Origin of the sequence: Tunturiibacter lichenicola, from assembly GCF_051013355.1 — a bacterium.
Classification (GTDB): Bacteria; Acidobacteriota; Terriglobia; order Terriglobales; family Acidobacteriaceae; genus Edaphobacter; species Edaphobacter lichenicola_F.
This window is the reverse complement of the sequence record NZ_CP132945.1, coordinates 403,701-461,371: the sequence shown is the minus strand read 5'-3', so window position 1 is coordinate 461,371 and position 57,671 is coordinate 403,701. Positions and strand designations below refer to the sequence as shown.

The following is a 57,671-nucleotide window of genomic DNA, read 5'->3' as shown; positions in this document are numbered from 1 at the left end:
AGGTCGAGGTCTCAAACTTCGGTGCCGATATAGCCAACGGGCCGGTGGTGGTCAGCGTTGTGAGCCGGTCCGGCGCGGCTAGTTTCCATGGCTCGCTCTATACGTATGCGCGCACCTCGCAACTGGACTCGACCGACGCGCTGGCCAAGGCAACGATGTCCGCGAAGGATCCGGACCATGAGATCTATCCGGGCTTTGCAATCGGCGGTCCGGTGCTGATCCCCGGCACCAGCTTCAACCACAAACGCCGGCTGACCTTCTTTGCTGGCGCGGAAGATTATGTGCAGCGCAATATCTACGCTTACGGCAGCGCAGCAGGCGCGCTGGTGCACGGTCTTGTGCCGACCGCGAACATGCGCAACGGCATCTTCACCACCACGGAGTTGCAGAACTACCTGGGACCCCAACTCTACGCCGGCGGAACCTATAGCTTGGTGGACATGGTCCCGACACAAGCCATCGACGGCACTGTCCTGGCACAGCCGGGCATCATTCCCCGACAGTATCAGGACGCCGGCTTCCAGTCCATCTTCAACGCGATGCCGCTACCGAACCAGGTAGCGACCAACAACAATCCTTACAACTGGCAGTCGCAGAACTTCGTCAACAACGATCTGTATGAAGTAACCGGGCGCGTGGATCTGACGATCTCAGACCGCAACCACCTCTTTGGCCGGTACACAGTGGAGCGCGGCGCCAGCGGCGAGCCGGACATGATTTTCTACAACGAAGGCGGCCTGAACGTTCCGGGCGGTGGCGAGAATACCATCAACTCCGAGAGCGCCGCGGCTAACCTGACTACGGTCTTCTCGTCCACGCTGACCAATCAGCTCTACGGCGGACTGTCGTACCTGGATTCGGCCTTCAAGAGTGAAAACCTTACGCCGCTGACCAGCTATTCCTACCAGGGCGCCTACAACAACAGCCGGCACACGCTGCCCTCACTTCAGTCCTACGATACTGCCAGCGGACTGCCGCTGCAATTGATCCCGGACTACTCGCTATCGCCACTCTTCTCGCACAAGTTCGACCCCGAGGGCGGCGATACGCTCACCAAGGTCTGGGGCAAGCACACCGCCACCTTTGGCGTGTACATCGAGCGCATCACCAACAACCAGAAGCCGACCGGCGTCACCACCAACGGCTACATCCAGAGCTACTACTTCGGCGGCGCGGGTACGACCTTCACCGATGCCGACAACACGACCAAGACGCTTTCCGGCAATGCAGTCGCTAACTATTATGAAGGCATTGAAGGCGGATATGGCCAGACAAACGCGCTTGCGGATACGAACCTCTACTTCTGGAACAACGACTTCTTTGCCAATGACTCGTGGCGCATCGCGCCGCGGCTTACGATTAATGGCGGTCTGCGCATTGAGCACCTGGGGCTGTGGAACGACTCTTACGGCGGTGGTCTTGCCATCTTCAACCCGGCGCTGATCGCCAGCAGCTCAGCTAACTCCCCCTATCCCGGATTCCTCTGGCATGCCATTGACAAGAGCCTCCCGACCTCCGGCAACAACTCAAAGAAGGCGTTCCTTGAGCCTCGCGTCGGCTTTGCCTATGACGTACATGCCAACGGCTCTACAGTGCTGCGCGGGGGCTGGGGTGAGTATCGGTCGCATGATTCCTGGAACGATGTCGCAAACGCGCTGACCGAGTCGCAGAACGTGCAGAGCGTGACCTACGGCGACTCCACCCTGAAGGCGATCTCTGGCCTGAATCTGCCGGTCGCCTCAGGCACGCTGGCCCATTCCAACACCTACCCCAGCGGCATCAACCTGGCCAACCCTGCAGGCTATGCCGCGCCGGGATCGTTCTACGCGTTGACACCAGGTGATAACGAACAACCACTGACCGATACATACAGCCTGACGCTGAATCAGCAACTGCCCTTCAGGCTCAATCTGCTGGTGGGCTATGTAGGGGATAACAGCCGCTTCCTATACAACGACGGCAGCAGCCAGACCGTCGGGCTCGACAACGTCAACGCCATCCCGATTGGCGGTCTGTACAAGCCGAACCCCTACACCGGCCAGGTGCTGACGCCAAACGGAACCAACGGTGCCGGCGCGGCCGCGACCGTGGTCTCGAGCGCGGGCGCGCAGCAGGTCAACCAGTATCGTCCGCTGAATACCGCGGCCGTGCAGTACGGCGCTATCAACGTCCCGCAGCACAACCTCTTCTCCAACTACAACGCGCTGCAGGTGGGCCTGACGCACCAGACCGGGCACATCCTGTTCAACGTCAACTACACGTGGAGCAAGGCGCTGGGCATTCAGGGCGAGCTTGGCACCGGAACGCCGGCCAACCCGTTCAATGTGTGGGACAACTACAACCTGCAGCCATTTGACCGCGCGAACATTATTAATGGCTCCTACACGTTCCTGCTGGGCTCTCCAGTGCACAACAAGCTACTGGGTAAGTTTGCCAACGGCTGGGAAGTCTCAGGCATCACGAACTTCCAAAGCGGCCCTACGATTGTCAGCTCTCTGAACTCTCCCGGGTTCAACATCACCGGAACCATTGGACCGGCGGGCGCGAACCAGATTGCGATCAACAACACAACCTATCTTGGTACACCGGACGTGAGTCTGCAGCCGGCTGTGCTCTGCGATCCGCGCGCCAACCGGGGGCCGCACCAGTTCATCAACGGCAACTGCTTTGGCACACCGAACCTGCTGCAGAATGGGCCGTACCGGCTGCCGGTACTGCGTGGACCAGCTTACTTTGCCAGCGACCTGAGCGCACAGAAGACATTCAGCATTCATGGCGAGCAGAACCTGGTATTTCGCTTCTCGGCCTTCAACTTCCTCAATCATGCGTTGACCAGCTTCAGTGGCGACTTCCCCAACGAGTACACGCTGACGGAGACCAATCCGATCGGCGCGGGCTTCAACCAGGGCGTCAACAACCCCTCGCTGGGCTTCGGCTCTGCGATCTATGAGACGGGCCGTCGCGTCTCAGAGCTGATGGTCAAGTACAACTTCTAACTCGCGGGACGCATGGCCGCTCTGCCAAGGACGCCATGTGTGACAACGTACTGCACTCATTACCAGGAGTAAGCTCATGGCTTGTCGTCTGTTCGCTTTGTCGTTCCTCTCTGTCTCCGTCGCATCGCTGGCTCTCTCTGCGCCGCATGCCGGCGCGCAGTCGACAACTATGCCGGCGCCCGTCGTGGCCAGCTCCTCTACGACCGTGGCCACGGGCTTGAACCAGCCGCAAGGGCTTGCGCTCGACGCCGCCGGAAACCTCTTCGTCTCAAGCGCGAACTCGGGTACGGTGGTCGAGTTTCCGGCCAATGGCGGCGCGTCCGTCGTAGTCATCAACCAGCCGGGCTCGTACAACAAGGGCGTCACGGTCGATTCGCTGGGTAACATCTACACCACCAGCTACGGTGGCTCTATCTACAAGGCAGCGTCCGGCGCGGGCGCAGGCACCGGCACAGTCTTCGCCACCGGTTCAACCTGCCCCGACTTCGCCGCTATCGGCTACTACATCGGCTGGCAGGACGTCAGCGCCGACGGCCAAGGCAACATCTTCGCAGCCGGCCAGGGCAAGCCGTACCTGTTCGAGTTCGACCAGATGGGTGCCTGCACCGAGCGCCTGACCCCTGCGCAGCTTGGCTCGATGGACATCAACAACGTCACCGCGGATGCGGCCGGCGATGTGTACTTTTCGGTAGCCAACAATATCTACTACCTCCCCGTGGGCTCAAGCACGCCCACGCAGGTGATGGTTGCGGGCATCGCGGCAGTCAACGGTCTGAAGGTGGATGCGAAGGGTGATCTCTTCATCACCGACAGCATGACCATCGATGAGATCCCCGTGGTCAACGGTGCACTGGCGCCGACGCAGCTCACCTACCTGTTTCCGGCAGGCGCGCCGTACACCGTGGGTGTCGCGCCATCGGGTGCGATCTATGCTTCCAACTTCAACGCCAGTACCGTGCAACGGTACGTCGTCGGTAGCCTTATCCTGGGATCGTCGAACGTGGGTACCGCGAGCGCACCTGGCGTGCTCACCTACACTTTCAACGCGGCTACGACACCGACGAGCTTCAGCTACATCTCAGGGCCGAATGCGTCGACGGTCTTTAGCACGGTTGCCCCTGCGGCGCCCGCAACGACGACTTGCATGACTGACACCGCGTATCCGGCCAGCACCGGTGCCACGCCCAGCTCCTGCACGCTCAACATTGGCATGAACGCAAGTACGCCTGGCAAGAACACCGGGGCCGTCCTGCTTAACACCGCGACCACTACCGTGACGACGAGCTATCTCGCTGGCACCGGTGTTGGCGCGGCGTTGACTGTCTTCCCCGGCGCCCAGACGAGCCTCGGCACCTTCACCACACCGAGCGCCATCCGCGTCGATGGCGCAGGCGATGTCTTCGTCGCGGACAGCGCGAAGAATACCGTAACCGAAATACCCACGGGCGGCGGAACGCCCGTGACGGTAGGAAGCGGGCTCAGCATGCCGCAGGGTCTGGTGGTCGATTCTGCCGGGAACCTCTTCATCGCGGATACCGGCAACAACCGTGTCGTTGAGGTGCCGTTCTCTGGAGGCTCACTCAAGACGGCATCACAGACAGTCGTGGCGACAGGTTTCAACGCGCCCATGGGCCTGGCGCTCGACCTCTCCGGCAATCTGCTCGTAGCCAACAGCGGCGCTGGTACGGTCTCTGTGGTGCCTAACCAGGGCGGTGTCGTGGGTTCGCTACCCACGTATACGATTGGCAGCGGGTTGAAAACCCCCGTAGCTATCGCGGTTGACGCTTCAAACAATATCTTTATCGCGGATACGATGTCCGCCGATATCGTGGAGGTCTCGGCCAGCGGCTCGCAGAGCACTGTGCTGAACAACCTCGCCAACCTCGCCGGTCTCGCCGTCGACGCGAACGACGACATCTTCATCAGCCAGACAGGCTCGACAACGATCACCGGGATTCCCATCACGGCCGGCTCTTTTGCGACTAACTCCACGGTCGCTCTGGGGACAGGGTTCTCCGCTCCAAAGGGCATCACGCTCGACGGCGCCGGTAATCTCTACATAGCAGACGCTACCGGCGGGATGGCATATGAGATTCAGCGTACGATGGGCTCACTCGGCTTTGGCAGGATTAATGTAGTCACCAGCAGCGCGGCGCAGTCGCTGACCTTATCGAACACGGGCAATGCGGCACTAAAATTCAGCTCGCCGTTCTACGAGGCGACAGCTGGCAACACAGGTGACTTCGCCGTCTCCGCTTCAAGTAACGACGGCTGCGCGGCGGGGCTTGCGACTGGCACCTCCTGCGGCGTCTCGGTGACCTTCAGCCCGACTGCAATCGGCGCGCGCATGGAGACCCTCTCCTTCCAAAGCAACGCCGTGAATGGCTCGCCGATTGGCGCGAACTTTACAGGCACGGGCACCAATTCTGCACCCACAACGCTGGCGCTTTCGGTCTCCCCGAGCGGCACCATCAGCTTCAACCAGACGCTCACCGTGACCGCGACCGTCGCGCCCGTAATGGCATCCACACTCAAACCGACGGGCACGGTGCAGTTCACGGTGGATGGCTTCTCCTCCGGAGCACCCGCGAACCTAAGCAACAGCGGCACCGCAAACCAAACCATCAATGGTCTTTCCAGTGGCGCGCACACTATCAATGCCACGTACAGCGGCGACGACAGCTTTGCCAGTGCCGCGGCTTCGACACCGCTCGGCTTGACGATCGGTACCGCGCCCACCACCACAGCGCTGACCTCAACCATCAATGGCACCGTCGCCACGCCAAGCGAAACTGCAGTCACGTTCATCGCCACCGTAAACTCCGTCGCGACACCGCCTTATCCGAGCGGGTCGGTCTCGTTTTTCCAGGCTGGCAACGCGACCGCCCTGGGCTCCGCACCGCTGACCAACGGTGTCGCCAGCTTCACGACCACGGCGCTCGCCAACGGACAATACAACGTGACCGCTGTTTATAGCGGCGATCCGGACTTCTCTATGTCGACCTCGCCAGGTGCACCGGTCTTCATCTCTCCACCCACCTACGTACTGTCGAATGCGCCCTCGTCGCTCTCTGTGCACACCGTAGGCAGCGCCGCGACGAGCTTCACGTTGACATCGATCGCGGGTTACATTGGCTCGGTCTATCTCGGTTGCACCGGTCTACCGCAGTACGCCACCTGCGCCTTCTCGCCCGGCGGGGTAGACTTCGCCGTCACTCCTGGTCCGCAGGCCGTGCAGCTCACCGTGAATACCGGTCAGGCGCCGCCGATGCGGGGTGGAATGCCATGGCTGGCGAGTCTGCTCATGCTGGGCACGCTTCTGATCCTGGGCGGAGGCAAACGGCTGCCTCGTCTGCTAACAGTTGCGATGATCCTCATCGGGACTGCCGTTGCGACAGCTTCGCTCAGCAGTTGCGCCTCTACCAACAACTCAACCCCATCGGACAGCGCGATGGTCACGGTACAGCTCACCGGCACACCTGGACCGAGCAACACGAACGTCCTACAGAGCTTTACGTTTAGTCTGCAGGTTCACTAAAGGCGCGGACCTCCTCACCGCAACTGCCGAAACGGCGGCGGTGGGGAGGCAGGACGCGCTTATTTGGGTAAGTGATGAACGACACCGGCAGAAAATGCACCACGGAAGACCTCTAACCACTTCTTCCTTACAGGATCTCTTATGACTTTGGCATACCGATCGTCGCACACCGTAAGGCCCGCTCTGTTTGGGCTTTCCGTACTGGCCGCACTTCTGTTTGCTGGATGCTCCAGCGGTTCACCTGCCGCGGGCACCCCGGCTACACCAACACAGGCCGCTACGGCAACGCCTGCGTTTACACCCGCAGCCGGAACGTATAACTCTGTTCAAAGCATTACGCTCACCGACGCGGCCGCAGGCGCGACCATCTACTACACGACGGACGGTTCAACGCCGACGACCGCGTCCAAGGTCTACTCCGCGCCCATCGCAATTATGAGTTCAGAGACAATCAACGCTATTGCCGTGGCGAGTGGCGCTGCGAGCGCCATCGTCACAGAACCGTATATCCTCACGCTGCCCACGGCAACGCCGACGTTCACACCTGCGGCCGGCACGTATACGTCCGCACAAAATGTGACCCTGGCCGATACAACGCCCGGTGCGACCATCTACTACACCACCGACGGCACCATGCCGAGCACCGCATCGAAGACCTATAGCGCGGCGATTCCAGTCACTGCAACGACGAGCATCCAAGCCATCGCGGTCGCGGCCAACCTGCCCCAGAGCACGCTCGCCGCCGCGGTCTACACCATCAACTCGCCGGCAGCGACACCCACCTTTGCGCCGGCTGGCGGTAGCTTCACCTCATCGCAAAGCGTAACGCTGGCCGACGCCTCGGCGGGCGCGACGATCTACTACACCACCAACGGGTCAATCCCGACCATAGCATCCGCAGTCTACTCCGCCCCCATCGCGATCTCCGCAACCACCACCATTCAAGCCATCGCCGCCGGAACCGGCTATGCGGCCAGCCCGGCGGCCGCCGCGACGTACACGATCAACCTGTCGGCAGGCGCGCCCTCCTTCAGCCCGGCAGCCGGCACCTTTACCTCCGCGCAGAGCGTTACGCTCAGCGTCAACACGCCAGGCGCGACCATCTACTACACCACAAATGGGACAAATCCAACTACGTCGTCCACCGTGTATAGCGGACCCATCGCAGTGAACAGCACCACAACGATCGAGGCCTTCGCAACTACACCTGGCTCTGCCTCAAGCCCGATGAGCTCCGCGCTCTACACGATCAACTCTTCCGCAGTCGCTCCCACCTTCAATCCAGCGCCAGGCACCTTCACCTCCACGCAAAGCGTGACCATGGCAGATGCGACCACCGGCGCGAAGATCTACTACACCCTTGACGGCTCCGCGCCGACCACGTCGTCCACGCCGTACTCGGGTCCGCTTTCCGTCTCGCAAAACACGACGATCAACGCCATCGCCACGGCGCCGAACTACAGCGCAAGCGTGGTTAGCAATGGCTTCTACTCGATCCAGATCCCGGCTGCGGCCACACCGGCGATCTCGCCCGCCGGCGGCACGTTTACGACGCCACCGGTCGTCACGCTGTCTGACTCAGCCGCCAACGCGACGGTCTACTACACGACCAACGGCTCAACCCCTACCACCAGTTCGACCCAGTACACCGCACCATTTACGATCACTTCACCTGGCACGACAATCGTTGAAGCGCTCGCCGTCGTCAGTGGCACGCCCAACAGCAACATCGCCTCAGCCAGCTACACACTGCCCGCAGGCACGCAGCCCAACTACACCTTCAACAGCGTCCAGATCGTAGGCGGCGGTTTCGTCGACGGCCTCTTCTTCCATCCCGCATCGCAAGGCCTGATGTACGCCCGCACCGACGTCGGGGGTGCCTACCGCTGGAACAATGTGGCAGGCGGCGACAAGCAGTGGGTGCCAATCACGGACTTCGTGGGTCGCTTCGACTCCGGGTTTAACATCGGTGTCGACAGCCTGGGGCTCGACCCGAAAGACCCAACCCGCGTCTACCTGGCCGTGGGGGAATACACCGAAAGCTTCGGCACCAACGGCTTCATCCTCTCGTCCAGCGACATGGGCAACACCTTCACGTCTTACGCACTCCCCTTCAAAAATGGCTCGAATGACAACGGCCGCTTCGCCGCCGAGCGTCTCTCGGTTGATCCCGCCAACGGCCGTCACATCTACTTCGGCACGCGTCTCAACGGACTGTACGAATCGAATGATCAGGCTGCTAGCTTTCACGCTGTCACCGCTTTTCCCGTCACCGGTGCCACCGGCACCAGCATCGATCCAGGTGTGGGCGTCATCTTCGAAGACTTCCTGAGCACAAGCGGTATGGCGAACGGCAACACGAAGACGGTCTACGTCGGCGTATCCGATCCCACGACCGGGCTCTATGTCTCGAACGACGGTGGACAGACCTTCTCTGCGGTAGCCGGACAACCCACCGGCTACTATCCCAACGCGAGCAGCTTTGACCCATCTAACCGCTATCTCTACATCAGCTACGGCGTGCAGACCAACTGCACCTCAGGCTGTAACAGCGTAGGGCCAACCGGTGTGAACGCGGGCCAGATCTGGCGTTACTCGCTGCCCACCACGCAAACGGCCGCCGGCACCTGGACCAACATCACGCCACCGACCACCGGTAATGGAGGGTATGGCTACAGCAGCATCGCAGTCGATGCGCAGCATCCCGACACCGTCATGACGACCACGCTGAACAAGTACTATCCGCCGCCTCTTGACGATGTCTTCCGCTCGCTCGATGATGGCGCAACATGGGTCAACTACGGCACCAACATCCAGCGCGATCCTTCGCTCTCGCCTTGGATCACATTTGGCGCAGCAACGGCCGGTCCCGGCAACTGGCTCAACCATCTAGCCATCGATCCGTTCAACTCTAACCACGTCATGTATGGCGATGGCCAGACCGTGTGGCAGACCACCAACGCCACTGCAGTGGATGGTGTCACCATCAGCACGACGGCGGTCAACCCAGGCAACGCTACCAACTGGTCTATCGGCGCGGTCGGCATCGAGGAGACCGTGGTCACCGCACTCGCGAGCCCGCAGTCCGGACCGGCGAACCTGATCAGCGAGGTAGGTGATATCGGCGGCTTCACGCATACGACGCTGACGCAATCACTCAACTCGCAGCAGAACCCGCTCTTCACTTCAGGCCAGGCGGTTGACGTTGCTGGACAGGCGCCGCTGAACATTGCACGCGTTGGCGACATCAGCGATCCTGTGCAGAAGGAGGCCTTCTCGTCTGACGGCGGACAGACCTGGACTCCCTCTTCGTCACTGCCCATCAACCCGGCCACCAGCGCCGCCATCACCACGGGCGATGGTACGATCGCGGTCGCCGCGGATGGCTCCAACCTGGTCTGGACACCGAACGATACAGGCACCCCGGCCAACTACTCTACCGATCACGGCGCTACGTGGCACACGTCTACGGGAGCGCCGGCGCAGACATCGTCCAACCGCACCACGGTTGCAGCTGACCGCGTGAACCCGATGAAGTTTTATCTCTTCAATTCAGTCAACGGTACAGCGACCGTGTATGTCTCGGTCGACGGCGGCATGAGCTTCGCCATGCAGTCACAGCTTGCGAGCCAGAATGATAATGGCTTCTTCGTCTCGCCTGCAGCCGAGGGCGATCTGTGGACCACGTCCTCAAATGGCCTGAGTCACTCGACCGACTCAGGCAAGACGTTCACACCTGTGCTCGGCACTGGCAATGTGACCTACGCGATGGGCTTCGGCGCGGCTGCAATGGGCCAGACCTACCCGGCGATCTACATGATCGGCACGCTGTCGAGCGATAGCAACTGCGTCGCAAGCAGCAACGTCAGCGAAGGCTTCTCGCAGGCAACCGAATGCATCTACCGTTCCACCGACGGCGGCAAAACCTTCCTAAGGATCAATGACTATAAACACCAGTATGGCAACGCGAACATCATCACGGGCGATCCACGTATCTTCGGGCGGTTCTACCTCGGCACGGCAGGAAGGGGGATCATATATGGCGACTCGCCCAACTGACTGCAACGAAGGCCTCGTAAGCGACGCTTCGTTCGGCTCTTCCTCGGTTCGCGCAAGCAGTAAGAGCACCTTAGGATTGTGTGCGGCCGGTATAGCCCTGGCGCTGGCGGCTGTATGCGTCAGCGCGGTCCACGCGCAGTCGGCCCCACTCTATGCAGACCCGCATGCGGACGCTGAACAACGCATCACGGACCTACTGTCGCATATGACGCTTGAGGAGAAGATCCATGCGTTGAGCACGGATCCTTCGGTGCCCCGGCTCGGCGTCGCCGGTACCAACCACGTTGAGGGGCTGCATGGCCTGGCGCTCGGCGGTCCCGGCCATTGGGAAGGCAAGAACCTGTCCGTCATACCGACCACACAATTCCCACAGTCACGGGGCCTGGGTCAGACCTGGGACCCGGCCTTGCTCGAGCAGGCCGCAGCCCAAGAGGCGTACGAAACTCGCTACGCCTTTGGCAAATATCATCGCGGCGGACTCGTGGTGCGAGCGCCCAACGCCGATCTGAGCCGCGATCCGCGCTGGGGACGCAGTGAAGAGAGCTACGGCGAAGACCCATTGCTGACCGGCACACTCGCCACAGCATTCGCCCGTGGACTCCAGGGCAAGGATTCGCACATCTGGGAGACGGCCTCGCTGCTCAAGCATTTTCTCGCCAACAGCAACGAGGACAACCGTGGCGGGTCGTCCTCCAACTTCGACGTGCGGCTCTTCCTTGAGTACTACTCGGTGCCCTTTCGCATGGCCATCGAAGACGGCCACGCCAACGCCATGATGACCTCTTATAACGCTTGGAACGGTGTGCCGATGACGGCGAATCCGGTACTGCGCGCGGTGGTCATGAAGGACTGGGGTTTTAACGGTATCCTCTGCACCGACGCTGGCGCTCTGACCAACATGGTCACGCATCATCACATCTACAAGACGCTGCCTGAGGCAGCAGCGGCGGCGATTCATGCGGGCATCAACCAGTTTCTGGACGACTACCAGAAGCCGGTGCACGAAGCCTTGGCACAAGGATTGATCACCGAGGCTGACATCACGGGCAATCTCCGCGGGGTATACCGCGTGATGTTGCGGCTTGGCATGCTCGACCCACAGGAAGACTCCACCTACGCATCCATCGGCGAGACGAAACAGGCCACGGGCGATCCGTGGGATCAGGCGGCTCCGCGCCAGCTCGCACGCCAGGTGACCGCTGAGTCCATCGTGCTTCTGAAAAACGAGGGCGGCACGTTGCCGCTAGATTCTGCGAAGACAGGGTCGATCGCAGTCATAGGTCCCTGGGCCGATACTGTCGCGCTCGACTGGTATAGCGGTACACCTCCGCTAGCCGTCACGCCGTTCCAGGGCATCCGCCAACGCGCTGCCCACGATATCGTCTCCTTCTCCGATGGGAAAGATATGAGCGCCGCTGCGGCACTGGCTGCGAAGTCCCAGGTGGCCGTCGTCATTGTGGGCAATCATCCCACCTGCAACGCCGGCTGGAACGTCTGTGCTCTACCGAGCGAAGGCAAGGAAGCGATCGATCGAAAGAGCCTTACGCTGGAAGACGAAGAGCTCGTAAAGCAGGTCGTCGCAGCCAATCCCCATACGATCGTCGTGCTGCAAACCAGCTTTCCTTACGCGACCGTATGGACCCAGGAGCATGCGCCCGCGATTCTCGAAATGACGCACAACAGCGAAGAGCAAGGCAGCGCACTGGCCGGTGTCCTCTTCGGCGACTACAACCCGGCGGGTCGCCTGACGCAGACCTGGCCTGCGTCAATCGATCAACTGCCACCCATGATGGACTACGATCTGCGCCACGGCCGCACCTACCTCTATAGCGCAGCGAAGCCCCTCTATCCATTCGGGTTCGGCCTCAGCTACACGGCCTTCACCTACAGTGACCTGTCCGCGAGCCAGTCTGCCGGCAAGCTCAACATCAAGCTCAAAGTCGCGAACAGCGGCAATCGCGACGGCGCTGAGGTGGTCCAGATCTACCTGAAACACCTTGATTCCAAGGTATCGCGACCACTGGAACAGTTGATCGCCTTTGAGCGCGTGCAGATACCCGTAGGACAAAGCCGCGACGTCTCCTTTGCCGTGCCACTGTCACGGTTGGCATATTGGAGTGACGCGACCGGCAGCTTTATCGTGGAGCGCGATCACGTGGAGCTTCGCGCGGGTGCGTCATCAGCCGACATCCGGCTTCAATCTACCCTTCAAGTCCAACCGGCGGCACAACCCAGGGAGTCGCAGCATGCAGGCAAGTGAACGCGTACGCAGAATGACCTGTCTTCGTGGGTTGGCTTTCGGGCTCCTGTTCGGTATGGGCGCGTTCTCCTCCTTGGCGCAGCAGGCGGTGCTGAGCCGAGGAGATGCAACTGTGGTCGTGGAAGGCTATGCGCCCGGCATTGTGCGTGTCACGTTGAGCCTCGATAAGGCATCTGCCCTCAAGGCACCAGGTGTCGGCATCTCAGCAAAAGCGCCATCCTCCGGATGGACGGACACGGCATCACCCGGCGGCGACGTGTATCGGTCGAGCCAGATGAGTGTGCATATCTCAGCCTTTCATCAGGGCAAGCCCTCCGGGACCGGCGGCGATATCGCCAGATACTTCAACGGGTCCACTCCCGGAGTCGGCGTCGAGATTGATCGCGCGGACGGCAAGCCTCTGGTGCATATGCAAGGCTGGGAAATGGCCGTTCCCAATCACAAAGATGGCAGCGCCGGTATCCTCAACGACCGCCGCTCAAGTGATGATCCTTTTTTCGAGGTGGGCGCCACGTTTGCCGCGCTCGATGATGAACACTACTACGGACTGGGGCAGAATCAGCAGGGCCAACTCGATCTGCGCGGACGCTCGCTCGAGTGTGCGCACGATTACGCTGCCGCCGCCGGTCCGAGTGTATGTGTGCCATTCGTGGTCACAAATAAAGGCTACGCTCTACTGTGGGATAATCCGTCCAGGACGCGAGTCGACTTCGCCTTCAACGAGCAGACGCGCTGGACCTCGCAGGTCGGGCAGCGTGTCTCCTTCTTCGTCATCGCGGGCGACACATACGACCAGCTCTACGAGGGCTACCGCCTGCTGACCGGCAGCGTGCCCATGCTGCCCAAATCCGCATATGGCTACATTCAGTGCAAACAGCGTTACACCACCCAGAAGGAGTTGCTTGACGTAGCGCACGGCTATCGGGACCGCAATCTGCCCGCAGACGTGATGGTGGTGGACTGGTTCTACTTCACGAAGATGGGCGAGCTGGATATGGACCCACGCTTCTGGCCTGATCCTACGGCCATGAATGCAGAGCTGCACGAGCTTGGCTTCCATTCCATGATCAGCGTCTGGCCGCGCTTCGTGCCGGATGATCGCTACTATGCTGAGCTGTTGAAGAACGGCTGGTTTGAGCATCTCGCCGATGGCACACCGACAAATGGTCTGCCCTACGATCGCGCTGGCTCCGACATCGACACAACCAATCCGGACGCGGCGAAGTGGTACTGGAAGACGATCCGCGAGAACTTTGTCAAGAAGGGCTTCGACGCCTTCTGGGCCGATGAGACCGAGCCGGACCTGCCTCCCAACGGAAGTTATCTCTCCGTGGGCCCAGGCACGGAGTTCTACAACGTATATCCATACTTCCACACCAAGTCCCTCTACGATGGCTTCCGCGCCGACCTGCCAGACCGCCGCGCACTGATTCTCTCTCGCGATGCGTACACGGGTGCGCAGCATAACGGCGCCATCTTCTGGTCATCCGACATCCATCCCACGTGGGACACACTCAAGCGCCAGGTGCCGACAGGCATCAACTTCGTCGCCTCCGGCATGCCGTACTGGAGCACCGACATTGGGGGCTGGCAATATCTCCCCTACGCACACAAGCCGGAGCGCACCCCATTGATTGATCCGTCGGACACACGTAACAACGTCGGCCACGACGACGATTACCCGGAGCTCTACGTGCGTTGGTTTGAGTACGCGACCTTCCAGCCAACCATGCGCGCACACGGCAGCCGCAACTTCAACGAGGTCTGGAGCTACGGCAAGCAGGCTGAGCCAATCCTTGAAAAATATCTGCGTCTGCGGTATCAGCTCATGCCGTACCTCTACTCGCTTGGCTATTTCTCACACCAGACGGGAGCGCCCTTCATGCGAGGGCTGTTCATGGACTTTGATAACGACCCCAAGGTCGCGAACATTGGCGATGAGTACATGTTCGGGCCCGCGCTGCTGATCGCGCCCGTGACGGAACAAGGCCGCACCAGCCGCGAGGTCTATCTGCCGGCAGGCACTGATTGGTACAACTTCTGGACGAACGAGCGCGTGCACGGCGGTCAGAGCATCACGGTCCCCGCGCCCATCGATACCTTGCCTATCTTCGTGCGTGCCGGAGCGGTATTGCCGCTGGGCACTCCGGTGCTCAGCACCAATGAGAAGCAAGCCATCGCAGAGGTCAGAATATATCCCGGTGCCGACGGCAGCTTCAGGCTGTATAGCGACGACGGCCAGACCTACGCCTACGAACAGGGCAAAAGCAAGATCACCGAACTGCAGTGGTCCGAGGCCACACAAAAGCTCGAACACAGCGGTGCTAGGGCTTGGACCGCCAGTGACGACAGCATCGTAAAGATTATGGGAGGTACGCGTTGAGCGCTTTCAGCGTCTGGTTTCAAAGAGCTCAAGAACCCTAACGATGAAGCGACCGTATTCACCCCAGCCGTTGCAGGTTGCCTCACCGCAGTGCTCGCAGGTGCGACACTCTGCGCACGGCCGCCCGCGCAGCAGAGTATGCAGCATCCGTGGAGTAACAGTCTCACGTCGGACCAGCGCGCCGACATGGTGCTGCACGAGATGAAGTTGGCCGAGAAGATCTAGATGGTCCACGGCATCGGCTAGGGACCGCTCCGCAAAGGCGCGCCTGTGCATCCAGGCAACAACGGAGGTGCTGGCGAGGCGCTCGCCATTCCCTCGGCTGGGTATCCCTGACCTCAACCAAGCCGACTCCGCAGTGGGTATCCGCATGGCTGCACCCGCTGCTGCCTGCGGTGATTGGCTCGGCGGCGTCCTGGGACGCATAGGGCGCATACCTTTACGGTGAGGTCATCGGGCGCGAGCTTCTTCCAGCGTGCAGCGCATCCGGCAATCATTGAGGTGTGCCATAGCGAACGTGACGGGGCACGTGCCAAGTAATCGCTTCAGCTTCGATGATGCATCCAACTAATGAGACTTACCGGCGACCTCGTCGGCCAAATGAGGAGGCGTGACATGGTTCATGAATTCAGGGACGGAACATACCGGGAGACAAACCTAACAAATGAGTCCGCAGAGTATCTCGCGAAGCGCGAGGAGTTGCGCCTGGCAGAGATCGAATTAATGAAACATGGAGAGCGAGTAGCTGCGCTCCGTCGCGAGTTGCCGCAGGGGGCAGCGCTAAAGGACTACGAATTCCTCCAAGGTCCGGCGGATCTAGACGCAGGTGATGAACCCACCAACAGGGTGAAATTGAGTGAGCTTTTTACGGACAGGGGACGTTCGCTAGTGATCTATCACCTAATGTACGGCAAGAAACAGACCAAGCCGTGTCCCATGTGCACAATGTGGATCGACGGATTCAACGGCGTGGCGCAACACATCGCGCAGAACATCGATTTTGCAATCGTCGCTGCGGCGCAGCCGAAGGAGTTGCGCGATCATGCGCGTGCGCGGGGTTGGAACAACCTTCGCTTGTTGAGCGCGGGGTCAAATACGTTTAAATTCGATCTGGGCGGCGAGGACGCTGACGGCGCCCAGGATTCAAGCATTTCGGTTTTCACGAAGGATGCGGACAACACGGTTCGGCACTTCTATACTGCCCATCCGAGAATGGCGCAGGAGATCAAAGAACGCGGCATCGACGCTCTTGCGCCAGTATGGCATTTGATGGATCTAACGCCCCAAGGACGAGGGGAATGGTACGCGTCGCTCGCCTATGGGACGAAAGGTTCGAGCGTACCGCTGTAAGCGGTGCTTACCAACCTAGGCTGACCTGGTCGTGGTCGATCACCACCGCATCCAGGAGCAGGCAGAGACCACAGCAGGTTGGTCCGTTGGATTTTGCGTGGGCGATCGTGATGAAGGCGGCCTGGAACGATTCGAAGGTTGAGCGTCTGTAGTCCGGGTGTAGTCAATATGCAGGGATCGCTTCGATCGCCGATTGCGTAACGCTGCACGGCACTCGAACTTTTTCCAGGCTGGGCCTCGCCGAGCTCTGTCCATCGCGCGCCGCCTGCGTTGCGGGAGACCATTTTTTTTTGCTCAAATCCTTCAACACATCGATCTCCATCGTCTGCTCAGCCACGTTCTACTTCAGCTGCGCGTTCTCCCGCCCCAACTCCTTCAGCCGCGCGACTTCGGGACCCTTCATGCCGCCGTCCTGGTTGCGCCAATGATGCAGTGTTTGCTCGCTCACCTCCAGCTTGCGCCTGATCTCGGCGAACGTACGCCCCTAGCTCAACTCCACATCCACGGCCCGCAACTTCTCCAAGATCTGCTGCGGAGTACGCTTCTTACGCTTCACCGAAAGTCCTTCCCGCCCGTTAGGGCCGGTTAGACTCTCATATCAAATGGTCCAGTTTCAGTGTGTCAGGTCACATTGCGGCAAAAGGATTAGATAGCCACTGACTGTTGGTCAGACTCGGAACGCCATTGGAAGACGGTGACCGGAAGCATTCCGGTTGAGGCGTAATTCTGTTGACCTTCGCACCTAAGCATGGAGGAATTCAACGACTAGGAGGGTTCGCTTGTCCGTTGTGTAAGCGGTCAAGTGTTAGGGGAATCGCCACTCGAATATTTACGAAAGCTTTTCTTTCTTCAACGACTTCGTGCCAGTATCTTCATGGAGTTTCGTACTAGTACGACGGGGGCAGTATTACGGGTCGACTATTAGAGTCATCCATTAGACAAGCCTCAGTGACACCAAATTCCGAAATGATGATACCTCTGATACATATAACAAACCTACCTCACACCTTCGCGCTCTCTAAGTCAGCTCTTAGCGTCCCTCTTGTTCGGCGTTTGCGCATAGCCTCCAAAATGAAGTAGATGTTTTAGGTCAAGTAATATGCTAAGCTGTCTGCATCATCGTAACGGCTGTCATTCAATGAAGAGCAAAATTGGAGTCTTCGATGATCACGGAAGCAGCGGATGTGCATGGCGCACAAGCCAGTGCAATTACTAGAACGGAAGGTTTCTACCGCCCAGAGGTGGATGAACTCTTCTTTGGTGCTTTCATTTCTGTTTTATTAACTCATATCTCTCAGTCTATCGAAGGACCTAATCGGAAGCTTCATATATTGCGTTACGTCGGTAGTCTCGGAGTTCTAGCACTTTTTTGCTTAGCGGGTGTTCGATCACGGAACTCCTCCTTCCGCAGACGGTCCATAGTGCACATTCCACCTCTCCATTCTCCAATGCGCTCTGGCACTCCGTCAGTGAACTGGGACGACTCTACAGCGGGGAACCCTTCCACTACTACGCCTTGCTGTCAGATAAATAGGGCGCGCTTTTCACCATCAATGCGGCCGATGTCAGCTTTCCTATTAGGAAACACCTACGGGGAAAAGCAGCAGTTTCATTCTTTTCGTCCTACATTCGTGCGGCGCGTACACAGATACTCATCATTCGACGTTCTTGCATTGTTGAGCCCGTTCGGCCAAAGAGCCTTGAGGATATGTGCTCGAATGGTGTCAATGTATCGCCTGCCGTGCGGATCAGCTTGTTTACAAACCGTCTTATAATCCGCGGCTGGTTGGGACCGAATTCCTAATAAATTTCGAATGACTATCAACAAATCTGCATTTTTGTCTCTCCTTTTCCTTCCTGGGTCTTGTGCAGCAGTTTTCGAACTGCTTGCCTAGTTCTGAGATATGGAGAGATTAATTATGAGAAGCGAGGGAAGGATAGTAATCTTTATTTTAGTATGTGCGGCTCTTCTGTCTATGCTTGGATATTTGATAATTGTAGCTAATTCAATGGAGACGCGCGCGAAAGTATTATTCGCCGCCTCTCTGCTAGGATTCACCGTGTCAAAGCTCAACAAATGACAAGTTTCGCAAAGCTTGCTCGCAAAAAATAAGCTTCAAATAACCTCAGAATGACTGGTGCGCATCTAGGAGCATCCGGCCTCGTTGTGTGGACAGGCGGACGTGTCTCTATGTCCAAATCAGTGATTTCGGCATAATAGTGATTAAATAACTTGGCCATTGTTTAATTAGAAATGTGCGAGTTAGAAGAGTTCTACGGTTGGGAGTAGGGATGGAGCTTCTGTCTCAGAATAGAGGAGAGGATAGGGGAGGCACTAAAACAAACTCTTGACATTGTCATAAACGAGGAAGACCATGCCACCTGACAGAGAAGACTCTGTTGTCTGGCTATGGATAACACCGCTTATGCACCTTCTAGGCATGGGCTGTCTGCACCCGAATTACATAAGAACCTAGGCAGGGAATTCCTGAATGCGCTCCGAAGACCATTTCGCGAAGCGCAGAAGGAAGCTCACATACGCTCACTACTCAACTCTCCCGCTTTCTCAGTCCTTGGCCCTCGGCACCACGTAACCAATCTGTTCTTTCTGAGCCTGCTCTCAAGAATGACGTTTATCCCTATGCGTTTGCGTGCCATATCGAGATGCGCTTCGATTTATCTACGAAACACATTTTAAAGGAGACTCAGATGGGAACGACTCTGGAAACGACTCTGGAAACGACTCCGCATGCTGGAGACAAACAATTCGCCGGCTCTATAAAGACTAGCGACCCGGCACCTCAAGGTGTGGGTACGTTTAAATATCGACTATCGTTGAATGGAACTCCAATCGGCTGGCTCGGGAAGGGGGGATCGCAGAGCATGTGGGCCTTTGTGGTCCCAGATGTAAACGACGCCGTGATCTTACAATGGTACGCCTACGGTGGGGCCAATTATCTTACCATTCCGGGTGTTGGCTATATGACGTGGAGCGGTGGCCTCAGCGGGAATCCGGTTGCATTTAATACCTGGGCTTATGCTAACGGATGGAAAGAGGAGGGAAGTCTCTTGATCGCTGTTGATTCGGGGGCGCCGCTGTCTGTGTATCGCAGCGATGTGCCGTGGTTGTATGCGAACCCGAGTTATAGTGTCGTCGGAGTCACCAGGAATAACGTTTAGCCCTCCCTGGGCGGTCTAACGAACCGCGCAATCGGCGCCTAGGATCTGTTGCGCTGGAACGTAATCAACACGCTCCAGCCCCCACCAACCTCAAGTGTTCCCCTAAAAATCAGCGAACACCTATCTTCTTCTCCTAGGTGATGAGCTCAAGGCTTCTTCACTAATCTGATGGGCGCGGTGTCCAGCCGACGATGGGGATAATCAATTCCGGCTTGTCGCGGTATTTCCCGATCGACTGGCGGGATCTCCCGGGGGCTCGTAGTGGGAGGCTTGTATGTGCCGGGTGCGTCATCATAAAGCGCTCGCTCCTTACCGGCTCTCAAGCTGAACGATTCTTCCGGATGGAGAATCTTTCAACCGTTGGCTCGGCTCGGCCCCACAACCACCACTCAACTGAACAATTAACCATCCGAACATCATCACGACCAAAACGAGTCGATGTTCGCGCTGCCAGAACAGGACGCTTACGTACATCCATCGGTCATCAATGATTGTCTGTGATGACAGCAAATCAAGAGATTGACCCATTGATTCTCAGCAAATTATCGCCTGAACCAACGTCTGCAATTACGTCTGGCACGATGATGAAAGCTGGCTTGCCTAGTCGTATTAGCTCGCCGCAGTCCGATGCCGGCAAAGCCGGGCTGTAGAGGAAGCCCTGAATCTCGGCACACTTCTTGATTTCCAAATAGTCGAGTTGTTCCGTCGTCTCGACTCCCTCCGCGATACAAGTGAGACCGAGGTTGCGCGCCAGGTCGATGATGCTCGTTACAACCGCCTCGGCTGCGGGCTGTGAAGGAATGTCGCGCATAAAAGATCTATCGATCTTGATACGGTCCAGCGGGAACCGTCTCAGATAAGAGAGTGACGACCAACCTGTACCAAAGTCGTCAAGTGAAAGGCTTACACCAAGCTGCTTTAGCTTAAGCATGATGTTGATGGTAGTGTCGGAGTCGTCGAGGGTGAGAGTCTCAGTCAGTTCTAGCTCTAGCCATTTGGGATCGATTTGGCTCTCACGGAGCACTTCTTCAACCGTACGTGCGAGATCGCCTCGATAGAATTGCTGGGCCGAGACGTTTGCGGCCATGCGCACCTGCGGCAATCCTTCGTTCTTCCAGGCGACGCTTTGCAGGCATGCCGTTTTCAAAACCCACCTTCCGACTTCGATAATCAGTCCCAGCTCTTCCAATAGAGGAATGAACTCGATAGGGGAGATAAATCCGAGATGCGGGTGTTTCCAGCGGAGCAACGCCTCGACCCCGGTGATGACGCTCGTCTTTGTTGAAATCTGCGGCTGGTAATAAAGGAGAAACTCTCCTCGTGCAGACGCGTGGTGTAGATCGTTCACCAGCATCAGTCGTCGCTGTGTGGCCAGGTTAAGTTCGGGCGTAAAGAATTTGTAGCTCCCGCGTACTTTCGCCTTAGCGGCATACATCGCTGTGTCCGCAGCTCGCAGCAACACTCCCGGGTTTTCTCCGTCGAGTGGGTATTGGGCAATACCAATGCTTCCGCTTATCTGTAGCTTATGGCCGTCAATCTCGAAGGGGTCGAGCAACGATGTGAGCACCTTCTGAACGACCTCTTCACTGTCCTGGTTGGTCGCGACCTCCGGAAGTGCGATAACAAATTCATCCCCGCCTAATCGCGCCACGATGTCGCTGTCACGGAGACAGGCTCGCAGTCGCATCGACACCGCTTCCAGAAGGCTGTCACCGATGTGATGGCCGAGAGAATCGTTGATGTGCTTGAAGTGATCCAAGTCGAGCATGAGTACCGCGACTCGTTCCTTGTTACGACAGGCTAACGTAATTGCCTGACTCAAGCGATCTTGCAGTAGGATGCGGTTCGGCAATCCGGTAAGCGTATCGTGGAGCGCCATATAGCGAATGCGTGCCTGATCTTGTATGCGGCTGGTAATGTCGCGGATGTTGCATTGCGCGACCCGTGCGCCATCGACGTTATAAACGTTTCCAATAAACTCGACGTCGACCAACGAGTGGTCGTGAGCAGCCAGTGGCCAATGCTCAAGAGAAACATGCTCCCTCGTCTTCAGCTCATTGAAGGTAATCCGACAGGCTGGAATATCTTTAAATGGCGCAACTTCCCAGAGTGTCTGGTTGAGGAAATGATTGCGGCTATAGCCCAGCATATCCACGACCGACGCATTGACGTCGGTAATTCGTCCAGTCTCGAAATCCAGTAGCAGGATACCGTCTTTGGCGGTCTCAAAGAGCCTGCGGTAGCGAACTTCGGAGGTGTGCAGCTGTGCGTTCTGCGTCACCAGCTGTTTTTGCGCGGCCCGCAGCGTCAGATGAGTCGTGATGCGAGCCAGAAGTTCTTCAACCTGGAACGGCTTGGTGACATAGTCGACCCCGCCTGCTGCGAACGCCGCAACCTTGTCTTTCGTGTCGGCCAGCGCAGTCATGAAGATGACCGGGATGTCGCGGGTGCTCTCGATCTTCTTCAGGCGACGGCAGGTTTCAAAGCCGTCAATCCCCGGCATCATTACGTCGAGCAGGATGAGATCGGGACGTACTAGTTGTGCTCGCTCCACGCCCTCTTCGCCGTCCTGCGCGACCATGACGTTGAAGCCGCTGTCCTCCAGATAATCCACTGCGACCGCGAGATTGGCCGGGATGTCGTCCACAATTAGGATCGTGCGTCCGTGTAAGTGAGATGAGAGTCGATTCATGATTTGTCCGCCATTTCCAGCTGTTTTTGAAGAGCATGCTTCTCCACTAGGCGGAGAAGAGCTTTGGATTGATATCCCAGCGCCAACTGCGTGATCTTGTCGGCAAACGGGCGATATTGTGGATCGAGTGCTGCGAGATGATCTACTTTCTCCCTAATGGCGCGCATGTTTCCTGCCTTCGCCAACCCGCGCAGAGACTCCATCTCCGCGGACTCGGGTATTGCGAATGGCTCCGCCCCATTGTTTGGGGGAGATCGCACCGGTTGCGGGCTATCACGGATCCAGGTCAACTCGAGCAGCCTGCCGATCTCCTGCAACATGAACGCGTTCTCGATAGGTTTGGTCAGAAATGCTTTGGCCCCTGCCGCCATGCAGTCGTCCTGCTCGTCCTGGGTTACACCAGCCGAAACGGCGATAACCGGAACCATGCGCAGATCAGCCATCTGCTGCATCTGGCGCATCGCTTCCAGTCCATCCATCACCGGCATTCTTACGTCCATCAGGATCAGATCGGGCGGCGAGGCCTGGGCGAAGGTCACCGCCTCCAGGCCGTTGACCGCCTCGCTTACGTCAAAGCCCAGACTGCCCAGCGTATCTGTCAGCACAGCCCTGTTCGCATCGGTGTCATCGACCACCATCACCCTTTTGCGAGGACCGCTGTAACCGGAAGCCTGCCCACTTGTTGGCGACACGCTTCGTTCGGACCCAACAATTCTCGCTGACATCTCGAACGAAAAACAGCTCCCCTGGTTCGGAACGCTCTTCACCTGTATTTCGCTTCCCATCAACCGAACCAGCTGTCGGCTGATGCTCAACCCAAGCCCGGTCCCACCAGATCGGCGTTGCTCATCCCCTACCTGCTCGAACGGCCGAAAGATCTTTTCCAATTCCTCCCTAGCGATGCCGATACCGCTATCCTCCACTTCAAAGTGGAGCTGCACCTGCTCCTTTGACCGGGACAGCACTTTGACACGCAGGTCCACCCGCCCCCGATCAGTGAACTTGACCGCGTTCGAGAGCAGGTTCAACAGCACCTGGCGCAAGCGCTTCTGATCAATTTGGACGAATGCCGGAAGATCCGGGGCGATATCGCACCCAAAGTCGAGAGCTTTTTCTTCGGTCTTGATACGGATGATATTGGCAATGCCGCGAAGAAAAGCAGACGTATCCAAAGGGCTGAGCTGCAGTTCGATCTTGCCGGCTTCAATCTTGGACAGATCCAGAATGTCGGTGATCAGCATCAGAAGATGCTCGCCGCTCTGCTGAATGGTTTCCGAGGCGCTGGCCTGACGCGAGGTTAGATTTGGATCTCGCTTCAGCAGTTGCGCATACCCCAGAATCGCGTTCAACGGCGTACGCAGTTCATGGCTCATGTTTGCAAGAAACATCGACTTCGCACGGTTCGCACCCTCCGCAACATCGCGCGCCACAGCCAGTTCCTTAGCTTGACCAGCAAGACTCGCCTCACTCTGACGCAGTTCGCGCTCAGTTTCGGAACGACGCTTTTCGTGTAGTAGGAGAGTGCCAAGGATGACGGCTGAGAAAATGTTAGACGTCATGGCTGGAATGATCGAAGATGTTACTTCCTGTACCCCCTGGAATAGCGCAAGAACAGACAAGCCGCCCGCCGCTGACAGCATTCCAAGGAGCGGCAAGTGAAAATATTGAAGTTGCTTGTTTTCAGTACCCGAACGATATGTCAACGCCCAGTGGAACAACAACCCCGAGGCAGCGGAGACCAGCAGTGAGATAACCGCAACATTATTGGATTGCACCTTCGCCGGCCATGGCAGGAGCTCAATTGCAACCGAGAATACGAGACCTCCCAAAATCGCTACAGATCCATCTAGAGGTCCGACAAGTGCCAGCAAGATGGTACTGCATCCGACGGCCGCGCCCCCTTCCAGATGCACTGGCAAAACGAGTGCCCCGGCCGTGGCAATGCCGAATAGAACACCGGAGGCCGATCTCTCTATGAACTTACGGCCCCGTGAAAGGCGCGCTGCAACAATTCTTATCGGGCCATAGAAGATGATCGCGCCTGCGAAGACTGCCACGTTCAGCAGAAACTCGATCATCGTGATTTGCCAGAATGGATTCATGTTTGCATCACTCAGAAGTTGATCGACATCGTACCGAGCACACGTCGCTCTACTGCGGGGCCGGAGGTTTGAACTTGGCTTGCGTGGGTCAGGTTTTGACCTGAGACAGACCATGTCATCCGACTAGTTAAGTTGTAGGCGACTCGACCATCCAGCGAGACGAAGCCAGCAACCGGTATGAGCCCACCAATCGGACCGTCCTTCTGAATGCCAAAATCTCCCGACTGGTAGTGAAGATAGCCGTCTAGCTCCCATCTTCGATTTGTCCAGCCGAGGTTTGCCTGGACCAGATGGACAGGCGTCGTATCGTCATAATCAGTGAAGTTAGCGCCACCCTGCGCCTCAGGTACGAAATGGTCTTTGATCCACTCCGGACGATAATCAACACTCCAGCGGTAATTTCTCAGAAGGATGCCCTTGAGCCCTAGTTCGAGGCCGTTTGCATCGGAGCTACCAATATTCAGTGGCAGCGAGTACGGACCATTTGATCCCATAATGGTTCCACCAAAAATCGCCCGAAGATCTTCGCTGTGCTGATGAAACGCACCTCCGCGGAACAGAATGTGCGGACCATCCATTACGTGGTCCCAGCCGATCTCGTAGTTGGTCACGATGGCCGGATTGAGAAAAGGTGAACCCGTGGTCTTGAAATACGGAGTGATCAAAATTAACGCGCCGCTGTCGACCAGACTGGGAAGCTGAGCGCCGCGGCTGGCCATCAGGCGGAGGGAGTCTCTCTCGCTCGGCTTCCAGAGGAAGCCACTGTTGAAGCTGGGATATGTGATCGAACGATTCCAGTCGGAGTTCGTGAAGGGGTAGCCAGGGGGGACAAAACCATTGCGGCCAAATGTAAGGTGGTCGACTCGCAGCGCATTGGTCAGCGTAACGGCGGGGGTGATCGTCCAATTCCACATACCGCTGGCAGCCAACACATTAGCGTTGACGTTAGCTCCGGGCGTTGAAGTGGTGTTTTCGGTGGTGAATCGATACTCCGTTGCAGCTCGCAGTATGTGATGCGAACCAAGGTTGAAGATGTCATCGAGTTGGGCCACGGTCACGCGGTTATTGAAATGGAAAGTCTGATCTGCAAATCCCGGAGCAGCTGTCACGTCCGACCAATTGGTGTATACGGTGCCGTGAATGAGGCCAAAGTCACTCTCTGCAGCAAATTGAGCCTTCACCGAATCAGTCAGATGATGTTCGTTATCGATCTGATAGCTCGGCTGCATGGTGTTCAGTTTCGAGAGTGAGTAGGTAGCTTCGATACCTAACTGCATCTTCTCGTTAATACGAAAGACGGTATCGAGGTTGATCGCACCGCGATATTCATGTTCCCGTGGAGTAATCGCCATCGCGACCGGAATCGGCGTAGAGAAGTCGTTGTCTGAATAGCCCCCCATAGAAAGACGCACCCCCGCATTGCTGCCAAACTTATGGGTTGTAACGATAGATCCTGCCGCCAATCCTTGCGTCCCCCCAGTGGACGATATCGTGTCGACCTTGTCATAGAGAGGGTTGTAGGTAATGATGTTAATGACGCCACCGGCAGCGTTGAAGCCAAACAACGCGCTGCTTGGACCCTTAATGATTTCGATCTGGCGAATCATGGCCAACTCAACTGGCACAGAACTCCACGGTGTGTAGCCATAGTCATCTGAATACACTTGGCGGCCATCCACCAATACAAGCAACCGCGGAGAGAGTGCTTGATCGTATCCACGAACACTAACGTCAATATCATCATTGCCCCATTCCAAGGTGTCGACTCCGCCGGCATGGCGTAGTACGCCTGGAATATCCTTAGCGCCCGAACGACGGATATCCTCCGCCGTGATGATTTCCATCGTGGCCGCCACCTCGCTTACTCGCTGTGGCGAACCGTTTACACTAGTCGTTACTGGCTCTCTAAATAGTTGCTCAAGCGCACCATAGTCCACTGACTGGCCATGAGCCGAGAAGGTCAGCAACAGTACGAACATGGCTGCGACACACCGCAGCCAGCCGTTCGATCTATTGTTGCGAAGCGTAGATTGAGAAATTGAATTCATTCGCGTTTTACCACCATCATGAACACGAGTGAGAAGTGCGCTCCCACGGCGTCTGCCAAAGCGGTATTCAGGGATATTTCAACCCGCTGACCGGAATGCACCATCAGAACGCAGCATTTTGCATCTACGCAAGCAGGATCACCAGAAATACTCACAAGATGATTACGGTGCATGGCATTCAGAATTACGTCGGAATGTTTTGAGGCACCCGGCATGAGAAAGATCACATCCAGATGCCCTTGAAACTTCTCCAAGTCAATGGTGGACAAAACTACTGATCGAAGTATTCGAAAGTTCGGCCCCCGCATATCACCGATACTTTTGGCCGTCTCCACAGCTAATACTTGAGCATTAGGGATGTCGGATGGATACACAACTCCTACTGCGATGACTCCTTCTCTTGGGAGCGATTCGAGAAAGCTAAGCGTTCGAATGGCTGCCTGGAGACTATCGGCTGATCCCTTGTCCATAGCATGCGTTGGAGGCACGAACCCAAACAGCATCACGATAACTACAGTTATCAAGACGGGAACCGCCGTAGCGTATCTCTGACATTTCATAACGGAAGTCTGAGTCTCCAAGACGAAAACGTCTATTTACAGATTCGTGCGACATGGGACGCCCTTTCCCCAATAACGGTATAAGCAATAGTGGTACTTGTAAGTACCACTACTGGGTGCCGAATTTATTACAGAGTCGGTCGCTACCGCTGGAGCGAATGTAGGTTGTAAGTTCTGGTCCGTGTTCAGGTCTTACAATCCAACCTTTACGGCGTAAACAACGGGCGCAAACCACGAGTTGTAACTAAACCTGTCGGTCCGGTTATCGAATCCGTTAATTGGGGTTTGAAAGAGTACCGCAAAAAGAAACTGAGTCGACCGCTGGTGTAGTCGTAGGAGTTGTTCACGCTGAAGGCACCTCCGACATGCCAATGCTCCGTGATCAGGTACGATGCCTCTCCTCCCACGTTGTAATTTGCACCTATGCTGATTCGTTCCACGGTAAATGGGTTTTTGGCTGCAGCCTGCAATGCGCTATCAATCGGGAAATAAGGGCTCGCGTCTTCTTGGAATGCTTGAAGTCCCAAGGATCCCGCCACTTTGTAATGAAATCTAGAACCGTAGACCCCATCGAATGTAATTGGCACACTGCTCAACAGATATGCTCCAGGGCTGAAATAACCGCCGTTGCCATAGGTGAATAAGCGTTGATTGTTCGCATAGTGCATTCCGAAAAAGTTCATACCAAGGGTTAGCTTTCCGTACTCGGGGTGATTCCAGATTGACCAGTAAGCGCCCGCAAATCCGTCAATACGATGGTTTGACTCAACGTGCTGGCCCGTCATGTACTGACCACCACCCTGGATATACCATCCCGATGCAGCTTCACTCCGGCTGATTTGCAACGAGGCAGCGTTGCTGATAACGCCGCCCCATATATTGCCAGGGAACGAAGGCGTGGCCGAACCTAAATCCCTTAACCCGGCGTAAGACAGTTGAGTGTCCTCGATGGGTTGACGCTCAAGGGTCAAAGTCACCGGGCCGTTGTCTGGCTGAATCAGTAGTCGACCCGTTACGTTCTCCACGAGGAATCCCCTCGGGGTGTAACCGACCGCGGCGCCGAAGCTCCTGGTTCGAAGTTGCAACTCTCCACCTACCCCTGCGGCGGTCTGGACAGGGGAGAGAGCGCCTAGTGGGAGTGTTCCCATTTGAAACGCAGCATCGGCACCAGCTGTCCCACTCTCTAGAAGGATGGGATGTACTACTACCGTAGCTCGTGCTCCCCTGCTCAGCATCATAGATTCTTCGGAGTTGGCGCTGTAGGCGGTAAGGCTGTCAAATCCGGGCTGGCCACTATGAAAAACTACGGACGAGTCTCCTCCAAAATACGAACTTGAGCTACTTTCGATAGCGTCTAAGTTTTGCTGTGTCTGCTGACGGGCAGATAGGACTTTTATCGAGGGACTGACCATGCCTGTAAGGGGAGGCAATGACTCGACCGGCTCCAAAGGAATGGGTTTGAGAGTCGCCGCTGGGGAAATATCGCTCGTAAGAATCTGCTCAACCCCGCCAGGGGGCCGAATTTTTCCGAGAACGGCATTTTGATAGATGACTCCGGTCGATTCATTCAATGCTGACCCATCTTCGGGCGATGGAAGGAGTGCGCGAGCTTCGTAGCTTGGAATGTCGGGAGTTGCTGAATCCGAAAAGATTCGCGTATTCGGGCGCTGGTGGTAAGAGGTCGAAGGAGCGGACGGAGATGGAGATGCTACATGGTTTCCTGGCGAATCTTCGACAGTTCCGCTCGTAGGGGCCAAGGTTACATCTCTCTCGGATATAAGATGATGCTTCCGTGGAGGCTGAGCCAGTGTATTTGCGGGGTGTGTCTTATAGTTTGGCGAGTATGCCCATTCTTCGTCATGAGGATCGCCCAGCGTTGCGGAGTCTGAGCCTGAGTCATCTTTACTTCGCCGATGAGGACCCTTCGCGCTAAACGAAGGTTGAGCTATGTCGTAGTCGGACCTGTCATTCTCTGAACCCGCAATGACGCGACTGTTGAGGCTCTGGTTTGAGTGAAGGGGTTCGAGAGATCCCTGGGTTCGGTCCTGTTCTGAATCTCCTAACGAGCGAGATTGGAGGCGAGTTTTAGATTGCGGAATCGATTGCGACAACAAGTTGTACAGCTGCTGCCGGGCCGACGGCTCTGCATCATATGTCGCGCCGCCAGTGGGAAGTGATGATGTGAGGTCAGCAATGGAGGGTGGCCCGGCCGCCCGCAACGCTGCGCGATCATAGGCTGCCGCTCGTTGCTGGTCACCTCGTTGCTGCTCGAATCGGGCGGCGAGCTCCAGCACTCTTTCGTTCTGTCCAAAGCGGTCCAGCGAGATCTCCAACCATGCCTTTACCTGTTTACGATCATTTGCAACCAGCGCTGCGTTAATGGCCGCAGTACAAACACTCAAGTCTGCCTCGGTCATATCCTGTCGCGCATAAAGAGCTACTGATCGCTTCGCGTCGCCGTTTGTCAGGTATGCGTTCGCCAGTGCGGCATTCACAGAGATATCGTCCGGAAAGGCTTTGAGCGCAACAGACAACACCGCGACAGCGGCTGCACGGTTGCCTTGTTGAGACAGTTGCGAAGCTCGCTGAATAGACCAGCTCGCCCACAGATGCGCCACCTGCGTCTGCTGATCCTCTGTTAGATCGTCAAAACGATTCAGTTGCTGGATCACACTAGAAAGCCGCGCATTCTCGCCGGCTTGGAGCGATAGCCAACCTTGTTGAAGTTGGACGGCAGGTGGGGGATCGACGCCCTGTTGCGCATAGAACGAATCTACTTGTGCAATTGTCTCGGATGCTTTCCGCTTGTCTCCAAGTGCACTATAAATCGATGCGAGGGTTTGTAGATACTCGGGATTTCCTTCAAGGGTCTGATTCACGGGCTCTGGCATTTCGTCGTTCTGACGAAGAGCATCGCGATCGTGACCTATGGCGTGGAGAGCCTGCACCCATCCGAGCCATGCGTTTGTCGACTCGGGATGTTCGTCAGCGATCTGTGCAAAAAGCTCGGCCGAGTATTGCTTATCGCCGTTGGACATCTCCAGAGAAGCCAGTTGCAGTTGCAGAGCGGTTGAAGATGAGAACTTGAGCGCTCGCTTGAGCGTGGCTCGAGCCGCCTCGATTTGACCCGCCGACTGGTAGATACCTGCAAGCATGGATAAGAATCCGGCGTCCTTCTCCATAGCTGCAGAGATTGCAGACGGTGTCTGACGGTATGCACGCAGCGCCTCCGCGTCCCGGTCTGCCAGATGATTTGCGGTCACCATACCTCGCCAGGCATCCATATTGTCCGGGGCAGCAGTTAGTATCTGCCGATAGCTACGTATGGCAGTGTTGTAGCGTTTTGCCGTCATCAGAAGCGAAGCGTACTGTAACTGCATTACGATTGACGGCTCGCCACCGCCATCACCCTGCGACAAAGCCAGAGCACGCTTCAGAATGCTGTCTGCCCGAGCTTGCTCCCCGATGGCTGCATAGTCGCCGGCCAGGTATCCCATGAACTCCGGATCGACTTCAAAGAGAGTTCGTAGACTAGACGGGATGCGCTCGGCCGTTTTGACAGCATCCGCTTGTTCCAAGGCCTGGGATTGCCCAAAGAAGAGAGCGCGCCACGCTGCCTGCGATTCAGCATTGGCTCGTACCGCTTTTTGTAGATAAGGAATGGCCTCTTTGGGCCGGCCTGCGCTTAGAAGCGTCCCGCCGAGAGCGATCATGGCATCGGTATTCTCTGGCTTGAGTACCAGGGCGTTGCGGTAGTCAGTGATGGCTGATTCCAGGTCTTGTCTCTCTGCAGCGCTTCTCGCTGCACTCATCGAGTTCCAGAATCTTGAGTTCGTCAATGCTTGAGCAAGATTTGCGTCTCGATCGCCATCCTCTTTTGCTTTTTCAAATTCTCGCACCGCACCGGCGAAGTCTTGCTGCTTCATGAATACGTAGCCCAAACCGGCATGCGCTTGGCCATGTGTTGTTTCGTGTATAAGTGCCGCACGAAAGTGCTCGTCGGCCTCCGACAGGTTATTGGCAGTCAAGGCTCGATATCCAGCTCCCAGCTCTGACGTCGATTTAATCGGAACCGTTGAGGAAGAAGTATGAGAAGCGGAAAGTAAAGCCGAAACATCTTGTGGTGTTTGAGTTCGCTCACTCCAACTCATTGCCTTTCTAAGTGCATCATCAGCATCGCGATCGGCTGGAAAGCGCCGCAGGAGCGTAATACCTTCCGCTCGTGTGTCGGAGTCGTAAGTAAGAACCCGCCCCAATGCAATGGAGTATTTTTCGTTCGCAGGGAACTGACGAGCAAGTTTTCGTAGACCTTGAACGGCATGCTTTCGTTCTGCGGGAAGAGCGGCTAACGTATCGTAGAAAACAAGCGCAGAGTCACCTGCTGGTGGATCGTTGCCATAAACCTTTCGATAGATCTCTATCGCTTCGCCGTATTGACCTGATTTAGCCAGAGCCGCGGCCTGCCCCAATAGTGCTGTGTCAGAAGGACGCGAGTGCATTACTTGCAACTCTCCGACTATTGCTGGACTCGCCCCCGCTTTCTGCAGGCGCTGAATATAGGCGTCCGCCTCGGCTTTATTCCCAAGCTGAATTTCAGCTGCAGCGATGCTCCGTAAGGCTTCGATATTGACCGGATCCGATGCAAGAACCTGTTGCCACGTCGAAATTGCAATGTTAAGATGACCGCTTTGAGCCTGAGTTTGGGCGCGGGTCAGCAGAATTTTGAGTGCAGGCGAATCGGCCGCTACAACCCGAACCGGATCTATCGCTATCATGCAGACTGCTATAAAAACGGCCTTATGAAGCTTTGAAGAATTTATCTTTGCCATGAGACTTCCAATTCTCCGGTATCACGAATCCGGTACCGGTGCTCCATAAAACCGAGCGCGAACATCGAAAGATTCTGGTCGTAGTAACGGGGCGGGTCGCCGTACAAACCCGACTGCGAGGACCACGCAAGGTTCAAGCGTCTCTCCTGCTGTGCAGCTGCCTCAGGCGCTTGTGATGCTTGCAGAAATGGAATGAGCGCTGCAGAGTAAGAGATAGGTCCAGTGCCGGTGGGTGTAGGACGGCCTTCGGTGATAACCTCCGGCGGGATGGCGTGTCCCCTCATATAGGTCGCCATACTTGAGATCTCTTTCAGAACAGCAGCACGGCCCGGAGTCCCTGAAGAGGTGATGCCACTCCACAGGTAGACCCGAATCGCGTCGTAGCTCCCAGTGGCACGGGCCGAGCCGCTATCCGGTGCGGGGATTGGGCGGATTATTCCCTCGGGCGTGAGTTCAAGCCAGTCTGACGCAAATCCTGCTATCGATCCTTCTCGAAGAAGCCAAGGCAGGGAAGCGGCTAAAGCAGACCACGGACCTGAAGGCTGCGCCTGCGCAGCGGCCTGAAAAAGAAAGAGCGGCATGTAGCTCGGGTTGAGCGCGACCGTCCCGTCTCGTTCAAATCCTGTCTGCCCGGGCAAGAGTACAGGAGAGCCATGAACTTGGAACACTTCCTTGCTCGCGATAAGCTTGAGCAGAATTTCCCCGGCGCTGGTGTAATCGGGGCGCTTCCACAGACGTCCCGCCTGGATCAGATCATAGGCCATCCAGATATCTGCATCACTGGCCGAATTGCTGTCCTTTACGCCCCATGTACCATCTGGTCTGCGTCCCCAGCTCCAGGCTGGAAGGTTGCGCGCTACGCTGCCGTTTGCCAAATGAGACGCGCTCCACTGGTATACAAGGTCGAAGCTCGCGGGATCATTGGCGACAAGAGCGAAGAACATCGCGTAACTCTGTCCCTCTGACGTCGTCACCTCGTCGCGATCATGGTCGACGACACGGCCATCCCTTTGCACGAAGTGTTCCACATAACGCGTCCACAGAGGCCACGAGGATTGAGTGGCCGGACCTGATCCCAGAACGAACGATATGACGGCGAGCACAGCGATCATGTCAGATCTCCATGCAGGCGCTCGGCAGCTCGTTGCTTCAGGCGCCCGTGCAACCAAGGCGCCAAGAGTAAGCCGATAAGGAATGGAAGAAGAACTCCAACCCAAGGCTCCTGATGCATCCATGCGCGGATTCTTGGGATCGCCGCTATGTGCCCTACGTAATACGGAGAAAGTCCAATTGAAAAGGAATCAAAGTGCGCGCCATGCTGAAGGACAGCGTTGCCGTGTATCTGCCCAGAGGAGGAAATATTCAGAAAAGCGGGGAAAAGACCTTGTGTCTCTTTACCAAGCATCACAACAATGATGGATCGGTGAGGCACGATGGGTGACTCAACCCCTTCTATCACCGAGTCAACCGCCTGACCCAAACTGCGATCGAGACGCCCTTCTTCATCGCCCCCTCGTATGTCGGAAAAGGACGCCGCATCAAGATGAGAGATTTTTGTCCAGAGGCGCTGAGCGAGAGAAAACGTGGTGTTAAGGCGTCGCGCTGTGGCTCCTTCTTCGAAGCTCAAAGGAAGGCTGGCGTTGAGAGCGGCAGTAGTAGGTATATCGGCCTCGCTCCCAATCACCAGAAGATCACGATCTTCTCCGAAGCTTTGGGCATTGCCCACCTGCACGCGGAGTGCGGGATATCCAGTTTGTGCAGAGAAGTAGGCAAGCAAAGTGAGCATCGTTTCGATCTCACGTTCTGAGGGCTGGTCCGGGAGAACGATTGTGGTCTGTGAAAGGTCAGCGAAGCGGGTGAAAGGGAACCCGGCATTTGCAAACAATTCGAGATTCGGCAGTGCTGTCCAGTGGGGGAGTCGGCTCAAGTCCAGATTCGAGGTGCGGAGAAGAGTCCCGGATGAGCTGGACGGCGGTGGAGGAATACAGAAATCTCGACTCGTGGGTTGAAAGAGAAACTCGAAGAGCAGCGTGTTCGCAAAGGGCCGAAGATTGCCGACAGGAATAGGAATGGCAGCGCTCTGAGAAGTATCTTTCCCACCACCTTTAGGTGACAGAGACAAATAACTTATCTGAGATCCATTTGCTGTTACCCGCAGGTTAGCTGCCTGAGACGGGGGTGAACTGTTATAGACATATTGCAGACGAAGCTTGATTGCCTCGCTGTCACTCAAAAAGAGATCGGGCGGTATGCGGACGTAGGAGGCAACGGGTTGGGACCCGTCGGTGCGCAGCTCATTGACGTCGGCGTAGCTCCACAAGGACGATTGCGTTGTGGTCTGTACCCATCTTGGCGCATCGTCCAGGCGGCGCAACGCCGGTAGGGTTTCGGGTTCAACGGTGGCAGACTCACCCCTGAATGTTTTTCCTGCAGCAAGGGCGTAAGCCGCCGCCAGCACCTGATTATCGTCGTCTCCGCTGACAACGAGCAGTTTGCTCACGCCATCTGCTGGATTGACCTTCATTGACAGGCGAGGACCATGAGAAGGCTGCCCAAGACCGGACAAGAGCGACGAATCGTTACGCGCGACGACAACAGAGTTACCCGCAAGCAGACGCCCAATAGAAACGGGGAATAACATCTTATGGGAGTTGGCCCTCAATCCAAACCACGAGGAAACTGCGCCTGCGGCCAGCAGCAACGTGGGAGATGGTGAAGACCCAAACACAATGACGATGCTGGTGGAAGGTACGCTTTGCTCCTTCTCATAAAAAGGGCCGGGCAGCACCGCAAGGTCATCTGCAATCGGCAGCAAAACACCTGTCATTTCAAAGGTCGATGTAGGTTCCACTTGCGCCCAGAGACGAGAATCTCTTGGATTCTCACACCGTGCGGTGTAGTGGGCTTGCAAGTGGAGCGTTAAAGTGTTCCGCGTTGTGAGCAGTTCTCCCGGGATGGGGATGTCAGCACTGAGCGGCGATGAATCCGCTCCTGCAACCACAGCCGGCATCGGTAAGTCTACGAGCGCCGTATCGTTAAACGACACGGTTATCACACTCCGTTCTGAAAGCATATCCGGCGAAAAGCGATATCTAAGATGTAGCGTGCCGTTTTGTGCGACCTGAGATCCACTCAGAACAAGAGGTGCATTCGCGAACGTATCCCCACCACGCAACATAATGCCATCCTCGGACCCCATGTCAGCGAGCGAAATCGTCGTATGGAATGGGTGCCCAAGAGAGACAGGAGACCGGGATTGAGCAAGCAAAGCTGAGTGTAGGACGAGTAGACAAAGCAATAGGCTCGCCACTTTTTCGGTGCTCTCTTTCAGAGCATTAGCGCCTCGACTCGGAAAGAAGCTGGTAATGGAATACCGAATGCCACGCAATGAGAGTCGCATGATGGTGGCAAGGCTCTTGAGCATGCGATCAGGAGGAGGCTCACCCGCGGGGAGCCAGGCATCCGCGCGCGAGTAGAGTACCAAAGTCAGCGACTCCTCTTCTCCAAGAGACAGAGGCCGATACTGAAAGCGCACCGTCGCTCCCTGGTGACCGACAATACGGGCTGGAAGAGCAACTTCGCTGTCATCAAGAACGTAGATAATCTCAATGGCTTCGCCGTCTTCAAGGGCTGTGGGGATTCCCAAAGTTGCTGCACCGCCGCCAAGCGATAGATCGTTAGATATGGCAGCGACCATGGCGCCATTTTTGAGACGAATTGAAAACGTCAGTCCGCGAATGAGACGTACATTGCTGCGTAATTGCTGAGCTTCAACGGCAACGGCATTCGCTGTACCAAGGATCATGCAGTTGAAGAGAATCCAAAAGACGTTCATCACCACGGCGCCCTTATGGTCCGCGTTATGAACATAAAATCTCCATGGGGCCACCGCTAGGCCAATGTAGTTAAGAAGTAGTAGAAATCGATAAGGCCGAGCTATCGATTTGTCAAAGTAGCGTTTCCTTACAATTCCCCCCTTGGCGGTGACATTGAACTTACCGAGCTTCGGGTTAATCAGTGCAAGCAGAGTAGGGCCAAGAATGTAGGGAGCCAGCACCGTCTCGTATACCTCATTCCAGAAGGAGTGTCGGTATTTCCCTTGAAGGCGAGAATTTGTCATGTTGGACACAAACAGGTGAGGCAATGCGTAGGCAGCAATTGAGAGCCACAGTCCCGGGATATTGCGCAGCCCAAGCAACATGTACACCAGGGGAGCAGTGAGAAAGATCAGACGTGGAAGCGCATACAAAAAATGCACCATCGCATTGAAGTAGCAAAGTCGTTGTGGAAGTGTAAGTCCACGCGCAAAGAGAGGATTGTTGGTGCGGAGGATCTGTATCATGCCCCGAGCCCAACGAATTCGCTGTCCGACATGAGCCGAGAGGCTTTCGGTTGCTAGCCCCGCAGCCTGCGCGGTATTGATGTACGCTGTGTTCCAACCATGGGTTTGCATTCGGAGCGAGGTATGCGCGTCCTCCGTCACGGTTTCAACGGCGATGCCGCCGATTTCATCGAGTGCGGTGCGACGCAGAACGGCGCAAGATCCGCAGAAGAAAGTAGCGTTCCACAAATCATTGCCATCCTGCAGCAGACCGTAGAAGAGTTCTCCTTCGTCCGGCACCAGCCCATAGGTCCCAAGGTTCCGCTCAAATGGGTCGGGGGAGTAGAAGTGATGAGGGGTCTGCAGCATAGCGAGCTTTCGGTCTTTCAGAAACCAGCCCACAGTGATTTGCAGAAAACTACGCGTCGGCAAATGATCGCAATCGAAGATCGCCACGAAAGGAGATTTCAGTTTCGAAAGTGCATGATTGATGTTTCCTGCCTTTGCGTGCAAGTTGTTGGGCCGAGTCATGTAGCCAATACCGATCTGCTCGCAGAATCCGCGAAACTCTTCCCGCTTTCCGTCGTCGAGGAGGTAAACATGCATTTTGCCGTTTGGATAGTCGATATTGACCGCAGCCAGCGCAGTGGACCGCACTACCGAGAGGGGCTCATTGTAGGTAGGAATCAGTACATCTATTTCTGGCCAGGTATCGGAATTCGGAGGCAAGGGAACCGGAGGTCTTCGGAGAGGATAGATCGTCTGTATAAAGCCCAACACCAGAATCGAAAAGGCATACACCTCCGCTGCCAGAAGTAGAAACATGAAGAAGAGTTCTATCCAACTCAAATCGCTGCTTGGATCCGTCACCGCCTGATACACCTGAGTCACACGCCACACGGCGTAACGACAGGTGGTGAGCAGGGAAGCAACAATGAGCATCACCGTGGTCACATAAGCTTGAGAAAAACTGTAAAGTGCAAACACAATCGCCAGTGTTAGAAAACCAACGATAGCCTGTTGCTGCCAGTCGAAGCGCAACGTAACGCACAGGTAAATCAGCACGCCAAAGACCACGTACAGCGTGGCGCGGCTAAGGGCGCCCGCGACGCTTCTGCTTGAGCCGACTACCCCCCACAACGACGCCAGACGCTTCACTCTTCACACCAGCGAAGTTCTGTCTTCTCAGTGTTCATCTCTGGCACCTGCAGCCACCGAACGATCTCGTGGCAGACAACTGTCGCCTGAGCCTCGGGCGCATAGTACGGCAGGACAACACCATTTGCGACCGCGTTGTGAACCTCAGGTTGGCGATTGATCGCCGTTGGAAACAAATTTTCTCCCAGAGATTTTTCGAGAAGTACCCGAACTTCTTGAGCGGCGCGGGATCCATCCATCTGGTTAATGACGAATTGAACGCGTGCAGCGGGGATTCCGAGCTTAGTGAGTAGCAGTTTGACAGCTTTCGAATACCATACTGCCGAAGGTTCGGGCAGTAACGTCACTAGGAGAATGTCGCATTCGCGAAGGCAGGCGCTCGACGTGTCACTGAATCCGTTTCCGAGATCGAACAAGACACAGTCCACCGGCGTTGTGGCAAAAAAACTTTCTAAATCAGGGAAGCAGGCGCTCCCACTGCAAGCCAAAATATGGATTTTTGAGTCGCGAGATCCGGGAGTGGAGAATGTGCGTTTACCTGGGCGTGCCTCCATTGCACCGAAATGGAAAGCCAGACCTTGCCAAGGTGAAGTGTCTACGAGTAAAACACGTCGTCCTAATTGACATAGGATACTGCCGAGGCTTGCAGTCAGGGTACTCGTGCCAGATCCGCCCATTGGAGAGAATATGCCAATTTGGACTCGATCTTCATAAACCGGCGGCGTGGCTTGGGGGGCTATCACTTCGACAACTGCGTCGGGTGTCCTAAAGATTCGGCGGCGAGGAAACGGTTGATAGTGTGTGTCGTTCAAATGCAGATTCAAGAACAAGGCGGCGACATCCTTGTTGGGCCGCACCTCTTCAAGCCGTTCGCCATCCGCAGGTATTACAACTTGTTCTCGATCAGACATTTGTTACTCCGCGATGCCCAATGAAAAAACTTTGGTTCCACGAGTAACATGGTACCAGATAGTACCAAACATCGACAGACTTTAGCGACAATCTGAAGTGGTATTACCGTACCCATAGGTGCAGACATTCTGTTGGTACTTAGAAGAGGCGCCTCCCTTCGGGCCCGCCTAGCCTATCTTTTTAGGTGGCCTATAACCGCAATGGTTACAACATCTAACCGGTCCCGTTGGTCCGCGGTACTGCCACTTTATCGTTACTCCGAATCGATGACTATCCGTCCGCACGTCGTCCGGGAAGGTGGCTATTCCGTTTTGCAACCGCGCCAGCATCTCGTGGTTGCTGCCGCGTTACTCAAGTCCACCGCTGCCTCGGGTATTTGAACGCGCCACAGAGCAGATCGCCAAATCACAACAGCTCGATCACGTCCTCCTCCAGTATGTCTCCTCTCGGCTGGGGCACATCAACCTGACCGACGACTACATCTGGCACATCAATAAGCGGGTTAGTAAAGGCGGCGTCAGACCTGTCCGAGGCCCCCGGCGCACCTTATCGCACATAAATTTCCCTAATAAGGTGCTCCTTCTTTTGGATACGCATGCTCACCAGTACAATTGTGCAAACCACGATTGAAAAAATATGGTATCTGATAAAACGTTTGGAGAGTCCACCCTCCGACCACCTTTTTCCTGATCTTATATCTGACAATAGAAATCACATAATTCAGGAACGCTTTGGTATTGATTTGCGTGCCGACGCAGAACAAATAGTGAGAGAAGCTGCAGGAGGATTCGTGGCACTACTGTACAGAAGCGAAGGGACGGTAACCTACGTGACTCCGCAAAATCGACGTAAGTTTACCCTGAAGGAACTGCAGGAATTCGTCGGCGGATATATTGAATATGTTCATGCCAAGGATGCAAGCCAACTGATGATTGTGTGCATCGACCGTGATTCCAAGCCCGTCAATATCCAGGCCACGAATCTCAGTCTGTTCGGAAAAACAGTAGAAATTCGTGGGGACGTCATAGTCGGCAATAGCTCCGAATTGAACTAAGATGTGCCAGCAATCCTGCAAACAACGCGAAGCACCACGATGTTAGGAGATGTTGCGAATGGAGCCAGGCACGCTTCCTGGCAAACGTTCACGGAACGCGTACAGAACATTTCCGAGAGCACACCCGAGGCGCAAGTCAAAACTCTCAGCATAGTAGGATACGAAGCAGAATCCTCTCTCGCTCAAAAAGTTATGGAGATCGAAGAAGCTGGTGTGTGGCATCTCAGCATTAGGGGCGAGCACGCATTCCGCATAGATATAGCGAACCTTCCCAGCGCTAAGTCGCCGACTCGCACCTCGCAATACCGGCAGTTCAAAGCCCTCAACGTCAATTTTTAAGAGATCGACTACGTCGATCCGATTGGAGTCACAAATGTTATCGAGCGTCTGAATTGACACATCGACGCTATTTAAGGTGGCCTTAATCGATCTAATGCTACAGCTTCCGGCACTGGCGGCGATGTTAATCTGAACTGTGCCTACGGCCTCGCCCAACGCGCAATTAAAGGTGCGAACCTTGGGAAGAGATTTCACCTTCTCAACGAGGCGCGAATATGAAGTGGGAACTGGTTCAAACGAACAGATCGCCGCTGAAGGGAACGCCTTTGCAAAGCGACACGCCGTTTGCCCGAAGTTAGCTCCCACATCAAAAATTGTCTGTAACGGGGAGTCGGATGACAGCCGCGCAAGGTCGAGTTCGACGTCGATTCCTAGGCGACAACTGTTGGCGATGTAGAGTCCCGACTCCAGAGCGAGATACTTGAGTGCGTTTTTCATGATCCTGAATCCTAACATTTCCAGACAGCAAGGCCATAAAGCAAACGTGGCGGAAGTATTCGCGTGGAATGGGCGAGCGGCCTTTGGGTTAATATAGCTATGGCGCAGAGAAGGTAAGGTATCTTCGTGTGACCCATCTACTTCAGATCATGCTTCGAGGACTAGAGACCTCAACTACTTCGAGCCAAGCCACATGACTCCTCTCGAATTAGCGTTGATGGTCCAACTAACTACGAGTAATTCTGAACTATTTCCTACTGTGAACAAAATAGTATTTAACAAACTCTCAAAAGAGCAGGATATTCAGCTCTTCCTGTCAATGCTCGTAAGAGAGGGCCAGGGCTCTTTAACCCTGCTAGCGTCTAAAACATAACGATCGCACCTTATGTCTCGAGAAGAGACATTCTATAAATATGAGCTATGGTTAAGAGGCGCATCGCGTAAATGAATCCCTTCCAGGGGTGGTTCGGTATTTTTGATACCACAACCAGCCACGTCAAACAATCATCTTCATCAACTGTCCTATTATTTCTTACGCAATTTTAACCTGGTCAGAACGGTTACCCGAACATTTGCCGCGCGCAATTGTTTCGCTCGTTTGTGTGATTCGACGCTTATAACATTTTGACGGCTATCGATAAGTGACATGTGATAGCGTATAGGCAAGCAGTTGCTAGCATAGGTATTCACACCCATACCCTTTGGCATTTTTTCAAACGGGAGATCGCCGAGAGAATATCTATGTCGCAAAACGGGGCTGTCCGGATATTTGTCGTTGGCGATGAACCTGTCATCGTGCTAACACTCGCCGCCATGTTGAAGCAAAGCAGCTTTTCGGTCGAACCATTTACGAATTGCTCTGATGCCCTGCATCGCGCGATAAAAGCTTCTCCCGATCTACTCATAACGGATGTTGCATTATCCCATTTGTCCGGCGTTGACCTTGCAATCCAAATGAAAAGGCACTGTCCGGATTGCAAAATTCTACTTTTTTCGGGACGTGCTTCGACGGCTGGCTTGCTCGACACTTATCGCGCTTATGGCAATGAATTCAACCTACTTTCAAAACCGATCCACCCTCTGGATCGCCTCCAAGGAATTCGCGGTCTTGCCACGATCTAGGAAGGCCCGCGTCGATAAAGGACCTGGGGTTGAGGTAAAGAGTTAGCTTTTTTGCATAGGTCGTAGTGCTGTTGCATATAATACCAGTGTTCAGGTCTATCTTCCCCCAAAGCGGAACTGATCGCAGCTGATAGTGAAATGTCGATATCTCGATTGCCTGCGAGAATATTTGAGAGAAAAGGCTCGTCTATACCGACTTCTTTGGCAAACACTGCCGAGCTGGAGGATCGCTTCCTGAGCATATCTCGTAAGATGGTTCCCGGATGTGGCGGATTCTGCATTTTTACACCTCGCGTTTTTATTTCTCTGGATCAAGGTGAGTGCAAGCCTAACATGTGGCCTTTACACATTCATCCTCATCACGCATCATGCTGGAAAACATTATCGGATTGCTCGCGTCTACTGATGCCATTGTCCTGAACGTTTTCACACAGCTTCTTTGAGCACTGAACGAAGAAGAACTGATTCCATCTCCCCACTGGAAAGCACGCCGGAAAGCAACGGGCCTTGGAAGACGTCACATCCCGCTTCGCGAAGTTCCGCTCGGTGTCTCCGTGATTGGATGTCCTTCGCCGCGATTCGTAACCCAAACCGATGTCCTCGCGAAATGATCGCCCCGATTACGTCGTGGGAGTCAGTGTATCCCTGGACGCCGGATGTGCAGCTCACTTGTAGTGTCTCGATTGGGAGACGTTGAAGATAAGAAGTAGGGAAAGGGCTTAGACCGTATCCGCTCAGAGCAAATCGAACTCCTATATTCGCAAGTTTCTTCATCGTTTCCGTGGCTGCCGCCAAATTGGTCGTGATCGTAGATTCCGACACCGTAAGTTCAATGAGACCTCCTGGAACCCCTGTTTTGCTGCTGAGGTCGTCAAGAGCAGCGCCAAAATCCTTATCGAGCAATTGCGATGTCGTCACATTCAAGGAAAGCGATGCAATCGGGACACCTCTCTCGAGCCAGTCGCGAGCTTGTACGAATACCTTATTGAGTATCCTTCTACCCATCTTTCGAACAAGTTCACGCTCTTCTATCCATGGCACGAAGTCTCGTTCTTCTAGCCATCCACCGTTAGGAGTTTGCAATCGCATCAGAGTTTCCGCACCGATCAGAGAGCCGTCTTTTTGATACTGCGGTTGGAACTCTAGGTCCAGGAGATCGTTTTCTAGTGCGTCGCTAAGATAGTGCTCCATCTCAGCCGGATCAGAGTACTTTCCAATGAGATCAGGAGTAAATAATTCGAACCCGTCTTCCCCCGAGCAGATGGGACGATACATAGCTGCTGCTGCATTGCGTCGTAGAGTGGCAGCGTCGAGACTTTCGATGGAGCCAAGGGCAGCACCCACGATGAATCCACTGTAAATCTCGGTGCCAACGACTTGAAAAGGTCTCTTTCCCGCTCTGATGATTCGTTCACAGATCGTTTCCAAGTCTTCTTCGCCATTGAGATCTCTAAGAAGAATCAACACAGTACCTGGCTTCTCTTTCGCAACCATATCGCTAGTGCGAAGACATTGACGAAGACGGTCGACAGATAGGAGCAATAGTCTATCTTCCGCGCTGTCCTCAGGTATCAGATTGCCAATTGCCATATGCGAGTTTATCCGTATTCGCAGGACAGCAAAAACACCTGCGCTGCGGGTTCGATTGAACAATTCGATGGTAACGGCTTCCATGAATTCTGATTCTGAGGAAACACCGTATGGCACGGAACTTTGATTGGTCATGGGGCTGCAGCTCTCTGGGTCAACGTTGAGAAGTCCATCGAGTCGGCCGTCGACCCACTAGCATGGTTTTGCTTTGCATGAATTTGTTGAAGCGGTCGGAGTGACCCTCGCGACTGCTTGATAGTGACGGCGACCCAGATCGTTAGACAGACAGGTAACACACCGTGTGTCGCTGGGTAAATCCCACGCCCTAGTTTTTTGTGAGAAGAAAGATGGTTCGAACGAGGCACAAGAGATGCTTGGTGTCGAGAAGTCCGCTTATAAGGAAAATGACCTGCAGCCTGAGATTGCATATTTCATCCTATGCTCAGTTCGCAAGTTGCAGCCTTTTCCCAAACGGCTGCGCATCTCGTCTCTGACTAGATTGGGCCGTCACTTACACTCGTTACCCGACCCAAGTATAGACTTAGTATGGGCTTTATAGGAGCATCAGTAGATAATTATCAAAAAATAGACCAGTCCTACTGCCCTGATCGCTGCGGTAGGGCTTAGCTAACCAATAACTTATTGCGAACTCGGATATAGGCTAGCTCAGCCTAGTATTAGCCGTGAATATTGCCTGAAACAGGGTGCCTATAGTCTCAATGTTATCCTGATCCGCACCTTCAACTCCCGATCTCACGGCCTTGCTTGGCTAGCTGACCTTCAGCGCGAAAGACTTTCCTCGCAAATATTGGATGAGCCCTAAGGAAACAATCAACTGCCGCCTCGGCATGTGCTTGAATAGCTCCTGGATCCCACATATCGCGCATGCCCACCAAAGCAGTGAGGCGAGGTCTGTGGGTGACTAAAGCAATAAAATGCTCTGCGGCTTGGAAAATAGCGACGGCCATAGTATCCGGGGTCGCTATGTAGGTGGAAAGAACTTCCGAAACAAGTTTGATGCGTCGGGAAATACCGTTCTCAAAAAAAACAGTTCCTATAAGCGGCTGCCTAATACTCTCTGAGGCGGCCAGCCGTGTCATAACACTCATTGCAATTGATAGCACCTCGTCGATCAGCCTCAATCCAATCGCTACCAGCCTATCCCGCAGCGAGGGCAACCCCGAAGAACGCTCAATTATCTGGATAATCTTCACATTCTCGGTTTGCAAAACATCATTCATCGTTCCGATCAGAAGGGCATGTTTGTTGGGAAAATACGCATAAATATCACGCTTGGATACGCGTGCACGTCGGGCTATTTCTCCTGTCGTTGCATCTTCAAACGAGAAGTCGGCGAATACCTCCAGCGATGCGGCAACAATTCGGCTAAGGCGCTCGTCCTTGCTAATGTCTTGCAAATCATCATTCATTTCGTCCGCCTAGTTTTATAAATGCGCTTTCAGCTGCAAAGGTTATTAGTCTCGCCAGCCACCGGGGGGCTCTGCTTGGGGGCACTTAGGAAATTCAGATCCTACATGTAAAACTCTAATTCTACGTAGATCCTGGACAGCGGTCGATATGCACGGATCAAACTCGCGGTCGCTCTACAAGAGGTGATTGCTAAGTTCCGTCTTTATCATGGTCTTTTGTCTCTCAGGTATGAAGTCAAGAAGGGGATTATCCTCGCTGTATCGATCGACATGTACCGAAAACTCATCCGAGGGTAAGTCACAGAATTGGCGCGAACTGAAGAATGAAAAGCCGCAACCATAGCGAAATCCAAAAAAAGGGGCGCGGGTAATTCTCGTGAACCGGTTGTTTATTACGACAATATTAATATAGGAGCTCACATAAGCTTGCTGCCTCGACTCTTTATGTTGGAATATGTATAGTTCACGTTTTTTTGCAAGCCAGATTTTCATTAGTTTTGATAAAAATAAAAACGTTGGGGGTTATGTCGGCTAGCCAACAAATGAGGTAGGCTATACACATAGGCAGCAGAGCATTACGCCACAGAAAACCCCTCGAAGGACTAGAGGGTTTTTCTGTGGCCAGACCCCGCGAATGGCACCGCAGTAAACGGGCAATTGGCACCTCATGCCGCGAATCCTTATCGAACTTCTGCAATGCAGCGACTGCAAGATTGGCCGGAAGCGGATTGTGCGTCCGTGTAAGTGAGATGAGAGTCGTTGACCCCCTCGCTTACGTCAAAGCCCAGACTGCCCAGCGTATCTGTCAGCGCAGCCCTGTTCGCATCGGTGTCATCGACCACCATCACCCTTTTGCGAGGACCGCTGTAACCGGCCGCCTGCCCACTTATTGGCGACACGCTTCGTTCGGACCCAACAATCCGCGCTGACATCTCGAACGAAAAACAGCTCCCCCGGTTCGGCACACTCTTCACCCGTATTTCGCTTCCCATCTACCGGACCAGCTGTCGGCTGATGCTCAACCCAAGCCCGGTACCGCCAGACCGGCGTTGCTCGTCCCCTACCTGCTCGAACGGCCGAAAGATCTTCTCCAACTCCTCCCCAGCGATGCCGATGCCGCTATCCTCCACTTCAAAGCGGAGCTGCACCTGCTGCTCCTTTGACTGGGACAGCACCTTGACACGCAGGTCCACCCGCCCCCGATCAGTGAACTTGACCGCGTCCGAGAGCACGTTCAACAGCACCTGGCGCAAGCGCTTCTGATCAACTTGGACGAATGCCGGAAGATCCGGGGCGATATCGCCCCAAAGTCGAGAGCTTTTTCTTCGGTCTTGATACGGATGATATTGGCAACGCCGTGAAGAAAAGCAGACGTATCCAAAGGGTTGAGCGACAATATCCGTCACGAGTCCGCCAACCTGCGGGCTGCGCGACCGGAAGGTTGGCGTCGCTGGTCTTCATCCCGTCCTCCATTCCATAGACGGATGTCCGTACTGTGGAAAGAAGTCCATTCGCAAAGCCGTCCGCACGCTTCCATCAGAAAGGACGCAATCATTCCCCATGCCGCCAATGCTCTTGGGATGAAGCCGGGCTTGAACCACAGATAGTAGAAGGGAGTACTTCGAAGCCCGGCGAGCACCAGGCCGATGTTATACGCATCGGCATGCGCACTGACCGACACCCTCGCCAGGGCCTGCAACCGGTTCGCTTCGAATGGAATGCAAGTAGTCCGCACAACTGAGTATCCGCAAAACGTCGAAGTCACCGAGCAGACGACCAGGGTTGCGGTCTCGATGAGCTCCAGCCCGTGGCCAGCAACGCGAGGCTTCGATTGACTGGCATGAGGATTACGTAAAGAACAATGATCAGGACGACATCAAGCGCGAAGAGAGTGAGATTACTGCTGGCGCCAGCGCAGACAGATAAGAGAATCCCACAACTGTCGCTGCTTGCGTTGCGATTCGTCGATGGTGCCGATTGTCATTCCGCGTCTCCACCGTCTCGGTGCCGCCTCACTAGTAGTAGTAGGCTGACCGGAATATCTCGGCCAACCCTGTGAGACTCGCTGTATAAAGCCTAACCCGCCAACGAAGGACGTCTGCAATTTTATTCGGTCTCAGGCACTTGGCGGATGCGACGGATCCGGCGAAGGTTGATTACACCGCCCTGATGATTCTTTGTCAACGCGGGGCGCATATCGCGTCGAGCCAGATAGGTCCCGACTAGTCGCGCACTGTGTTGACCTATCCGCCCGAGCACACGCTCGAATCGCGCTGTCCAGGGGGGCGAATCGCTGCCGCGCTCGTGCCTGAGGGTTTTGTTACAGGCTCTTAGGTCGCTCAGAAGGTATAGCGAATGCTCACAAGCCCTGATCTCGGTCCGAAAAAGTAGCCTCGAGTGCTGGTGATCTTGCCGACCGCGGTGTCAGTGATCGTCACATCTGGATTTCCCATGTTTGGATGATTCAAGACGTTTGAGAAGCTGCCTGAGATCTCAAGCTTTTGACTATCCTTCAGCAATGGGAAGCTCTTGAACAGAGCAGAATTCAGTACCTGGGAGTCGGGGCCCTTAAGAATGCCATATCCAGCGTTTCCGAACTGGCCCGCTTGTGGAATCGCGTACGCAGCTGGATTGAACCAATTATTCACGCTTCGCTTGCCAATAGGCGCTGACGAAGTGCCCGTACGGCTTACGCTACCGCCAAACGCATTGATATTTGTTGGATCAACCCCACTGAATAGCGGCGTCAGGTAATTACCACTGTTAGCCATGTATGCGGCGCTCAATTGCCATCCGCCGAATATCTTGGACCCAACGTTATTTTTAGTCAGCAGCAATTGTCCGGGTCCAATAGGCAGAATGTATAGAAGATTGGAAACGAATTGTACTCGTGGAGTGTATGGTTCATTCCCTCGTTGGCGGCCAAAGTCGTAGCTATCTTCTGCGACTACGCCCTGTGCGCCACTGGTACTAGGATCGTCGGTCAGGTTCTTCGCCCATGTCAATGCCGCTTCGAATGAAAGATTGCTTTTCATATGGCGACTAAGTTCGCCTGTGAAGGCATTGTAGGACTGGGTGCCCCCGTTAGACACCTGTGTCACTGTTTGATAGAGCGGGTAAGCGGTATTGGCTTGAGACCAAGGTATGGTTGCGCTAGCATGAACTTGATTGAGGTCTCGTCCATATAGCAAGTCGGAGGCTCTTGAACGGATATAAGAGAGCCGGAATCCCGTGTTAAATCCTATGTCTCGCTCCACGGTGAGGTTCCATTGCTGCACGAAGGGATTCCGTACATCTTTATCTACGCCAGTTATGACGATTGCCCCAAGAGTCCCTATGCTAGCGTTTGTCGGCTTGGTAAAGGTGATAGCAGGCGCACCACCTGTAAAGCTGTTGGTATATCCCACCGTTCCCCCATACGGAGCTTGATACAGATCGTTGAATAGATTGATGGTGAGATCGTTGTTATAGATTCCGTATCCACCCCGAATCACAGTTTTACCGCCGACATTATATGCAAAGCCAAGACGTGGATAGAAACCGCCCCTGAACGCACTCCTAAGGCTGCGGGTAGGAAATCCTGCCTGTGCAGCAGATATGATCGGGATTTGAGTCGGAAATCCTGAGACGATGTATTGCTGCCCATTTGCGAGCGAGGGGATAACAATTGCACCGGTCACGGGATCGAACGATGAGATCGTGTTGTATTTATCTACCGGGGCGCTGTCGAATTCGTAGCGCAGGCCGTAAGAAATCATCAGGTTTGGAACAGCATGCCAGTCGTCTTGAAGGAAAGAACTCACAAAATACTGGCGCGCATATTCCGACGGACGATTATAGGTATAGACGGTCGATTGAGGTAAGCCAAGCAAGAAGTCGGCATAGGAATAGCCAGTCTGGCTGCCGTCGAACTCAAAGCTGCCAAAGCTCGGAAAGTAGTGTGCGGTGCCATACTGCGGCCTATATTCTATTCCTGCTGTCAGCGTGTGCTTTTGGCGCTGATAGGTCAACTGATCTGTCACCTGGGTGTTCTGTTCAGTACCATCAGAGGGGCCTACTTGATCTGGAGACGTGAAGTTATCAATAGAAAGTTCGGGAAATCCAGTCGCATTGGCGGGACTGGACGGAAATCCAACGATTCCAAGATCGTCGAGTATAGGTTGGCCTTCTAAGACTGGATGGAAATTATTGTTGCTCCACATCGCGCCAATTTTAATGATGTTGAATATATTTGGAGTGATCATCCATGTATCTGAAAAGACGCCTGAATACGTTTTTCTGACCTGGACCCTGTATCCAGTTGTTGATGGAGGCAATCCACTGTCCAGCACCTCTGGAGAAGCCCTGTTATAGCTAAACCGCACAAATGCAGTGTTCGTTGGTAAGAGGATAAATGCAGTGTCAGATGGCAAGCGATTAGCGTCTAGGCGTAGATCGAATCGATTGCTATATATACTTTGTGGATAGGTATCCCTGAAGTTACCTACAGACTGGTTCGCGGGTCCAAAATTCGGTGACGGGTAGAACATCGTCTGCCACTTTTGAGCGGCCTGACTCTGAGACGATTGCAAGAGGCCCTGCGGAATCGTGTTGTTCGCAAACGGCCGCCCCGTATACGGATTTCTGACGATGATCGGGACTGCATTTGACAGCAACGAAGAGAAATTACCGGAACGAAAATCGAGGGTCGGCACATTGGGAGCGATGGCAACCGGCTGATTGTTCCGTAAGCCCTCATAGGATCCAAAGAAGAACGCCCTCCTCTCTAGAATCGGTCCGCCGACGCCGCCACCAAAGTCATTATCTGTGTAGGAATGGGTCGTTTTCGCAAAATAGTTATTTGCCTGAAGGGCTTGATTTCCAAAGTGCTCAAATACGCTACCGTGAAACTGGTCCGTTCCGCTCTTTGTGACCACCGTTATATTTACTAGTTGACCCATGGCCGCTTTATTATTAGCGGCATCGTATTTCACCTCTTCAACGATATCGAAGGATGGAAATGCTGGGCCCACTGCATTTCCGTATAGGGGTGAATTCGAACTGATTCCATCGACATTATAGTAATCTTGCGCTGCCGTTGAGCCAGCCATCGACCATTCAGATCCAGAAGATCCTTGATGCCCAGTAGGCAAGAGGGCGATGTACTCCTCCAGGCCGCTATTTCCCGTAGAGTCCTTGGTGCCAAGAAGATTGGATGAGGTCTGGCTTAGCTCCAGCCCTGTCACGGTAGTAGAGATAGAAGGCATTTCGTTCTCGATAACCGGCGCACCTGCTGTGACTACGACCTGGATCGGAACGTCATATTTACTTAGTGGGAGATCGGCACGAACTGTCTCCTGCGATCGAACCACGATCCCCTTGCTCTGAAGAGTTCTAAAACCATGAGTGCTCCCAGTGACGGTGTAAGTTCCGGGATTAAGCGCTGAAGCAGCGTACTCTCCATGTGAACCAGTAATGAGCCTTTGGGCGGCATGGGTGCCCTCGTTAGCAACAATCACAGTGACACCCGGAATAGCGGCCCCGTCTGAAGTGATCGCGGTTCCTATGATAACTCCTACTGTGCTTTGCCCATAAGAGTTGTTCCCAATAAGAAGTAGAAGTAAGAGAGTGAATGCAGCCCATTTTGCTTTAGGCACAAATGGCGGTGCGCGAGGATAATTGTCCGCCAGCCAAGATTCGTTGAGCCTCGATTGCTCACTGATTACCAATGGAGACGGTTCGTGCCTTGTTCGCATGAGAGTATCGCGAGTTGCGTATTCTTGCATGTCGACTCCCGTAGAGCGTGTTTCTAACGATCGTTCGGTTCTCCTGTGCCTTGGATAAAGGCGAGCATTGATTGCAACCACTAGTTTGGTAACTAACTCCAGCGAAAGCTGAAATTTCGGAATCCAATTGCACCTCGTTTATGGTGCCCATCCTTTTGGTGCTCCGAAAGGTGCGGATTTAGTCAGCATCGCTGAGTTGCAGATCAATCTTTCACTGGCCGGTATAGTCGATACCCTGTTATCAACAAAGAGATCGCAGTCGCACCACCAAAGTAATAGATGCATCGTAGTAATTGTTTGGGATTCGTTGATTGAAACCTAATATTTCCCCGGTCTACCAGAACGCCGAGATTCCTGGCCCGAGTCGAGGACAGCTATTTATTAGAGCTGTGCACGGTGATGAGATAAAAACATCATCGGATAATACGCAATCGGGGACAATACCCAAGCTGCAGCAGGTCATACAACTTTTTGTGACGAGAGCCGGAATAGATTCCGTATATAAAAATCACCTACAGAGCAAAATCGGTACGAACGATAAAATGAGCTCATCTCGATCCGCGCGATAGATATTTTCCGAATTGCTAAAGATCATTGACTAGAAGGTACGGATAGTTGAATTGTTTTGAAAGCCGACGTTAGGGGTATCGAGGTCGAGATCTTCCTGAATCGTACGGTCGATCGTGTAAACGATCCTTGTTCCACAAGAGGGGCATTCCGCATTTTGCAGCCCCTCAGCCGTTGAGTTTTGTTTTTCTGTAGGAAACGACCGCAGACATTCGGTGCAAGTCAACATCAGATGTTTGGTGCTGCGGCTTATCAAGATTGGAGCGTCCTTCTGCTTAGGCAGGGGCGGCCGCAGTGGACACTGGCGGTAAAGGTCATGGATAGTCAAAACCAATTGATCCGGCGTGTATTCGCCCTTGGTGAAGAAAGCATTCGTCAGCAGACCAGTAGTGTGAACGTTTGCAACAAACTCTCCACTGATCACAATGACTGCAATCTGTGGGAAGCGTCGCCGAACGATGGCGAGAAGCTCGAATCCTGACATGTTAGGCATTCTCAAATCAGAGATGATGATGTCTGGCGGCGTCTCACGAAGTTTCCTCAAGGCGTCGATACCATCGCTCGCCGTACGATAGACAAAACCACTTGCCTCCAGGATTGCACCTACAATCTCGAGCATGATGAGTTCATCGTCTACGAGCAGAACACGCGGGGCAAAATCATTTGACATAATCACACTTCCATAAATGCTTTACCAATTCGCAATTCTCGGAAGTTCGGAGCGAGTAAAAAGGTATTCGTAGAGGTGACAGATGCGCGTTAGGAAATAAGTAAATTTTCGCGCGAAGGACGTTCCAGACATATTCTCTGGTAGTTTCGAAATAACTCTCACTCGTTTAAAAACTTCGAACAATCGAGGCCCCAAGCCAGCCAATTGAGTGGTGAGGAATGCCGACGGCACGACTATCGTGGTAGCGACGATGACGGCCAGAATGTCAGAGACGACCGACGCTCGACTGCCAACCCCGTGACAACTGCTAAGTGCCTCAGAATCTGTAGAGCAATACCTGTCAAAGCCCATGGTCGGTCCGCTGAAACACGACCGCAATTACATTCGACTGAATCACAATGAATTACCTGTTACTGAACATGTCGTTACGAATTGTCTCATTGCCACCAGGACGAAGAAGAGTATGCGAATGGGAAGCAACGCACCCAATTTCAAGATGAGGCTCTCGGGAACACGGGTTCGAAACATGCGTTGAACTTTGCTAGCGACTTTTTCATCTGTCGACAAGAGTCGCATTGGTACCTGTTAGTACCAATACCTCCTTTGGGTTAGTTGATTTGCTATTTGACTCGCTCGCGGACCAAGCCATTCGAGGCGAGGAACGGAGAAGGTCGAGACAAATGAACTTACAAGCCGACTTGTCCCCGGGCATCGCTTTCGACACAAGACTTAGAAAATTTCAAGCCTAGATGTCCCCGCGGAAAGTTCGTCCCCGACGGTCATTCGCCCGATTCGCCAGAGGTCTCTACTTTTCGACCTTTGACTTATGTGAAGATGATTCTACTTGAACGGCTCGGTTCAATTGCGCTGGAACGCCAGTGATTAAGCCTTGATATCCCCGCAGGCGATGGTCTTTCAAGACAATTCCATTGGAGGTAATTTCATATTCACGTATGTCTACGCTGTGATTGCCGCCACGCATCTTGACGACGAACATTATCTTCCTCAACTGGCCGTCGATCTCGACGTAGCGAAAGCGAACGATGTCGTCAGCCAAGAACGAGATGGAGTATGTGCTGAAAGGTAGTTCCGTGAAGGACTCCTCCAGCTCTACAGTGCTAAGGATAGTGACGCCGATGCCTGTCAGCGCACTGATCAGCCGGTAGAGCGATTCGCGAAAATCAGTGCGGAAGCCCGGCGCCAGCACCATCTCAAAACCCGCCAGCGAATCGATCACCAGTCGCTTCGCGCCCATCTTTTGTACCGCATCGAGGATCTCTTGCATGGTTTCGTCCACGGAAAGATCCAGCGGACGAAGGTAAAGAATCTCAAGTTTGCCGTCGACCTGCGGCATTTCCAAGTTAAGACCAAGACTGGCAGCCCGCTGGGTATACTCTCTTGGACGTTCTTCAAAGACCGCCGCGATTCCCGCTTCGCCTTGCCGTATACCTTCGGCTAGAAACTGTATAGCCAAAACTGATTTACCCGTTCCTGACGCCCCTGCCACGAGAACACTGTCGCCCTCTGGAATGCCTCCTCCGAGCATCTTGTCCAGCTCTGTAATCCCGGTGGAGAGCCGCCTCTGAGTGACATTCTTGCTTCTCACCCTGGTGAGGCCACGGGTTCGCGAAAAGGCTTGCAAGCCGTCACCGGTAATACGAAATGTATGCAGTCCTGGCACCGACGCTTGCCCTCGCAACTTCATGATCTGGAACTTTCGAACAATGGAGTTTCTCTCCGCAGATTGGTAGAGCCAGAAAAGGCCATCCGCAACCGTAAACACCGGATTGTCACGCATCTCTGCCTCGTCATACTCCCCAATCAGAAAGGTCGTCGCCTGCCAGCTCGTCAGGTGGAGCGCCAGTCGCTGCACGAAACCTTGCAATTCCATCTCGGTAGTTGCGCCGGCCGCTTTGCGCACTACCGTGCGAAACGAGTCCACCACCACTACTCCGGGGTTGATTTCTTCGACCAGTTTGGTTATTTCTTTCAAAACCGCGTCGAGATCCTCCTCCAGAATCACTTGGCTAAGATTGACGAATTTAATGGACCCGGGTACCTTTTCTTGATCGAAGAACGAGTACTGCTGCTGATATCGCAGCATCTTGAGGGCAGGTTCGCCTAGAACGGTGAAATAGAGGGCCGGCTTTTCAGGGGTCGCATTCGCGAATATAAATTGATGCGCCAAAGTCGTCTTTCCACATCCCGGAGCGCCCGCGACGATATTGAAAGAGTACTCGGGTAGACCACCGCCCATAATCTCATCCAGACCCGGTACTCCCGTTGGGAGTTTGTTGAGAATCACCTTATCCTTGCGGCTCATGCTTTTCTGTCCCTTCGGAGGCCAATGGTATAAACAATGCATTCGGCCAGACATCATGCATCAAGCGCAGCGTGAGCGTCTCCCCAATGAACGTGAAAAGCAGGCCGACCAGGTGTGCCACAAGGAGTGCTTGGCCCTCGGCATCATCGTTGTATCGATTAGGTTTGACCTCTTCTAACATTCCGGTCGCATTAACCTGCAGCGCGCCAAGGACCGGAGCTTCCCGTACCGCTAACCTCAAGGCGCGCGATAGGAGCGAGTGAAAGCCGGCGGCTCCCGCGAGTGTTGTCAGAGGACGACGGAATTTCTCGCAGATGCGAAATGCTACGGGGACATCTGCCTCCGAAGGAATAGCCGCAGCCGCTTCATCGGCAAGAAGTCGTTCGGCGATTTCTCGCATCTGTGGGCTGGCTAAGTTAGGCATTCCTATATTGTGTGGAGTACACCGCTAGGCTAAATGTTAGTCCTGCACTTGCCGATGTTTTGGCGCTGCTCTGAATTTTGTTGGAAGAATAACCTAGGGTGTAAGCTCTTGATTGAGATTGGAAGGAATTTCTGAATCATCACCCGCAAAGGTGGCGGCGACTAGCCGGGAATTTGGAACCGGCTGTCTGCAGTTCAAGGGCGCTCCGTGGCCTTGCAAGCGATGACAGATCCTCCACAGCCCCTGGTTGCCCGAAAAGATAACCTTGGTAGGCGTGACAATCATGGCGGCCAAGAAATTGCCGTTGTTCCTCGGTTTCGACCCCTTCGGCGATGACGCTCAGCCCCAGGCTTCGTCCCAAGGCTATGATGGCACTGGCAATGATCGCATCGCTGGAATTGGTCAGTATATCGCGGACGAACGACCGATCAATTTTCAGCTGGTCTAAGGGGAGGCTCTTCAGAGACGCGAGTGACGAAAATCCAATGCCAAAGTCGTCTAACGCAAACTGCACACCGCGAGCTTTCAAAGCGGACATCTTGACGAGCGTTTCCTCTACTGGGCCGAACATCGCTCTTTCTGTAAATTCCAACATCAACTTTCGAGGATCCGCGCCAATCTCATCAATAATTGTCAAGATACGCGTGACAAAGTTGGGATGGCCAAATTCACGAGCACTTATGTTTACTGAGAGTGTGAGGTGTGCCGTGTGGGGCGTCATGCTCCAAGCCATCAACTGGATGCACGCTGCTTCCACGACCCATTGCCCGATGGACTCGATCAGTCCGTGTCCCTCCGCAAAGGCGATAAACTCCATAGGTAAGAGCAATCCGCGGCGAGGATGTTGCCAGCGCAGTAGTGCTTCGGCGCCGATTAGGGATCCCTTGTAGTCAACCTGAGGTTGATAATGAAGAATAAATTGCCTTTCTTGCAGAGCTCGGCGGAGGTCGGCTTCCAGTTCGGCCCGTGCTGTTACTGCGCGTTGCATCTCTAAATCAAAAAATTGAATTGTGCTGCCGCCGGCCGCTTTTGCCCGATATTGGGCCATGTCCGCACGTTTCAGTAAATCTTCCACGGACTCCCGATTCTTGCTAAACAAGGTAATGCCAATGCTTCCAGTGCTCCGATGTTCGTATCCGGCCAGATGGTAGGGCATATTGAGCGCATCAAGGACCTTCATCCCTATTTTTTTTGCTTGGCCATTCGCCACGGTAGGATCTTCGCTCAATTCTTCAATCATTATTACGAACTCGTCGCCACCCAGCCGCGCTACGGTATCGCACTCTCTCATACATGTATTGAGCCGGTGTGCAACCTCTTGAAGAAGCAGGTCACCAAGATGATGACCTCGGGTGTCATTGAGATCTTTAAAGTTATCAAGATCAATTAATAGGATTGCCCCGTGGTGCATCGTGCGGCAACAAGTTACCAACGCACGATGCAACCGGTCCATCAGAAGCCTCCGATTCGGCAAGTCTGTGAGGGGATCATAAAACGCCAACTGTTCTACTGCCGCCTCCGCCCGTTGGCGCTCCTGAATCTCTTCCTGCAGTTTAATATTGAGCATTTCCACTCCCTCCATGAGTTCGTGCTGGCGCACCGCGGAGACTAGCAAAGCCTCGTTCATCACAGTAGCCCGGCGATGAAAGGGGGCGGTCTCTGTCACCTGAAGGAGCGTGCCCACTGGAGTATCAACATCCTGTCGTTCCCCAAAAACTGGTGAAATCTCGTAGGACCAGTAGATGGCGTGTGGTTTAGCGTGGTCCCCCTGCGTATGAGACTCGGTATTTCCGGTGCGATAAACGCGATCAATCAAAAGGAGACATTTGTCCTCTTTGGGCAATAATTCGGCGCATGCCTTACCTATAATTTCTTCTCTGTTCTTGCCTACTAAGCGACAAAAGGACGGGTTGGCGTAGCAGATTATCTGGTCTACGCCACCAGTAACAGCCATGGGCAGGCGCGCAAAGTCGAGGATCGCGTATGTGCTCGGTTGTACGCAGGCGAGATTCACTTATCTACCCCGCGAAGGGCGATTGAGCGAGTGAACCGCGGGATCTATGAGCACGGTCGGAGGCAGACTCAGCCTAACGAAAGCATAAAGGGATCCATACCCATTTAGCTTCGGGCCCATGGGCACATCTGCTTCTTCCAAAGAAAGCCATCCAGTAAAAGTGCTCATCAAGGGATTACCAGATTTGGCGTTAGTGAGTCTTACTGCATCTTATACGCTTCCTAAGATTGTGCGGTTGCTTTTCGTCATTGAGAAACTTCCGGTTTAGCCTTGAAGCGTATGCAAATTGCTTTGAGACTACTTATAAGTTCTTTTAGCGCCCACAATAATAAATCTTTGTTGATCCAAGAACATTACAAAGAGGACTGTGGGCGCCACGTGAAACAGGGAACAAACCTATTCAAAATAAGCATTAAACCTGAGTGTTGACATACAAAATAGGGCGAAGCGCATGGCCAGTAAACTGCACTACTGACGAATCTTCCGATCGGTTGATAACAACATAAACTACCTCAAAATCCTTGTTTCAATCTGAATCGCAAAATTAAACGGTGTTATTGAGGACTTCTCGTACTTTGCCTGCCAGTTCTTGTTGAGTAAACGGCTTTTGAAGGAAGGGAACTCCTTCTTTCACGCCGGAGACCGCCATTGCATCCGTAGTATAGCCAGACATGAGGAGCACCTTAATTTCTGGACGAATCTTGAGGACCTGTTCCACGAGATCTCGGCCGTCCATTTTTCCAGGCATGAGCAGATCCGTCAGTATCAAATCGATGCGGGAGGAATATGATTCGCACATCGCTAAAGCCTGGTCGGCTTGTCCCACGTCGAGAACCGTGTAGCCCTGCCGTTGCAGTAAAATAAGCACAAGTTCGCGAACTAGTTCATCATCTTCCACCACCATGATTGTTTCGGTACCCGTAAGCATCTCAGCACGTTCGCGCGGGGCTGGAACGGAGCTGCTTCCTTCAACGCGAGGAAAATCTATCCAGAAGGTGGTCCCGCAGTTTAATTCACTCGTAAATTGGATGTGTCCGCCGCTTTGGTTCACAACGCCGAATACAGTGGCTAACCCCAGACCTGTCCCCGAGCCCTGAGGCTTCGTGGTGTAGAAGGGTTCAAAGATATGCTGTTGGGTTTCGAGATCCATCCCAGTACCAGAATCGGTGACCGTCAGGCTGACATATCTGCCGGGTGCCAAGCCACGAATCCGTTCACCCATCTCATCCACCTGGACGTTCTCAGTCCGAATCGAGAGCATACCCCCTTTGGTCATTGCATCCCGAGCATTGAGTGCAAGATTCAGAATCACCTGGCCTATCTGCCCCGGATCTGCGCACAATGCTCCTAGCTTTTCATCGAGTGTATTGTTCAATCGGATGTTGTCGCCGATAAGTCTGCGCAGCATTTCGCTCAGGCCAAGAATCACGGTGTTCAAGTTGACTACCTGAGGACGGAGTACTTGACGTCGGCTGAACGCGAGCAACTGTTGGGTCAACGCAGCGGCTCGTTCACTTGCTTTCTTGATCTCCGCCGCCTGGTGATAA

At 54.6% G+C, this 57,671-nt stretch carries 28 protein-coding genes and 1 pseudogene (2 of these 29 cut by a window edge); 9 read left to right on the top strand and 20 right to left on the bottom strand.

Features of this window, described 5'->3' with window-relative positions:
* The 6 genes from RBB82_RS24670 to RBB82_RS24645 all read left to right on the top strand — a co-directional run.
* Positions 1 to 2,996 carry the 3' portion of a carboxypeptidase regulatory-like domain-containing protein gene (locus RBB82_RS24670; protein WP_433975762.1) on the top strand. 751 nt of this gene lie to the left of the window's left edge, so 2,996 of the gene's 3,747 nt are visible here — the last part of the coding sequence; the start codon falls outside the window, past its left edge; it ends in the stop codon at positions 2,994 to 2,996.
* Positions 2,997 to 3,072: 76 nt separating this feature from the next.
* Positions 3,073 to 6,534 carry an Ig-like domain repeat protein gene (locus RBB82_RS24665; RefSeq protein WP_433975761.1) on the top strand — a complete coding sequence of 1,154 codons (3,462 nt, stop codon included), beginning with the start codon at positions 3,073 to 3,075 and terminating at the stop codon, positions 6,532 to 6,534.
* A gap of 141 nt (positions 6,535 to 6,675) precedes the next feature.
* Positions 6,676 to 10,593, top strand: coding sequence for a chitobiase/beta-hexosaminidase C-terminal domain-containing protein (locus tag RBB82_RS24660; protein WP_433975759.1), 3,918 nt, complete (start codon positions 6,676 to 6,678; stop codon positions 10,591 to 10,593).
* On the top strand, positions 10,574 to 12,853 hold the full coding sequence (locus tag RBB82_RS24655; RefSeq protein ID WP_433975758.1) for a glycoside hydrolase family 3 C-terminal domain-containing protein: 2,280 nt from the start codon (positions 10,574 to 10,576) through the stop codon (positions 12,851 to 12,853). Before RBB82_RS24660 ends, RBB82_RS24655 begins: the two co-directional genes overlap by 20 nt.
* A complete protein-coding gene (locus RBB82_RS24650) occupies positions 12,840 to 15,236 on the top strand; it encodes a TIM-barrel domain-containing protein (RefSeq protein ID WP_433975757.1) in 2,397 nt (798 codons plus the stop codon). The genes RBB82_RS24655 and RBB82_RS24650 overlap by 14 nt, the downstream gene beginning before the upstream one ends.
* Positions 15,237 to 15,851: 615 nt before the next feature.
* Entirely contained in the window at positions 15,852 to 16,586 is a 735-nt protein-coding gene (locus RBB82_RS24645; RefSeq protein WP_433975756.1) for a DUF899 family protein, read from the top strand.
* Between the two features lie 340 nt (positions 16,587 to 16,926).
* Here RBB82_RS24645 and RBB82_RS24640 read toward each other — a convergent pair.
* Positions 16,927 to 17,058: pseudogene (locus tag RBB82_RS24640) on the bottom strand (transposase); the annotation flags it as partial.
* A gap of 2,237 nt (positions 17,059 to 19,295) precedes the next feature.
* On the opposite strand from RBB82_RS24640, the gene RBB82_RS24635 reads away from it, so the two are divergent.
* Positions 19,296 to 19,766: a hypothetical protein gene (locus RBB82_RS24635; RefSeq protein WP_433975754.1), complete on the top strand. Its 471-nt coding sequence runs from the start codon at positions 19,296 to 19,298 to the stop codon at positions 19,764 to 19,766.
* A 511-nt stretch (positions 19,767 to 20,277) separates the two neighbouring features.
* On the opposite strand, the gene RBB82_RS24630 is transcribed toward RBB82_RS24635, so the two are convergent.
* From RBB82_RS24630 to RBB82_RS24595, 8 genes are all read right to left on the bottom strand, one after another.
* Positions 20,278 to 22,458, bottom strand: coding sequence for a two-component system response regulator (locus RBB82_RS24630; protein ID WP_433975753.1), 2,181 nt, complete (start codon positions 22,456 to 22,458; stop codon positions 20,278 to 20,280).
* Positions 22,455 to 24,560, bottom strand: coding sequence for an ATP-binding protein (locus RBB82_RS24625; protein ID WP_433975752.1), 2,106 nt, complete (start codon positions 24,558 to 24,560; stop codon positions 22,455 to 22,457). Before RBB82_RS24625 ends, RBB82_RS24630 begins: the two co-directional genes overlap by 4 nt.
* 11 nt (positions 24,561 to 24,571) lie before the next feature.
* Positions 24,572 to 26,608, bottom strand: a complete 2,037-nt coding sequence (locus RBB82_RS24620) for a TonB-dependent receptor plug domain-containing protein (protein ID WP_433975751.1) — start codon at positions 26,606 to 26,608, stop codon at positions 24,572 to 24,574.
* On the bottom strand, positions 26,605 to 26,982 hold the full coding sequence (locus RBB82_RS24615) for a hypothetical protein (protein ID WP_433975750.1): 378 nt from the start codon (positions 26,980 to 26,982) through the stop codon (positions 26,605 to 26,607). Before RBB82_RS24615 ends, RBB82_RS24620 begins: the two co-directional genes overlap by 4 nt.
* Positions 26,983 to 27,374: 392 nt before the next feature.
* Positions 27,375 to 31,943 (bottom strand): cellulose synthase subunit BcsC-related outer membrane protein, encoded by a 4,569-nt coding sequence (locus RBB82_RS24610; protein WP_433975748.1) that lies wholly within the window; start codon positions 31,941 to 31,943, stop codon positions 27,375 to 27,377.
* A gap of 41 nt (positions 31,944 to 31,984) precedes the next feature.
* A complete protein-coding gene (bcsZ, locus tag RBB82_RS24605; RefSeq protein ID WP_433975747.1) occupies positions 31,985 to 33,109 on the bottom strand; it encodes a cellulose synthase complex periplasmic endoglucanase BcsZ in 1,125 nt (374 codons plus the stop codon).
* Positions 33,106 to 37,476 (bottom strand): UDP-forming cellulose synthase catalytic subunit, encoded by a 4,371-nt coding sequence (bcsA, locus tag RBB82_RS24600; protein WP_433975746.1) that lies wholly within the window; start codon positions 37,474 to 37,476, stop codon positions 33,106 to 33,108. The genes bcsZ and bcsA overlap by 4 nt, the downstream gene beginning before the upstream one ends.
* A complete protein-coding gene (locus RBB82_RS24595) occupies positions 37,473 to 38,387 on the bottom strand; it encodes a MinD/ParA family ATP-binding protein (protein ID WP_433975744.1) in 915 nt (304 codons plus the stop codon). The genes bcsA and RBB82_RS24595 overlap by 4 nt, the downstream gene beginning before the upstream one ends.
* Positions 38,388 to 38,983: 596 nt before the next feature.
* Here RBB82_RS24595 and RBB82_RS24590 point away from each other — a divergent pair.
* On the top strand, positions 38,984 to 39,442 hold the full coding sequence (locus tag RBB82_RS24590) for a hypothetical protein (RefSeq protein WP_433975743.1): 459 nt from the start codon (positions 38,984 to 38,986) through the stop codon (positions 39,440 to 39,442).
* A gap of 42 nt (positions 39,443 to 39,484) precedes the next feature.
* Here RBB82_RS24590 and RBB82_RS24585 read toward each other — a convergent pair whose 3' ends face one another.
* Complete coding sequence (locus RBB82_RS24585) at positions 39,485 to 40,219, bottom strand: FkbM family methyltransferase (protein WP_433975741.1); 735 nt, start codon at positions 40,217 to 40,219, stop codon at positions 39,485 to 39,487.
* A gap of 741 nt (positions 40,220 to 40,960) precedes the next feature.
* Here RBB82_RS24585 and RBB82_RS24580 point away from each other — a divergent pair.
* On the top strand, positions 40,961 to 41,341 hold the full coding sequence (locus RBB82_RS24580; protein ID WP_433975740.1) for a response regulator: 381 nt from the start codon (positions 40,961 to 40,963) through the stop codon (positions 41,339 to 41,341).
* A 426-nt stretch (positions 41,342 to 41,767) separates the two neighbouring features.
* On the opposite strand, the gene RBB82_RS24575 is transcribed toward RBB82_RS24580, so the two are convergent.
* The 10 genes from RBB82_RS24575 to RBB82_RS24530 all read right to left on the bottom strand — a co-directional run.
* Positions 41,768 to 43,066, bottom strand: a complete 1,299-nt coding sequence (locus RBB82_RS24575; RefSeq protein WP_433975738.1) for an EAL domain-containing protein — start codon at positions 43,064 to 43,066, stop codon at positions 41,768 to 41,770.
* A 605-nt stretch (positions 43,067 to 43,671) separates the two neighbouring features.
* On the bottom strand, positions 43,672 to 44,361 hold the full coding sequence (locus RBB82_RS24570) for a TetR/AcrR family transcriptional regulator (RefSeq protein WP_433975736.1): 690 nt from the start codon (positions 44,359 to 44,361) through the stop codon (positions 43,672 to 43,674).
* Positions 44,362 to 45,353: 992 nt separating this feature from the next.
* Positions 45,354 to 45,767, bottom strand: coding sequence for an ATP-binding protein (locus RBB82_RS24565; protein WP_433975735.1), 414 nt, complete (start codon positions 45,765 to 45,767; stop codon positions 45,354 to 45,356).
* Positions 45,764 to 46,156 carry a DUF4386 family protein gene (locus RBB82_RS24560; protein ID WP_433976013.1) on the bottom strand — a complete coding sequence of 131 codons (393 nt, stop codon included), beginning with the start codon at positions 46,154 to 46,156 and terminating at the stop codon, positions 45,764 to 45,766. Before RBB82_RS24560 ends, RBB82_RS24565 begins: the two co-directional genes overlap by 4 nt.
* 544 nt (positions 46,157 to 46,700) lie before the next feature.
* Positions 46,701 to 50,126, bottom strand: a complete 3,426-nt coding sequence (locus RBB82_RS24555) for a carboxypeptidase regulatory-like domain-containing protein (protein ID WP_433975733.1) — start codon at positions 50,124 to 50,126, stop codon at positions 46,701 to 46,703.
* 598 nt (positions 50,127 to 50,724) lie between these two features.
* The gene (locus tag RBB82_RS24550; RefSeq protein ID WP_433975731.1) at positions 50,725 to 51,363 is read right to left on the bottom strand and encodes a response regulator transcription factor; all 639 of its coding nucleotides are present in this window, start codon (positions 51,361 to 51,363) and stop codon (positions 50,725 to 50,727) included.
* An 805-nt stretch (positions 51,364 to 52,168) separates the two neighbouring features.
* Entirely contained in the window at positions 52,169 to 53,686 is a 1,518-nt protein-coding gene (locus RBB82_RS24545) for an RAD55 family ATPase (RefSeq protein ID WP_433975730.1), read from the bottom strand.
* Entirely contained in the window at positions 53,670 to 54,110 is a 441-nt protein-coding gene (locus RBB82_RS24540) for a hypothetical protein (RefSeq protein ID WP_433975729.1), read from the bottom strand. Before RBB82_RS24540 ends, RBB82_RS24545 begins: the two co-directional genes overlap by 17 nt.
* 139 nt (positions 54,111 to 54,249) lie before the next feature.
* A complete protein-coding gene (locus RBB82_RS24535; RefSeq protein WP_433975728.1) occupies positions 54,250 to 56,124 on the bottom strand; it encodes an EAL domain-containing protein in 1,875 nt (624 codons plus the stop codon).
* Positions 56,125 to 56,668: 544 nt separating this feature from the next.
* Positions 56,669 to 57,671, bottom strand: partial view of an ATP-binding protein gene (locus RBB82_RS24530; protein WP_433975727.1) — the 3' portion only. It continues 995 nt past the right edge of the window; only the last 1,003 of its 1,998 coding nucleotides appear in the window; its start codon lies off the right edge, out of view; its stop codon occupies positions 56,669 to 56,671.

Coding starts and splice junctions, on each gene's coding strand:
- RBB82_RS24665 (WP_433975761.1), top strand. CDS start 3,073: ATGGCTTGTCGTCTGTTCGCTTTGTCGTTCCTCTCTGTCTCCGTCGCA.
- RBB82_RS24660 (WP_433975759.1), top strand. CDS start 6,676: ATGACTTTGGCATACCGATCGTCGCACACCGTAAGGCCCGCTCTGTTT.
- RBB82_RS24655 (WP_433975758.1), top strand. CDS start 10,574: ATGGCGACTCGCCCAACTGACTGCAACGAAGGCCTCGTAAGCGACGCT.
- RBB82_RS24650 (WP_433975757.1), top strand. CDS start 12,840: ATGCAGGCAAGTGAACGCGTACGCAGAATGACCTGTCTTCGTGGGTTG.
- RBB82_RS24645 (WP_433975756.1), top strand. CDS start 15,852: ATGGTTCATGAATTCAGGGACGGAACATACCGGGAGACAAACCTAACA.
- RBB82_RS24635 (WP_433975754.1), top strand. CDS start 19,296: ATGGGAACGACTCTGGAAACGACTCTGGAAACGACTCCGCATGCTGGA.
- RBB82_RS24630 (WP_433975753.1), bottom strand. CDS start 22,458: ATGAATCGACTCTCATCTCACTTACACGGACGCACGATCCTAATTGTG.
- RBB82_RS24625 (WP_433975752.1), bottom strand. CDS start 24,560: ATGAATCCATTCTGGCAAATCACGATGATCGAGTTTCTGCTGAACGTG.
- RBB82_RS24620 (WP_433975751.1), bottom strand. CDS start 26,608: ATGAATTCAATTTCTCAATCTACGCTTCGCAACAATAGATCGAACGGC.
- RBB82_RS24610 (WP_433975748.1), bottom strand. CDS start 31,943: ATGATAGCGATAGATCCGGTTCGGGTTGTAGCGGCCGATTCGCCTGCA.
- bcsZ (WP_433975747.1), bottom strand. CDS start 33,109: ATGATCGCTGTGCTCGCCGTCATATCGTTCGTTCTGGGATCAGGTCCG.
- RBB82_RS24595 (WP_433975744.1), bottom strand. CDS start 38,387: ATGTCTGATCGAGAACAAGTTGTAATACCTGCGGATGGCGAACGGCTT.
- RBB82_RS24590 (WP_433975743.1), top strand. CDS start 38,984: ATGCTCACCAGTACAATTGTGCAAACCACGATTGAAAAAATATGGTAT.
- RBB82_RS24585 (WP_433975741.1), bottom strand. CDS start 40,219: ATGAAAAACGCACTCAAGTATCTCGCTCTGGAGTCGGGACTCTACATC.
- RBB82_RS24580 (WP_433975740.1), top strand. CDS start 40,961: ATGTCGCAAAACGGGGCTGTCCGGATATTTGTCGTTGGCGATGAACCT.
- RBB82_RS24575 (WP_433975738.1), bottom strand. CDS start 43,066: ATGACCAATCAAAGTTCCGTGCCATACGGTGTTTCCTCAGAATCAGAA.
- RBB82_RS24570 (WP_433975736.1), bottom strand. CDS start 44,361: ATGAATGATGATTTGCAAGACATTAGCAAGGACGAGCGCCTTAGCCGA.
- RBB82_RS24555 (WP_433975733.1), bottom strand. CDS start 50,126: ATGCAAGAATACGCAACTCGCGATACTCTCATGCGAACAAGGCACGAA.
- RBB82_RS24550 (WP_433975731.1), bottom strand. CDS start 51,363: ATGTCAAATGATTTTGCCCCGCGTGTTCTGCTCGTAGACGATGAACTC.
- RBB82_RS24545 (WP_433975730.1), bottom strand. CDS start 53,686: ATGAGCCGCAAGGATAAGGTGATTCTCAACAAACTCCCAACGGGAGTA.
- RBB82_RS24540 (WP_433975729.1), bottom strand. CDS start 54,110: ATGCCTAACTTAGCCAGCCCACAGATGCGAGAAATCGCCGAACGACTT.